Raw genomic sequence first — 54,113 nt, forward strand, 5'->3', positions numbered from 1 at the left:
CGATTTCGAGATGGACGGCTGCGTGCCCGCCGCCACGCTTGCCGCTTGCGCGGACCGCCTGCCGCAGGAGCCGATCGAACTGAAGCGCCCCGAGGGCTACGCCTACTACGCGCTCTATCCCGAGAGCTACCTGGAAGCGGCGCGGCAGCTGCACGCGTCGTCGTGGCAGGTGTTCGGCATCCGGAGCATCGGCACCAGCCTGGCCGCGATGGCCGCGGCAGGCCTCGGTGCGCCATGTCCGAGGACCGTGCGGCCGAGCGGGCATCCGTTCGCGCGGCGGCTGGCGGCAGACGCGAGGGCGATCGACATGCACGCGGCGGCATTCGCGGTGGTCGACGAGGGGCCCGGCCTCTCGGGCTCCTCGATGGCGGCGGTGGGACGGTGGCTCCTCGACGCGGGCGTCGCGCCCGGGCGCCTTCATTTCTTCGCCGGTCATGCGATGGGGCCCGGCGCGATGGCGAGCCCGGAGGTGCGCGCGGTGTGGGCCGGCGCGCAGGTGCACGCCGCGAGCTTCGAACGGGCCATCCTGCGGCCGCGGCGATCGGCGCATCGCCTGGAGAACTGGATCGCCCCGCTGGTCGGGCCGCTGCGGGCGCAGCTGCAGGACATCTCGGGCGGACGCTGGCGCGGACTCCAGAGCCGCCCCGCCGGTGAAGCGCCGCCGGTGCATCCCGCCCGGGAGCGCCGCAAGTTCCTCGCGGAGACCGCGAAAGGCCGCTGGCTGGTGAAGTTCATCGGACTCGGCCTGGAAGGAGAGCGCAAGTACCTGCGCGCCAAGGCCTTGGCCGCGGCCGGTTTCGTGGTCCCGCCCGCGGGGCTGTGCCACGGCTTCGTGGTCGAGCGCTGGCGCGACGATCTCCTGCCGATGCCGGCGCGTCCCACCGGCGATCTGCGCCTGCGGCTGATCGATCGCATCGGCGACTACCTGGGCTTTCGTGCACGTTCGTTCCCGGCTTCCGAAAGCGCGGGCGCCTCGGTGCGCAGCCTCTTCGAGATGGGCCGCTTCAATACCCAGGCCGTGCTCGGCGCCGCGCTCGCCGCGGCCTGGGATGCGTGGGAGCCGGCACTGGAGCGCCTGTCGCGCGCGCTTTGCCGCGTCGAGACCGACAACCGGATGCAGGCATGGGAGTGGCTCACGGCGGGCACGCTCATCCTCAAGACGGACGCGGTCGACCACCATGCGGCGCATGACCTGGTCGGCTGCCAGGATCTCGCCTGGGACATCGCGGGGGCGGCCGTGGAGTTCGCGCTTTCGAACGACGAGGTGGCGCGCCTGGTCGCGCGCTGCGGCCGCGCGCCGGACCCGGCGCTGCTGTGCTTCAGCCGGCTGTGCTATTTGGCCTTCGAGCTCGGCCGCTGCCATGAAGCGATGGCCTCGGGCGCCGCGGCCGACCCGCCGATGCAAGCCGCTGCCGCACGCTACGAAGAGGCCTTGCGCGCGGCGCTCGCCGCGCCGTCGCCGGCCACACCGGCGCGCAGGAAACCGTCCGACTCCGGCACGGCCTCTGCGCCCGCGCCGCGATGCATGCAGACGCGAGATGTTGTCCCCCTAGCTTCAGGAGGCGACATGGAACAGCAACGGAAGCAACCCGGCCAGCAGCAGCAACAGCAGGCCGTGCCGCCGGTGGACGCGGGCGGTTCGTCGGTCGCGGGCGAGGAAGATCCGGGCGCGGCGATCGAGCCCACCACGCCGAGGCCCGGCGACGAGGCGCGCCCCGGCACGCCGGGAACCGGTGAAGGGATCTGCCGCCGCTGCGGCGGCAGCGGAAGCATCTCCGGCGGCGAGCCTTGCCCCGACTGCGGCGGCACCGGGCACGTGACGGTCGGCATCGGCGGCGCCTGAACAGGGCGGCGGAGGCTGGCATGGAGCTTGCCACTTTCTCCCGGATCGGACGGCCGGCATCGTGCCGCCGCCGAAACCGTGGAGGTGGAATGACAAGCCCGGCCAGCAACGCGGCACCGGTCGAACAGGGAGCGATCCACAAGGCGTCGTACGACTTCGACTACCTGGGCTGGAAGGTCAAGGTGGAGCTGGACGGTGCCAATGCCGAAGGCATCGTCTCCGGGCATGCGGACCTCTACGAACAGTCGGTCTTCGTGTGCCGGGTCATGCTGTCTGCACGCCACCGCAACGGCAGCAGCGCGATGCAGGCGCTGGCCCGCAAGGCGCGTGATCTGATCGACGAGCGGCAGCTGCAAGGCAACGACTGATCGCGCTGCAGGGGCGCAGTCGGCTTGCGTGTAAATCCTGCAGTACAACTTTCCAGGAAAGCGATGGTCAGGGGCAATTCGAAGACACGGCTGAAGGGGCTGCTCATGGTCGGATTCGGCGCCATGGGCCAGGCGGTTCTTCCCCTGCTGCTGCGGCACTTCGAGCTCGATCCGTCGGACGTGAAGATCGTCAAGACCCGGGAGGACGAGAGCGGCGTCGCCGCCGAGTACGGCGTGGAAGTGATCGCCGCGAAGCTGGAAGAAGGCAACCATGCCGCCGTGCTCGAGCCGCTGCTGATCAAGGGCGGCTTTCTGCTCAATCTCTCGGTCGACGTCTCGAGCCTCGCGCTGATCAGGCTGTGCCGGCAACACGGCGTCCTCTACCTCGACACCTGCAACGAGCCCTGGGGCGGGCGCTACGACGACCCGTCGCTGCCGCTGTCCCGTCGCTCCAACTACAGCCTGCGCGAGGAACTGCTGGCCTACAGGATGGACAAGCGCAACGGGCCCACGGCGGTGGTGACGCAAGGCGCCAATCCGGGACTGGCCTCGGCGCTGGTGAAGCAGGCCCTGCTCAACATGGCCGCGGACCACCAGATGCAGCTCGACGAGATGCCGGCGAGCTACGAGGAATGGGCGGCGCTGGCGCAGAAGCTGGGGATCAAAGTCATCCACGTCGCCGAGCGCGACACGCAGATGCCGAAGGAACGCAAGCAGCGCGCCGAATTCGTCAACACCTGGTCCGTCCAGGGCTTCGTCGACGAAGGCCTGCAGCCTGCCGAGCTGGGCTGGGGCACGCATGAGCGGCACTGGCCCGCGGATGCAGAACGGCACGGCTTCGGCAGCGACGCCGCCATCTACCTTCGCCGTCCGGGGCTCGCGACCCGGGTGCGCAGCTGGACGCCGCTGGAAGGCCCCTACCACGGCTTCCTGGTGACGCATGCCGAGTCGATCTCGATCGCGGACCACCTGAGCCTGCGCAAGGACGGGGAGGTCGTCTACCGCCCCACGGTGCACTACGCCTATCACCCCTGCGACGACGCCGTGCTCTCGCTGCACGAGATGTCCGGAAAGAACTGGCAGCTGCAGCACCGGCACCGCATCGTGCGCGACGAGATCACCTCGGGCATGGACGAGCTGGGCGTGCTGCTGATGGGGCATCCGCGCGGCGTGTACTGGTTCGGCTCGCGGCTCACCATCGAGCAGGCACGCGCGCTCGCACCCTTCAACAACGCCACCAGCCTGCAGGTGGTGGCGGGCATCCTGGGCGGCATGGCGTGGGCGCTGCGCCATCCGGATGCAGGCCTGGTCGAACCCGACGAGCTCGATCACCGCACGGTGCTGGAAACGGCGCTGCCCTATCTCGGCGAGGTGGTGGGCGTCTGGGGCGACTGGACGCCGCTGAGGGACCGCAGCCCGCTTTTCGACGAGGAGAAGGACCTCGACGACCCCTGGCAGTTCCTCAACTTCCGGGTGAGCTGAATTGCTGTTGCGCAAGGAACTCGGCGTCGTCGAGAACTCCTACTACGAGGCGAGCGTGGCGCGCCCGGCGCCGGCGGAGCCGCTGTCGAAGGTCGCATCGGCGGACGTGTGCGTGGTGGGTGGCGGCTACGCGGGCGTGTCGGCGGCGCTGGAGCTGGCGGCGCGCGGCTACGCGGTGACGCTGCTGGAAGCGCAGCGCATCGGATGGGGCGCTTCCGGCCGCAATGGCGGGCAGGTGATCGTCGGCTTCGGCTCGGACGGCGAGGCCGCGATCGAGAAGCAGTTCTCGCGCGAAGATGCGCGGCGCGCCTGGGAGGTCTCGGTCGAGGGCCTGCACCTGCTGCGCGAGCGCATCGCCGGCCACCACATCGACTGCGACTGGCAGGACGGCTTTCTGAGCCTGTCGGTCAAGCCGGCGAAGTCGCGCGCCTTGCGCGCATGGATGGACCACGTCATGCAGGTCTACGGCTATCCGCTCCAATGGATCGAGGGCAGCGACATCGGATGCTGGCTGTCCAGCAGGCGCTTCGACTCGGGCGCGTTCGACGCCGGCTCCGGCCACCTCCATCCCTTGAAGTACTGCCTGGGACTGGCCGCCGCAGCACGCGCCGCGGGCGTCCGCATGCATGAGAACTCGGCCGTGCAGGTGATCGAGCGCGGCAGCCGGCCGGTGGTGCGCACCGCACAGGGCGAAGTGCATTGCGACTTCGTGCTGCTGGCCGGCAACGTGTACCTCGCGGAGTACGGCGACGACGTCGCGCCGGAGGTGTCGTCGCGCATCATGCCGGTGGGCACCTACATGATCGCCACCGAGCCGATGGGCCGCAGCCGCGCCGATGCGCTCATCCAGAGCCGGGCCGCTGCGTCCGACACCAACTTCGTGCTCGACTACTTCCGCCTGAGCGCCGACGACCGGCTGCTCTTCGGCTCCGGCGACAGCTACAGCGCGAAGACGCCGCGCAACCTGATCGACAAGATACGCGGCAGCATGCTCGGCGTGTTCCCGCAGCTCGCGGACCTGAAGATCGAGCATGCGTGGGGCGGCTTCGTCGACATCACGATGAACAAGGCGCCGGACTTCGGCCGGCTGCATCCCAACATCTACTACCTGCAGGGCTTCTCGGGCCATGGCGTGGCGATGGCCGGCATGGCCGGCAAGCTGGCCGCCGAGGCGATCGCGGGGCAGGTGGAGCGCTTCGATCTGTTCGCGCGGCTGCGGCATCGCGCGTTCCCCGGAGGGGCCATGCTGCGAACGCCGGCGCTGGTGCTGGGCATGCTCTATTACCGGCTGCGCGATGCGATGTAGCGTCGCTGCGATGCAGCTTTGGACTACAGGGAGAGGGGACCGATGCCGGGTCCGCGGGGCGCGCCAATGCCGAACATGAAGGCGACGAGACCCAGCGGGAGTCCCCCATGACCCAGTCCTTGAGTTCCTGTTTTCGCCGAAGCGCCAACCTCCACTGGGGCCTCTGGGCCCTGGCGGCAGCGATCGGTCCGGCCATCGCCCAGCCGACCGGCAACCCGAAAGGAACCGCACCCCCGGCCGTGGAAGGCAACAGCGCCAAGCCGCCCGCCACGCGCAAGCGCGACGCGGGCCAGGGTGAAGAGCGGCGCGCGGAAGGCGCTTCCAGTTCCGCGCCCAAGGCCGTGCGAGAGGGTCACCTGCGCACGCCCGGAATGGGGACGGCCGGCGGGCTGACGGGTCGGCATCCGGGCGGCGACGGCTCGACCAACCGCACGACGGAGACCGACCAGGCGCCGCCCGTGAAGAAGCGCTGAATGAGCCGCACCAGGCCCGCACCGGCGGAGCGGGCGCGCCGCTTGCCGGTGGAGCGAGGCTGGGCGGCGTTCACCTTCGACCCTGAGCCCTTGCCAGACCCCAGAGCCCCTTCACTTCTTCCGGAGACACCCCATGCAACGCTCCATCAAACCTGGACAAGAGCCCATCGAGCAACCGCCGTCGAGCGAGGTACCGCCGCTCGAGGCGGAAGTCAGGGCCGCCGACATTGCCACGGACGACGCAGGCGCCGGCAGCGAGGAGGCCGCGCAGCCGGATGCCTCGCGCGAGGCCCGCATCCGGGAAGCGGCTTATGCCGCCTATCTGCGCCGCGGCGGTCAAGCGGGTCACGAAGAAGAGGACTGGCTCGAAGCCGAGCGATCGATCGATGCAGAAGAGGACAGCAGCGGCAGGCACTGACGAATTGCGGAATCAACCGAGGGCGGTGTCCAGCACCATCATGACGACGAAGCCCAGGATGAGTCCGCCGGTGGCGGAGGCCTCGTGCCCCTGCCGGTGCGATTCGGGAATGACCTCGTGGCTGATCACGAACAGCATCGCGCCCGCCGCCATGGCCAGTCCCCAGGGCAGCATGCCGGCCGAGACGCTGATGAGCACGGCCCCGAACACCGCCGCGATCGGCTCCACCAGGCCGGACACGATGCCCAGCGCCGCGGAGCCGAGCCGCCCGTAGCCGACGCCGCGCAGCGCCAGGGCCACGACCATGCCTTCGGGCACGTCCTGGATCGAGATGCCGGTGGTGAGGGCGGCGGCGCCGACCGGATCGGTGCCGGCGAAGGCGACGCCGATGGCGAGCCCTTCGGGCAGGTTGTGCAGCACGATCGCCAGCACGAACAGCCAGACGCGCCGCAAGGTGCGCGCCTGCGGGCCTTCGAGCCCCTTCACGAAATGCTCATGCGGTACCGCGCGGTCGATGGCCAGCAGCAGCAGCGCCCCCAGCACGATGCCGGCGCCGACGATGCCCCCGGCGCCCCACGCACTGGCCCCCTGCGCCTTGGCCGCTGCCAGGCCGGGGATCACCAGCGAGAAGGAGCTTGCCGCGAGCATCACGCCGGCGCCGAAGCCGAGCATGGTGTCGTAGCTGCGCTGCGAGAACTGCTGCGAGAGCAGCACCGGCAAGGTGCCGAGCGCCGTGGCCAGCGCAGCGATCATTCCGCCGACGAGCGCGCCCTGGATGCGCACGTCGCCGCGCGCCAGGCCTTCGAAAGCCTGGTGGGCGAGGATCACCAGGCCCGCCAGGACGATGGCGATGCCCAGCCAGCGCCGCACGGACTGCCGGCCGCGCGGGCGCACGCGCAGCGATGCGCCGCCCGATGGCGACCACGGGTCCACGGTCCTCACCGGTGGAAGGTCGTGATGCGCGGCAGGTGGCGCCGCGCGCGTCCGGAACGGCTGGCCCACAAGAGGCCCAGGGCCGCCAGCCCGGCGATCGAGAGTGCCGCCGTGTTGCCCGAGACCGCGCGGCCCATGTCGAGCGCGATCTCGCCGCTGCGCGGCGCGACGAGCTGCACGCGGCGCTTGGTCATGCGCGCGCCCAGCTCGCCGAGGCTGTCGCCCAGCAGGCGCTCGGCCGCGGGAAGGACGACGGTTTCCTCGTCGGCCACGTGATGCAGCACCTCGCGCATCAGCGCCATCACGGTCTCGTCGTAATCGATGGCCTCCGGCTCCATCCGGCGCAGCAGCCCGATGAGCCGCTTCATCTCCTGGTGCTCGGCCATGCTCGCGCGGACCAGCTCATCCTCGGTCACCTCGCGCAACGCGGGGTAGAAGATCTCTTCCTCCAGAGCGGCATGAACCTCCAGCGCGGTGCAGATGGTGGAGGCCAGGCCCTTCCTCACGCGGGGCGAGGCACTGGCCTTGTACTGGTGGAAGGTGGACATCACGTGCGTGTGGTCCAGGCGAATCATGTTCGTCGCGGTCGGCAACAAACGAGAAACCAGGGGGTTCATGGCGTCCTCCGTTGCTTGCACAAAAAAAGGCGGTGGCCGGGCCACCGCCAACCCACGTCGAGGAGGGTCAGGCGGCCGCTCCGGTGAGCTCGCCCATCAGCTCTTCCTTGCGCGTCTCGAGTTGCTCACGCAGCGCGACCAGGTCGAGCCCACGGGCCGCGCGCGCCTTGACGAAGATCTCGTTGCGCTCTTCCTTCACATGGTGGTCGACGTACTCGCCGAGGACCGTGACCCTGGCGTCGAACTTGTCGTCCGCGTCGGTCGCCTCCTGGATCTGCGCGATCAGGTCCTTGGCGCTCGCATGCTCGACCTCGGCTTCGTCGAGCAGGTCGGTGTCCTTGATGGCCTGGCGAAGGGCCGGGTAGAAGATTTCTTCCTCGATCTGCGCATGCACGGTCAGCTCCATGCAGATCTGGTTGGCGAGGTCGCGCTTCTTCTGGGACGCGCCGGCCGCCTTCGAACCGGCGAGCGTCTCGTACTCCTTGAACATCTTCTTGACGTTGCGGTGGTCGGTGTCGAGCAGGCTGCAGGCATCGGGTTCCGAGCGTTTGGTGGTGGTGGGCATCGTGGGCTCCAAGGGTTGGGTGGTTGCGGGGAAGCACAGCTTGTGATGACGTGATCGGCACTCGCGTAGGAGCGCGCCGCGGGAGAAATATCGACAAAGCGGAAGGGGTTGGAACGAATGGCTTCGACGCCAGCTCAGCCGTAGCGCGAGGCGCCGGTCCGCGGACCCTCTGTCGTCCTACTTGCTGCCCCGGGGCTGCTCATGTCAGATCGCGGCTCGCACTCAAGGAGACCCGTCATGCCCATTCCGGAACGTCGGCTGCAACGCACGCTGCGCAACGTCTTCGGACTGCAGGCATTGCGCCCGGGGCAGCGGCAGGTCATCGAGCGCGTGCTCGGCGCACGCTCCACCCTCGCCGTCATGCCCACCGGCGCGGGCAAGTCGCTGTGCTACCAGCTCCCGGCCCTGCTGCTCGAAGGCTGCACGGTGGTGGTCTCGCCATTGATCGCGCTCATGAAGGACCAGTGCGAGAAGCTGCAGTCGCTGGGCGTTGCGGCGGTGCAGTTCAACAGCCACGTGGAAGCGGACGAGATCCGCTCCGGCGAGGAGGCCGTTCGCGACGGCTCGGCGCGCCTCGTGTTCGCCACGCCGGAGCGGCTCGCCGAGGCCGGCTTCGCGGCACTGCTGCGAGGGCGCGAGATCTCGCTGCTGGTGGTGGACGAGGCGCATTGCATCTCGCAGTGGGGGCACGATTTCCGGCCGGCCTTCCTGGGCATCGGCGCCGTCGCCAAGGAGATCGGCGATCCGCCGGTGCTGGCGCTCACGGCGACGGCGAACAGCGAGGTGGCGGCCGACATCATGGAGAAGCTGGGCATCCCCGCGTCCGGCTGGATCGATACGGGGACCTACCGGTCCAACCTGCACTTCGCGGTGGAACAGCATGCCCGCGAGGACGAACGGCTGCGGCGAACGCTCGCGCTGGTCGGCGGGACGAAAGGCAGCGGCATCGTCTACACCGCGACGGTGAAGGCGGCGGAAGCGGTGTACGAGGCGCTGCGCTCGGAAGGCGAATCGGTCGGGCTGTACCACGGCCGGCGCAGCGCGGCGGAGCGGCGCGAGGCGCAAGACGCCTTCATGGCGGATCGCCTGCGCGTGATGGTGGCGACCAATGCGTTCGGCATGGGGATCGACAAGGCCGACATCCGATTCGTCCTGCACTACCAGATGCCCTCGGGCCTGGACGCCTACTACCAGGAGGCGGGGCGCGCCGGGCGCGACGGCGCGCCTTCGGCCTGCACGCTGCTGTTCCTGCGTCGCGATCGGGCGCTGCAGCAGTTTTTTTTGACGGGGCGTTATCCCACGCAAGAGGAGCTCGACGCGCTCCTGCGGTCGCTGGAACGCAGTCCGCAGAACGCAAGCGGAGAGACGCTCGCGCAGCTGAAGGACGGCACCGGCCTGCCGCAGAACAAACTGAAGGCGGCCGTCGGCCTGCTGCGCAACCGGCGCATCGTGGGCGTGGATCGCGAAGGCCGCGTGCGCCTGCTGCGCGCCGATCTGGCCGCGACCGAAATCCATGAACTCCTGGACGCCTACCGCCGCAAGCGCGAGCAGGACCACGCGACGCTGGAGCGCATGGTGTTCTACGCCCAGAGCGGGCAATGCCGCTGGCAGGTGCTGCTGGCCTATCTGGAGGAGGAGGCACCGCCGGAGCGCTGCGGCCACTGCGACAACTGCCGCCGCATCGCCAGGCACGAGGCGGCCATGGCCGCGGCGGGCGCGGCGGAGAGCGGGGCACCGAAGCTGCGGCATCCCGCACGGCCGCGGCTGCCGGCGCCGGCCTTCGTCGCCCGCCAGCCGGTCCGGGTGAAGCGGTACGGCGAGGGCTGCGTGGTGAGCGCGGATGCGTTGTCGATCACGATCGAGTTCGCCGACGGGAGCCGCCGCTGCTTCCAGCCGGATTTCGTGCAGCCCATCGTCAGCCGAAAAAAGCGAGGGGAGGCTTCGCGATCATCAGCCAGAACAGGATGAGGAACAGCACGAAGGCCGGAATGCCGAGCGCGATCCACCACGCGAAGAGCGTGCGGTAGCGCGGCGGCAGCACCGTGCCTTGCTGCGCTGCCGCCGCCGCGAGATCGCGCAGCCGGATCTGCAGCCAGACCACCGGGAACCAGCACAGCAGGGCCAGGACATAGCAGACGATCGAGGCCGACACCCAGGGCGTCTGGACCGGCAGGCCGGCCAGGTGCATGAGCCAGAAGCCGGTGAGCGGTTGCAGCACCGCGGTGGTGGCGGTGAAGAGCCAGTCGGCCCGCACCACCATGCGCGCCACCACGGCCACGGCACGCACGTCACGTGAGAGCGTGGTGGCGAGCAGGTAGAAGGCCGAGCCGATGCCGGTGCCGAACAGCACCGTGGAGGAAATCACGTGCAGCCACTTGACGATGAGGTATTCCACGGCTGAGCCTTGGATTCAGCGCCGTCGCGGGCGCATCGGTGCGTCCATCGCCCAGAGCAGCAGGATGGCGGCGCCCAGGGGCAGGTTCTTCGACAGCGGCCCGAAGGGGTGCAGCCAGAATTCCGGCATGGCGATGCTGATGGTCACGGTGTAGAAGCCGATCAGCGCGAGCTGCAGGGGCCAGAGGAAGCGCGCTCGCAGGCGGGCGGGCAGCATCAGCGTGGCGAGGCCCAGCGCGAGGTCGAAGAGCGCAGCGCCGTTCAGCAGCAGCGAAGCCAGCGCTCCGTGCGCACCGACGCGCGCCAGCAGCTCCAGGCTCTGGTCCCTGGGATACAGGCCGATCGACACCGCGAAGGTCCAGATCCAGACCAGCGCAATGCTGAAGCGAAGCAGCGGTTCCATCCAGTGCAGCCATGCCAGCCGGCGCAGGCCTTGGGCACTGTCGGGCGCGATGAACTCGCGTGGCGGTCGCGGCGCCCGGCCGAGAAGGGCGGCGATGCCGGAGGCCGGCGCCGTATTCCCGTGCAGCAGCATCTGCGCCGTCTCGCGGTCGAGGAAGCTGCCGCGCCAGTGGCCTGCGAGCCCGGCCGCCAGCAGGAAGAGACGCTCCGAAACCGGCAGCACCCAGGCGTCGCGCGCGAAGCCGAGCTGGCTGCGCAGGCTGCCGAGGTAGTCGCGCAGGCTGACCGGCTCGGGCCCGACCATCTCGACGGTCCGGCTGCCGCGCTGCGGCCCCTGCGCGGCCAACGCCACGATCGCGCACACCAGGTCGTCCAGAAAGACGGGCTGCAGCGGCTGGCGCCCCCCGCCCGGAAGCGCCAGCAGCGGCAGCACGGCCAGTGCGGCAAACAGTCGAGCGCTGGCCCCCTCTGCGGCCCACACCAGCGAAGGCTTGACGATCACGGAGGGCACGTCGCAAGCCTGCAGGTGGCGGTCCGCCGCGTCCTTGCTGCGGTGGTAGCGGCTTGCGGCGTCCGGTGCAGCGCCCAGCGCCGAGATCTGGATCACGAGCCCGACGCCCACCGCCGCGCAGGCATCGAACAGTTGCGCCGGGCCGCTGTGATGACGCGCGGTGAACTCGCCGGGGCGCCGCTCGCGCAGCACGCCGGCCGCGTTGACGACCACGTCCCCCGGACGCAGCTGCGCGGCCCAGAAGGAGGCCGGCGGCACGCGGTCGAAATCGGCGGCGATCCAGCGGGCGCGCGCCTGCGGCCAGTGCGCGCGTGCGCTTGCGGCCACCGGGTTGCGCGCGGTGCAGAGCAGGTCCGCGCCCTCGCGTGCGAAGGCGGCGGCGAGCGCGCTGCCGAGAAGGCCCGAGGCGCCGACGATCACCGCCCTCATCACGCGCTTCCGCGGGCCGCATGGCGGCCTCCTCAACGCCGGCCCACGCGCCGGGCCGCGATGCAGCCGGCCGCCAGCCCGAGCGCAAAACTTGCGTACACGATCGCCATCGCCGGCCTGGACAAATGGTGCTCGAAGCCGGGCGTCAGGCGCTTGGGCGTCACCGTGTAGTCGACCACGCAGGCGGCGGCAGAGGCAACGCCGGCGGCAGCGAGCGCGGCCGGCAGCGACCGGCCGCCCGGCCGAACGCCGAAGAGCCGTGCGTACAGCAGCGCCCAGAAAGTCGACATGGCATGGTGGATCGCATAGCCGAGGGCGGTGTGCCGCAGCGTGGGCCGGTAGACGGCAAAGGCGCTGCGGTCCCACACCCAATGGCTGATGGCGTTGGTCGCCGCCGCGTAGCTGCCGGTCTCTCGCCGGCCGCAGAGCATCAGGGCCGCGGTGGAGGCGAGGCTGGCGAGGGCGCCGCTTGCCAGGCCGATTCGCAGCACGGAAGGGGCGGCTGCCAGCGCTGTCTGTGCTGCTGCGGCTTGCGCGCCTGGCGGCGCGGTGTGCGGGGGTCGTTCGACGTCATTCATGCAGCGCTCCTGCGTTCCAGCACAGCCTGGGCGAGCGGCGGCGTATCGCCAGTCGTTTCCCGGATGAGACCGGCGTAGGCGCGTGTCCAGTGCGCAGCGTCGCGAAGTGCCGACGGCGTGCGCCCTCGTCCTGCAACAAGAGGCCGCCTGCGCCGTCAATCGCCGCGCCGCTCGTCGCCACACTGGCCCCCGAAGGTCGCGTCCAACCGAGGAGTTGCCGATGCCTGGAGATCCGAATCCGATGCGCATGCCGATCGCCACGCTGCTTGCCGCCTGCGCGCTTCTCGTCTCGTGCGGGGGCAGCAACACGGCTTCCCAAACGCCATCGCCGGGGGCTGCCAAGGAAGCGAGCACGCGGGCCCTCGAGAGCGGCGCGTCGGCCTTGCAGAACAAGCCGCCCGTCGAAGCCCTCAATGCCTACCTGGACGGCTTCCATTTCTACAACGGCAGCCCTCACATGCAGATGGAGGCGCACCACTACTGCGCGATGCTGAACGAGGAGCTGATCCAGTGCGTGATCTACGACGGCAACGTCAAGGACGCCAAGCTGATGGGCGTCGAGTACATCGTCAGCGAACGCCTGTTCAACACCCTGCCGGAGCAGGAGAAGGCGCTGTGGCACAGCCACGTTCATGAAGTGAAGTCCGGCCAGCTGATCGCCCCGGGCATTCCGGAGGTGGCCGAGCATGCGCTGATGAAGAAGCTGATCGCCACCTACGGAAAGACCTTTCACACCTGGCACACCGACCAGAACAAGCAGCTCCCCACCGGCATCCCGCAGCTCATGATGGGCTTCACCGCGGACGGCCAGGCGAACCCCGCGATGGTCGGCGAGCGCGACAAGCGCTTCGGCATCAACAGCGCGGACAAGAAGAAGCAGCGGGAAGACATCCCGGCGCCGGCCATCGCCGATGGCGCGGACGCGTGGCAGAAAGGACGGACGGTTCAGCTCGCGGACCCGACGGGCGCGCAGCACGGCCATCCGGCGGGCGGCAAGTAGCCGCACAGGAAAGGACCAGCATGAGCAAGCCTTCGGTCACCGGCAGCGGGGACGGCACGCGCCCCACCACCAGCGGCGGCACCGACAACATCGGGGCCGGCGGGAAGAGGGCCGGCGATCGATCGCCGCAAGACGGCTAGTTGGTGGCGAAGCAGTAGAGCAAGCCGTCTCCGCCCGTTCCGCGCAACGCCTGCTGGCTGCACCCGCCGCGCGATTGATGCGAGGAGTTCCACGACGTGGACCAGGGGTCCGTCGTCGGCCCCATGCGGTCGTGGTGGCCCACCATGGCGACCCCTTCGGCGCCGCTGCGCGTCCAGTTCCCGCAGGTCATGTCGGTGTCGTTCGGCGAGAAGGCCGTCCCGTCCGCGCGCGAACCCGTCAGGATGTCGTGGCGGAGGGGCGTGTCGCCGCGGCCTTCCACGGTTTGGCCTTTTTCGTTCAGCGCAGTCTGCTTCGAGATGTTGTTTCCGGCGCTGTGCAGTTGATCGACGTCACGCGCGATCAGCTCGCCCTTCGCGTTGCTCCAGGGACCCTTGCCGATGCGGTCGCGCGCATTGACGGTGGGCACGCCGTCCTTGCCCTGGGTGCTCAGGTAGGCGCGCCACGTCTTGCTGCCCGCACCGGCAGCCGCCGCCAGCGATTGGCAATGGCGGTCCGCCCCCGCGAGCCCGCCCAGATCGGCGCCCTTGCCGAGGCCGACGCTGGTCACGAAGAAGCTCATCCCTGCACCCCCCGTCCCGCCGGACTTCATCGCCGTGCACGCTGCAACGGCAAGGGGGAGGCTGATCAGCACGGCCCGCACGGGCCAGGAAAGACGTTTGGCCATGGTCTGTCGTCTCCTTCGTCGGTGGATTGTTGTTCGCGCCGTGGCTCGGCGGCCCGCTCGGGCAGGGCGGATTATGGGAGCCGCACGTCGGCTTGACCACTAGGGTCAGCGCGGAGGCGCGCCGCCATGAAGCGCGGCGGCGGCCTCTCATCAGCCGCGTGCGCAGGGCCGCTCAAAGGCGCACCACGTCCACGACAGCGGCCGCGAAGGCTTCGGGTGCCTCCTGGGGCAGGTTGTGCCCGATGCCGCCGGTGATGTTCCGATGCTGGTAGGGGCCGGAGAACTTCCTGGCATACGCGCCGGGTGCCGGGTGCGGTGCGCCGTTGGCGTCACCTTCCAGGGTGATGGTGGGCACGCCGATGACCGGGCCCTGCGCGAGGCGCGCCTCGAGATCGCCGTACTTCGCTTCGCCTTCCGCCAGGCCGAGCCGCCAGCGATAGTTGTGGACCACGATGCTCACATGGTCCGGGTTGTCGAAGGCGCTTGCGCTGCGTTCGAAGGTGGCGGCATCGAAGCTCCATTTCGGCGATGCGGTCTGCCAGATCAGCTTGGCGAATTCATTGCGGTTCTTCTCGTAGCCCAGGCGGCCGCGCTCGGTGGCGAAGTAGTACTGGTACCACCACTGCAGCTCGGCCTCCGGCGGCAGCGGAAGCTTGCCGGCTTGCTGGCTGCCGATCAGGTAGCCGCTGACGGAGACCAGCGCATTCACGCGCGCCGGCCACAGCGCCGCCATGATGCAGGCCGTGCGTGCGCCCCAGTCGCAGCCCGCCACCGTCGCCTTGTCGATCTTCAGGGCATCCATGAGGGCGATGATGTCCGCCGCGACCGCGCTCTGCTGGCCGTTGCGGGGCGTCGTGTCCGAAAGGAAGCGGGTCTTGCCGTAGCCGCGCAGGTGCGGAACGATCACCCGATGGCCAGCCGCGGCCAGCAGCGGCGCGACGTCGACGTAGGTGTGAATGTCGTAGGGCCAGCCATGCAGAAGAATCACGGGCGCGCCGTGGGCCGGGCCGGCTTCGAAATACTCCACGTTGAGCACGCCGGCATCGATGTTCTTCAGCGGCTCGAGGCGCTTGTGCGGCAATGCGCGGCGCGCGGCCGGCGCAGCGGCGGGCTGTGCGAATGCATGAGGGGCGGCGAGTTGAGAGGCCGCAACGCCGATCGCCGCGGCGCCGAGGAACGAGCGCCTGGGCAAGAGGAAGGTGTCTGTCATGAAAAGGGTCCTTCGTAGGGATGCAAGGGGGGGGCGGAGCGGATTGTTGTGCCGGAACATGGCCTGGAGCGCGGCCTTTGTACGGCCGTGTATCCGGGCCGCTTCTCATCACAATAGATTTCACTTGCGATGCTTCCCTTGCCCGCTCGCGATGCCGGAACGACAAAAAAAACCGCTGCATGGCGTGCAGCGGCTTCTGATCAGAGGCAGGGCGATGAGGTCAGCGCGTCATGTGGGTGCCGGTGGCGAGTCGGCCGCCAAGGCATCGGCCACTGCGGCCGCAACGCTGGCCCACGTGGCATCGTCTTGCAAGGCAGGGAAGCGCCTCGCCAGCTGGCCTGATCTCACTCCGCCGTTCTCGTGCGCGGAGCGAATGATCGCGTCCACGTCGGCGTCGGGCCCCTCGATGATTTCCTTGACCGCTGCACGAGCCCGGCCAAGGCCGCGAAAGAAGCAGGCTTGCGCATGCATCTCCTGCCGGATCGTTCGATCGAGCAGACCGGCCGTGTAGGCCACATGGTCGGTCAAGTCGAGAAAGCGCCACGCCGCCTTTGCATCGTCGTAGGCGTCGAATCGAAAGTTCGACATGACGCCGTCAGGCTGTTCTTCGGGTTCCCTTGTGAACCCGTACCTTTCGGCATATCGCCTCATCAGCGGACGCGAAAAGACTTCCAGCGCAGTGTCGTAGCCCGCACGCTCCGCCGCGTGCTGCGTGATCAAGGACGAAATGGGCAGGATCAAGGGCGCACGGAAGGCACCGTCGCGTCGCAGGACATCGTTGATGAGGAACCGATGAATTCGTCCATTGCCGTCTGCCAGAGGATGGATGTACACGAAGGCGAATGACGCGACCGCGGCACGAGCCACCGCGAAGGCCCCGCCCGTGCGCGCGATGAAGGTCCTCAGGCCGTCGAGCATGGACGGGACATCCTGCCAATGGGGCGCCACGTAGTGGACGACATTCTCGAAGTTGACTGTCTGTCCGACGAAAACGGACGATCTTCGAAGGCCGAATGACGGCAGCGTCGTTCGCTCTCCAAGAATGTCCCTTTGGAGCACAGCGAGGGCCTCGGCATCGAGGGGGATCTCGCCAGCCCCCGTGCGCGTCTCCATCACCGCTGCGAAGCGTTGGACACGCGTGAGCTGGTCCTCTTCTCCTTCGATCTCGAAGCTCGAGCGACTCTCGCGCAAGGTCATCCACACCGCGCTGCGGCGCAGGACCTCTGCCCCGAATTCGGCCTCCTCGCGACCGAGCACCGCAGCCAGGTCGAGGCGAAGCGCCTCGCGCACCGGGGATGTCAGCCGCACCGTCGGACAGAAGTCGCTCGTTCCCGGCATGTTGTCGCGCACGCGCCAGCGCGCGACCGGAATGGCGGTCGAAGCGACCAGCATCTCCTCTGCATTCAACGCATCGACGTAGTTGCCCCTTGCCACGCCGTCGTCGAGAGGCAGCCGATTTCGGGTGAGCCATTCGTACAGAAAGGCGGTGCGGCGGGCGTACCGGCCGGTCGGTTCAGCCCGCACCCATGCAGCCAGATCCTCGGGGTTCATCCGCTCGAACAATCGAGCCAGCATCTCGAGATGCACCCCCTCGTGCTTGAGCATGAACGTCAGATGCGCCGCCGGGCCGGGGCCGGGCCGCACGGACTCCTGGTAGATCTCCCTGCGAAGTCCTCCCTCGTGGATCGTTCGCCTGCGAGAGCCGACTTCGCTCTGCACCGGCAGCGGCTGGACGAGCTCGAGGCCGTATTCGCGGACCAGGAAGGCGCCCCCGATCGGATCGGATGCGTCGCCGGGATCGCGCAGGCTTTTCGATTTCATCTGGGAAGGCGTGCGGAAAAACCGTTTCGATTGCATCGAAACGCTTTGATTCCCCGGATATTGGAGGAAAACGATTTTGACACCGTTCGCGCGCCGCTCGCGCGAGCGCGAGCGGAAGTGGCGTCTTCCTCTCGCGCACCCCGTCGGCGTTCAGATCGCGAGCGCGCCGCCGGTCTGCTCGGCGAAGACATGGTCGGCATACCAGGCGGGCCAGTTGACGTCGTACTGCCCGCCCATGCGCTTCTCATGTTCTCCGTGCGCGGCGGCAGCCCGCCGGAGCGCGGCCACCAGCGCCGCGCGGGAGGCGAACGTCACGGCGTCCGTGTCGACACGGCCCGGAAGACGCGACGTGACCTCCTGCAGCAGCCATCCGTTGCCGTCCGGGTCGCTGAACGCGGCATAGGAGGAGTAGGTGCGGCGGGTCGGGTGCGGGCCGGTCCCGGGCAGCTCTCCCGGCGCGCGGTGGAAGATGTCGCCGATCTCGATGCCTCGCCGGGCCACGTCGGCCCGCGCCGTTTCGATGTCCGACACCGCGAGAAAGAGGCCTTGCACCGAGCCCGGCGCGGCCGAAGAGATGCCCTTGCCGACATGCACGGACGACGAAGAGCCCGGCGGCGTGAACTGCAGGACGTGGAAGCCTTCGCCCTGGACGTCGGCGTCGAGCCGCCAGCCGAGGCTTTCGTAGAAGCGCCTGGCGCGCTCGATGTCGGAGACGGGGAGGGTGACGACTTCCAGCTTCATGTCGAGCCGGGGCAGGCCGGCCGCGTTGTTGTTGCTGGCTTCAGTTTGGTGGATGACGCTCATGGGTAGCTCCTTGGACAGGGTTGTTTCGAATGGGTGGAATTGCTGCGGTCCCGATCACGCGATGCGGAGCCGCGAGGAGGCTGTGGACGATCGCGGGCGATCAGTGCCTGTGGGTCGTGGTGGATGATCCCGGCTGCCCGGGCACCGTCACGGTGACCGTCTCGCTGGTCAGGATCTTGTGGACCGGGTCGGCCACTTCGATCCGCATCTTGTGCACGCCGGGTTCCAGGCCGACCACGATGATCGGGTCGCCGCTCGTGTGAGCCCACGTGCCGGGCCGGTCGTCGACCGTCACATGCAGATGCCCCACACGCGGCGACACCTCCAGCGCGCCCTTGCCGAAGACCGGTATGACCCGCACGTTCTCGGTCCGGTACTGGAGGACGACGACGCCGCGTGCCAGAGGCTCGGCCAGCGGCGGATACACGACGAGCCTGGGCGGCGCTTCGGCTGCGAGCGGAAGCACGGCGGCGGGGCGGCCCGCCTCGTTGGCCGGCTGTGCCCCGGCCGCGAGGCAGAAAAGAGCGCCGGCGGCGACGACGGTCAGGTGTTTGAAGAGGGATCGCATGGTGTTGTCTCTTTGTGGGTAGCGCGTGCCGGCTGCGCGCTGGATGAACTGGCGTCTCGGTGGCCGGCCGTCGAATGACTGAATCGGGGGTGCGTGCTGCGGCGCGCTCACTGGACCGCGAGGAGCGGCTTTCCCTGTGCTGCTGCGAGGATGAGTGTCGCTTTCATATGACTTCCTTCGTGGTTGGGATCGAACAAGAAACGATGGATGTATTGAAAGCGGCGTTCGTATCCGTGATTTGTCGAACGACGGCCGATTTGCATGGCGCTGTGTTCGTACGGCTGCGAGACACAGAGGCATACAAAACCGGCGCGGTGGAGCGGCCTCGCCTGTGAACAGGTTCGCAATTACCATGGCCCACAGAACAGAGGAGCCAGAGATGAACCGAAGTGACAGCGAAGAGAGCCGCTCCGTCGCCTTGTACTGGGATTTCGAGAACCTTCATGCCGGCCTGGCAGAGGCCAAGTTCGGCGAAGGCTTCTACGGGCGCAGCGATTCGCGCTTCAAGCCGCAGGAGCCGCTGATCGACATTCAGGCCGTCGTGGAGCTTGCGGCTTCCTTCGGGCCGGTGGCGATCAATCGCGCCTACTGCAATTGGCAGTTCTTCGGGCGTTACCGCGATGCGCTGCTTCAGGGTGGCGTCGAGCTCATCCAGCTGTTTTCGCCGGGCGCTTCGGCAAAGAACGGGGCCGACATCAAGCTATGCCTCGATGCCACGGAGGACATGAGCCGCTTCGATCACATCGGCACGATCATCATCGTGGGCGGCGACAGCGACTTCATGCCTGTGGCGCAGAAGATCAAGGCCGCCGGCCGCACGCTGGTCGGCATCGGCACGAGGAAGAACACCAACCGCCACTGGGCCAAGAGCTGCCATGAGTTCCGCTACTACGAGAACCTCGTCGAGGACGTCGACGAAGGCCCGGCGACGGCCGCGGAGGACGAAGCTCGGACACCAGTCCAACCACCGCCCGCACCGGTGGACCCGGCCGCGGAGATACTGAAACGCGCGGTGCGCCTGCTCTCTGAGACCAAGGGGGAGGCCTGGGTCGGCAAGGGGGCGACCTGGCACATGATCAAGCGACTCGATCCGACCTTCGATCCGAAGGATCACGGGTACGACAGTTTCGTGGAGATGGTGAAGGCACTCGATGGCGTCGTGGAGATGCGCAAGGGCGAGTCGGACCATCAACTGCGCCTGCGCTAGCCCGTCGCGTGCCTGCGGAAGGCGCGCCGGACGAGGCTGGCACGCGAATGCGCGAGCCATTAGCATCGGTTCATGAGCATCCTGGTCGGAACTGCGTCGTGGACGGACAAGACCCTGATCGACTGCGGGCGCTTCTATCCCAAGGAAGCGAAGACGCCGGAGGCGCGGCTGCGCTACTACGCGTCGATCTTCCCCTTGGTCGAGGTCGATTCGAGCTACTACGGCATCCCCGCGCCCGCCAATGCGAACAACTGGGCCGAGCGCACGCCCGAGCACTTCATCTTCAACGTCAAGGCCTTCCGCCTCTTCACGGGCCACCAGACCGACCCGAAGGTCCTTCACAAGGACATCAAGGAAGCGCTGGGCTCGACGAAGACGCTCTACTACCGCAGCACGCCTGCCGACATCCGCGACGAGTTGTGGCGCCGCTTCATCGATGCAATCTCACCGCTGAAGAACGCCGGCAAGCTCGGCCTGGTGCATTTCCAGTTTCCGCCCTGGCTGCAATGCAATCGCGAAGGGCATGCGCATGTCCTGCATTGCATCGAGATGATGGCGGGCCATGTCTGCAGTGTCGAGTTTCGGCACGAGTCGTGGTGGACCGAAGCGCAGCGCGCCGGCACCATCGACTTCCTGCGCGAGCTGCGCGCCGTGCACACCATCGTCGATGGGCCGCAGGGCTTCGCCAACAGCGTGCCCCTGCTGGCGGAGACCACGAACCCCGACTACGCGCTGGTGCGCCTGCACGGGCGCAACGTGGACACCTACAACGTGAAAGGGGCGGCCTCGGCGGCCGAACGCTTCGACTACGACTATCCGGATCAGGAGCTGCGGGAGATCATGGCGGAAGTCGTTCGCCTGGCCTACAAGGTCAAGCACGCGCATGTCATCTTCAACAACTGCGATGAGGACAAGGGGCAGCGCAATGGCATCTCGTTCATGAAGATGCTGTTGGCATATGGGTGAAGGGCGGCGTGCGCCCGGACCCTACTTGGGCAGCATCAGCTTCCTGATCTCTTCCATGTGCTGAGCGGCACGCTGCGTGATGCGGGTCATCGCCTCGGTCTGCGAACGGCGCGCCATCTCGGCGAGTTCTTTCATGTCGGCAATCGTCTTTTCGAAGGCGCTGCGAACCACCTCGGTCTGCCTGGCCGGATCCGAGGCGCTCTTCGCGGCTTCTTGCATGACTTGCACCGACTCGGCCATCATTTCGGTTTGCTTGCGCCCGATGGCCTGCATGGCCTCGTAGGCCGATTTGTTGGCCTCCACCAGCGCCTCGACGTCCTTTCGCTGCGACTCGAGGATGGCCGTCATGTCGACACCTGGCATCTTGAACTGCTCCAGCATCTTCTTCATGTCGCCAAACGGATCTGTTGCCATGGCATGTCTCCTGGTGGTGGGTTGGGCCCGGCGCAAAGCCTGCGCCGGCGCACCATCATTGCATAGGGCGCCGGCTCCGGGTGGACTTCACGCCGGCCATGTAGGCCCGCGCCGATTGCACGCGGCGCGGATGCGGGTGATTATTCGACGAGGCCGTGCGACAGCGCCAGGCTTCGCTTCCATCATTCTCAGAATGTCGAGGGCCGATGTATGAACCAGTTGAGCGTGGACCTCTACCAGAGCGCTACCAACCCGGACAAATTTCTGGCGATTCCGGCGGGAGTCGATCCGGGCGAACTCACGGGCCCGATGGTGTTCGACAAGGACTACGCGGAAATCATCCGATACCAGGAGGCATTCCAGTTCGATCCGTCCGAATCGTATGAGGGGGTCAATGCCGCCAAGATCGCCGCAGACATCTTGACCTTGAAGTGGGCGATGTACCGCCGTACCGCGCCAAGGAAGCCTTCAAAGGGATAAGGGCAAGGGCAGGTGGCGCTGGTACATCATGTCCCGGTGCCGCAGCAGGACCTCGTCGAGGGCCGCCTCGGTGGCGGGCTCGCTGAATTCGAAGGCAGCCCGGGTGCCGGCATGCATGGGGCAGACCTCCTGCGGCAGGGGGCGCAGCAGCGCGAGCGCGCTGGCGCTGTAGATGTCGACCGCGCTGAGCTCCCCGCCGACGTAATAGGGGCTGCCCGCTGCGTGTTGCGCCTTCAGCCGGGCAGCCAGCATGGTCAGCAGTTCGACGACGCGTGCCGTTGCCGCGGCGCCGGCTTGCGGGCTGTAGCCGTACTTCTTGCCGATGTACGCCGCCACCTTCGAATCGAACCCGCCCCGCCCGAGAAGCCCGGCCTCGACCAGCTGAAGCCGGCGCGACCACCCCAGGCCTTGCTGCCCCATGATCTCGTGCGCCAGCCCGAACGCCAGCGCCCGATCGGCCGGGTCCTTGGGCAGCAGCGCCGGCGAAGGTGCAAGGCGCTCCGCCAGCAGCAGGATCTCGGCCCACCCGGACCGCGGTGATTCGTCGTCGTAGACCACGACGGGCGCATTGCGCTGGCCGGTCCAGTCCTTGAGCGCCTGGCTGTCGTAAGCCAGGCGGACTCCCGCCCACGGTATTTGCTTGACGTGGAAGATGCCTTTCGCGGCCTCCGACCACGGGCTGGGCACCTGGCCCACGACGACCATCCGGAGCCCGGGGCGGGAGATCGCTTCTTCGACGGTGATGTAGATGTTGCCCATGGCGGGCATGCTAGCCGTTGGCACGAAAAGGGCGAAGCCGTCCGTCCGGTGCGCGTGCTCAAGGAGCATCCTTCGCGCGACGCACGGGACGGCGCAGAAGCGCGCCGCCGACTTCGCGTGCTTGTCGCTCCCGCTCGCGCCGGCGCGACTCCGCGGGATCGGCGACCTTCGCACGCGGCTTGGGATGGAGGTCGCACCACCAGGTTTGCGGAAACATCGGCCCGGTACCCTTCGCGCCGCGGGTCGGGTGGACTTCGATGCCGGTCAGCAGCACGCCGCGGTCATTGATGGCCAGCAGCTTGACCTTGTCCAGCAGCGGGATCACGTAGCTTTCGCCGTTGGCGCCGAGCAGCACGGCGACGCGCTTCATGCCCTTGCGATACACCTGCAGCTCACCGTGGGCCGGGTCGGCCTCGATGTCGTCACGGTGCAGGAGTTGCCCCTCTCGGCGGCATCTGTAAACGATCGCGAACACATGCGGAAAATACTGGATGGACGTACAGTATACGCATGGACCGCGAGATTTGGATTGCCGTTTGCGCCCATCGGCTTCAGCGACAGTGGCGCACCATCGACCCGGATCAGCTCGACGAGCTCGCCGCAGATCTGTGGAAGGACGAGCGCTTGCGAAAGATGGCGCCGGACGAGGCTGCCACGCGATGGCTCGAGCCATTGGCATCCGGCCATGATCAACCGGGTCGGAAGCGCCTCACGGGCTGACGAGCAAGTTATCGACGGATGCGCAGCCAGGGCCAACGCGCGCTGTACGACGCTGCCTTGCGCTCGAACAGATCGCGATGCGGCATCAACGGGTTCATCGTCAACACACCGTCGTACAGCAGCGCAAGGCCGTTCGGTGCATAGAGTTCACCGGGTCGGACACCGACACAGGTGGCGGGAACAAGGAATCGATCGATGCCGTCACGCGCGCTGCGCAGTGCGCCGGCATAGGGCTGCCCGAAGTGCGATTCGTACCAGAGGTGAACGCGCGCCTGGTTCGACGCTTCGATGGTGACGCCGAGGTCGCCCAGCACCTCGTCCACGCGGGCCTGCACGCCACGCTCGGCGGCCTCGCTCGTGTCGCCGGCGTCGAAGTAGAACAGGTCGTAATCCTTGATGTCCGCCTTCGGTTCACGTCCGGACTGCAGGTTCCACACCGTCTGGAACAGGCAGCCGGCCACCAGCCAACCGTCGGGAAGGGCCAAGGCGCTCCAACGGTCGAGGATTGCACTGTTGTGGGCGTTGCTGAGGATGTCGGTGAAGAAGCGGGCTTGCATCGTGATCGGGAAGCAGATGGGCTCTGTGCCGAATTGTCGGATGGTGGCTCGCCACGCGGCCAGAGCGAACGAGAGCAAAGGCCACTGAGCAGCGGCCTCGAGGCTATTCTCGTTCGCAGCTTCGCCTTTCCCAAACGGTAGAAGGTCGAGCGCATTCAATTCTGGCGCGTGCCGATGGCAGCGGCTCCAATCCAGACGCCCAGTCCGACCAGGCAAGCCCAGCAGGCCCAGAACAGTGCCCGCTCCCACCAAAGCGGTGGCCCATCTCGGCTTTCGAGCCTGTATTTCAGGCTCATGCCGAAGCCATGGACAATGAGGCCGACAACCAGAAGCGGCACTGCGTAGTCGCGCAGCCATGGAGGCAATATCGACGAGAGGCCTGCACCCAGGACGATGGCGCCAACGCCGGAAGTCAGCTCCGCCGCCTTGACTACGCCGGTCTCGTGGCCACTCCGACGCATCTCAACCCCGCGTGTCCTTCTTGGTCCATGACATCCGCCCTCGTGTCACTTCGCGGGGGAGGACCGGGTCGCGGTCCATCATCATCTGCATCATCATTTCCATGCGTTTGCTCATGGAGTCCATCTCCATGCCCGTCCCCATGCCGACGCCCGGGCCCACGGAGCCCTTGCCGCCGCGCATCTGGCCCATCATGGACATACCCTCGTGCAGGGCCGGAGCGGGCGGTGGCGTTTGAGCGAGCGCACTCGTGCTGAGAAGGGCGGCAGTGGCGATCGCAAGAAGGGTACGCATGTTACTGAAGTGAAATGAGTGATGGGAGTCGGGCAGTCAATGCGTCAGTTGCAGCAACCGCAGCACCCACCGCGGCGCGTGGATGGCGCAGTTGTCGACGCCGCCTCAGCGGCAACCTGCACGGGGGTGTAGCCCGCTTCGGCAATGACGTTCAGCAGTTCATTGGCGGCAGCCCCGGTCGGCTCGATTCGAACAAGGTGTTGTGCCAGGTCCACGTCCACCTTCGCGCCGGAGTCGACCGAGCGAACGGCCTTCGTGATGGTGCTGGCGCAGTGGCCACAGGTCATGTCTTCGACTCGATAGGTGAGCATCGCAAGTTCCTTTCGCTGTTGATGCCCCAACTCTGAACCCTCCTACCGTTGGAAGGTCAACGCATTTGCAGCGGGTCATTGACGCAAATCAACTGCAACGCCAGCTTCATGCCGCGGGGAGACCGACAAAGGCAACACCCGGGAAGTGTGGGTGTACGACATGCGCGCCAACATGCCGCAGTTCGGCAAGCGCACGCCCTTCACCCGCGACTACTTCCGCACGCCGCCTGAAGCGCCCGCCAGCCAGCCGCGTGACAAGTTCGAAGACGTGTTCGGCAGCGACCCATTCGGCGGGTCCGCCGCGTCGGCCGCGCGCCAGGACACCGGCGCTACGGGCCGCTGGCGCCGCTTCACACGCGAGCAGATCGCGCAACGTGGAGACAACCTCGACATCAGCTGGCTCAAGGACGACACCGCGCAAACTGCGGATGCCCAGCGATCCGGCCATGGTGGACCGCCTGCTGCAGCGCGAGCTGGGCGATGCCATGGCCGAGTTGCGGGCCTTGCTGGAGGAGCTGGGCGAAGACCCGATGCGGCGCTGGACGACCTGCCGCTGGACGAGCCGCAGGCCGACGCCAGCAACTGTCGCAAGAGTTTGGCCGGGGCTTCGAATCGCGCAACCTGCGCCGCATGGCGAAGTACGCGCAAGCCTTCCCCGACGCGGCGATAGTGTCGACGCTGTTGACACAATTGAGCTGGAGTCATGTGGTGGCCATCGTGGCGCTCAAGTCGCCGGGGGCCCGTTCCTTCTATGCCCAGCGCGCCGCGCAAAAGGCAGGAGCGTGTGGGAACTAAGCCACCAAATCGAACGCAAGGCCTTCGAGCGCACGGAGATCGCCGCCTCCCAGGCGCGGGCGCTGCCGGCAACGCCCGCGCAGGTCTTCAAGGACCCGTACTTCCTGGACTTCCTGGGCCTGCGCCAAGGCCATGACGAAGCCGACCTCGAAGCCGACCTCGAAGCCGCCATCCTGCGTCAGCTGGAAGCCTTCATCCTGGAACTGGGCCGCGGCTTCGCCTTCATCGAACGGCAAAAGCGCCTAGTTGATCGACAGTGAGGACTTCTCCCTCGACCTGCTGTTCTTCCACCACCGGCTGCGCCTCCTCGTGACCATCGAACTCAAGCTCGGCCGCTTCAAGGCTGCGCAAAATGGCCAGATGGAGCTGTACCTTAAGTGGCTGGACAAGCACGAACGCCAGGCGGGCGAAGAAGCGCCCATCGGCCTGATCCTGTGCGCCGAATCCAGCCGCGAGCAGGTGGAGCTGCTGCAGATGCACGAGGACGGCATCACCGTGGCCGAGTACTGGACGGAGCTGCCGCCGAAGGCGGAGTTGGAGCGGCAGCTGCATGCGACGCTGGTGGAGGCGCGGGAGAGCTTGGCGCGGCGGGGGATGTTGTTTTGCCAGGTAGCGCACGTCGTTCAGATTGATTCCCATAGGTCGAACGCTGATGGAGCGCAGGACCGGGTACTGTGTCTGTCCCACCAACTTTCTCAGATCAAACCGATAGTGTGTGTACTCCGCGTGCAAACGCCCGGACACTCATGGGGTGTTCACGTCGCATCTCAAAGGAGCCATCGAAAGCAGTGATCAAGGTCCCGTCGGGCCGCCGCACCTTGTGCTGAGAGCTCGCGATTCATCCCTCCCGCTCGTCCTCACGGACAACGAAGACATCGAGGCCATTTGCGCGCTGGTTCACGCGGGCCGGGCAAAGGCCGTGGTGCAGGTGGTTGCCAATCCCTCGGGGGGTGTGCCGTTGCCGGGCCTCGTGGTGAGTGAGATCACTCCATCGGGCTGGCTTGCACTCGAAGAGAGGAAGGGCAAACCGTGACTCTGCGCCGCCTCCCCTGCACAAGAGCCACACAAAATCAGCCTCGCTCGCCCCCCAGCAGCGCCAGCGCATCATCCCGCCACCACCCCACCGCCGCGAAGTAGCCTTCCCACACGCATCCTTCGCATCCCCGCCCGCAGCAGCTGGTAGGTTCCTCCGGCGGTTCCCGAAAACCTTCAACGCCCTCGGCCCGGAGGCGGCCCTCGATCTCTCGCAAGACCTTGCGGGCCGAGAACGCATCGGTGACGGGAGGCAGTGGCACACACCCATCCTAGCGACCTCGGGGCCCGGGGCCGGCCGCGCGGGCATTCGGCCCGGCGCTGCCTGCCGCTACTGCGCCTCGATGTTCGCCGCCTTCATCAGCTTCTCGGTCAGCGCGATCTCCGCCTGCAGGCTCTGCGCAAACTCCTCCGGCGTGCTGGGCACCACGGTCGTGCCGGAGGCTTCCAGCTTCTCGCGCACATCCGGCATGGCGAGCGCCTTGGCGAGCGCATCGCGCACCTTGTGCACCACGGGGGCCGGTGTGCCCTTGGGCACGGCCAGGCCGCCGAAGGAGACGAGGGCGATGCCGGGGATGCCGGCCTCGGCGAGCGTGGGCACCTTGTCGAGCCGGGCGTTGCGCTTGGGCGAGAGCACGGCCAGCGGCCTGAGCTTGCCACCCTGGATGTGGGGCAGCGAAGGGCTGACGAGCGCAATGGCAAAGTCGACCTGCTTGCCGGCGACCGCATTGGTGGACTCCGAGGCGCCCTTGTACGGCACGTGCAGCGCCTGGGCGCCGGTGGCGGCGAGCAGGAGCTCGGCGCCCATGTGCGACGGGCTGCCGACGCCGCCGGAGGCATAGGCGAGCTTGCCCGGGCTCGCGCGCAGGCGCTCGATGAGCTCCTTGACGCTCGCGATGCCCGAGTCGGGGTTCACCACGATCACGGAGTCGGACTGGCTGATTCGGCCCACGTGGACGAAGTCCTTCATGACGTCGAAGCCCGGGTTGCGGTACATGCGCATGTTGGTCGCCATGGGCGAGCCCGAATAGACCCAGGTGTAGCCGTCGGCGGGTGCCTTGGCGGCGAGCTGCGCGCCCAGGTTGCCGGCGACGCCGCCGCGGTTCTCGATGACGACGGGCTGGTCCAGGATCTTCGACATGGCCTCGCCGGTGATGCGCACGGTGGTGTCGGGCGCGGTGCCGGCGAGGTAGGGCACGATCCACTTGATGGGGCGCGAAGGGTAGTCCTGCTGCGCCTGTGCGCCGCTGGCGGCGGCAAGCGCGGCGCCGGCGAAGAAGAGGGCCGAGGCGGCCTTGCGGGTGATGGCTTTCATGTCGTGTCTCCTTTGAGTCTCTATCGGGTCAGCGCAGGGCTCCGCCCAGCAGTTCGCGGGCAATGGTGTTGCGCTGGATTTCGCTGGTGCCGGTGAGCACGCGGTACATGCGCAGCAGGCGGAACAAGAATTCGACGCGGCTGCCCTGGACGATGCCCTCGCCGCCATGCACCTGCACGGCGCGGTCGGCGATGCGGAAGGCGGTCTCGGAGCAGAAGAGCTTGGCCATGGAGGCATCGGCGCGCGCCTCGCCGCCGGCGTCGAGGGTGCGGGCCACGCTCAGCATGAGCGCGCGGGCGGCGGCAAGCTCGGTGGCCATGTCGGCCAGCATGTGCTGCACCGCCTGGAAGGCGCCGATGGGCTGGCCGAACTGGCGCCGCCGCGTGGCGTGGGCCATCGAATCCTGCAGCGCGAGGCGCGCGAGGCCGAGCATCGCCGGGCAGTGCAGCAAGCGGTTGACGGTGATGCGGCCGAGCGCGAGCCCCAGGCCCTTGCCCTGTTCGCCGATGAGGTTGGCGGCGGGGATGCGGCAGTCGCTGAGGATGATGTTGCCGGTGCTGGCCTGGCCGGCCATCGTCTTGTAGCCGCTCTCGACGCGGAAGCCGGGGCGGTCGCGCTCGACGAAGAAGGCAGTGGTCTCGCGGCGCGCGGGGTCGTCGCTGGTGGAGGCGATGACGACGGCCATGTCGCAGAAGGGCGAGCCGGAGATGAAGCGCTTGGTGCCGTTGAGCACGAACTCGTCGCCCACGCGCTCGGCGCGGGTCTGCACGGCGCCGGCGTCCGAGCCGGCCTCGGGCTCGGTGATGGCGAAGCAGATGGCCTTCTCGGCGCGGGCCACGGGGAGGATGAAGCGCTCCATCTGGTCGGGCGTGGCCTGCTTCGCCAGCGCGCCGACGCGGGGCGGGCCCGAGAGCTCGCCGAGCACGTGCGCGGCCAGGGGGGAGCCGGTGGCGTAGATGGCCTCCTTGATGAGGCAGTGGTCGAGCACGCTGAAGCCGGCGCCGCCGAGCTTCTTCGGCAGGGTGATGCCGTAGAAGCCCTGGTCGCGCGAACGGCGCCAGACCTCTTCGAGCAGCGGGCGGGGTGCGCCGGATTCGTAGCTGATGCCGTGCTCGGCCACGAGAGGCTGCAACTCGTCGTGGACGAAGGTCTCGACACGCGCGATGAACGCGCGGGCGGCTTCGGAGCCTTCGAAAGGCGCGGCGGTGGTGCTGCTGCGCTGCGCGGCGGGGGTGGTGGTGGCGTCCATGGTGGTCTTCCGATCAGTTGACGCGCCGTTCGCGGCCGCGCCAGTAGGGCTCGCGCACATCCTTGCGTGAGAGCTTGCCGTTTGCGTTCTTGGGCAGGTGCTCGGTGAAATCGACCGAGCGTGGGCGCTTGAAGTCGGCGAGCCGGCCGCGGCAGAAATCCATCAGCTCGCCGGCCTCGGCGCGGGCACCTTCGCGCAGCACGACGACGGCCTTGACCGATTCGCCCCAGTGGTCGTCGGGCACGCCGATGACGCAGACCTCGTACACCGCGTCGTGCTGCGCGAGCACGGCCTCGACCTCGGTGGGGTAGACGTTGAAGCCGCCGGAGACCAGCATCTCCTTCTTGCGGTCGACGATGTGGATGTAGCCCTCCCGGTCCACGCGGGCGAGGTCGCCGGTGTGCAGCCAGCCGTCTTCGCCCAGGGCCTCGCGGGTGGGCTCGGGCGCGCGCCAGAAGCCGGCGAAGACGTCGGGGCCGCGCACGCAGATCTCGCCGATCTCGTCGCCCTCGACGGGGCGGCCTTGCGCATCGAGCACCTGCACGTCGGATTCGCAGGCGGGGCGGCCGCAGGCGGACAGCAGCTCGGGGCGGCCGCCTTCGATGGCGAGCGCATGGTCGTCGATGCCGAGGGCGATGACGCCGCCGGTGGTCTCGCCGGCGCCGTAGCCCTGGGCCAGCACCGGGCCGAAAGCGGCCCAGGCCTCGCGGATGCGCGAGGGCGACATCGGCGCGGCGCCATAGGAGACCAGGCGCAGGCTGCTCAGGTCGCGGGTGCGGATGCCGGGCTCGGCCAGCAGGGCGTTGATCATCGCGGGGACGAAGAAGCACATGGTGACGCGGTGCTTCTCGATCGCCTCGAGGATCTCGGCCGGCTGGAAGCGTTCCATCAGCAGCACGGTAACGCCCTGGTAGAGCATGGGCTGGATGAACATGCCGCTCGCGTGGGTGATGGGACCGCACAGCATCAGCACGTCGTTGCGCTGCGCATGCATGCGGCCCATGACGATCTTGCGCAGCGAGGCCATGCGGTTGCCGACGGTCTGCATCGCGGCCTTGAGCTTGCCGGTGGAGCCGGAGGTGTAGTGCAGCACGGCGAGCTCGTCGGGGCGCATCTCGACGTGGATGTGCGCGTCGCAGGCCTGGGCCAGCAGGGCTTCGTAGTCGAGCCAGCCGCCCTCGGCCGGTGCGGGCGCGAAGGCGATGCGGTGCTTGAGGCCCGGCACGGGGGCGCCGGCTTCGTCCACCATGGCGCGGTGCTCGGGGCCGGCCAGGCAGGCGGCCGGCTCGGCATTGGCAAGCGCGTCGGCCAGCTCGGCCGGCGCCAGGCGCGCGTTGAGGGCGACCTTGACCAGGCCGGCCTTGTAGAGCGCGCATTCGAGCTCGACGATCTCCGGCCGGTTGGGGGAAACCACGGCGACCCGATCGCCGCGCTGCAGGCCGAGTGCGAGCAGGGCGTGCGCAAGGCGGTTGGATCGGCGCTCGAGCTCCGCGTAGCTCAGCGCGCGGTCGCGAAAGAGGATGGCGGGCCGATCGGCCCAGAAGCGCGCACTGCGCGCGGTGTACATGCCAAGGTTCATGTCGTGTCTCCGGTGTGTCTTCGTCTGGCTGGCAGTCTAGGAAACAAGGGGGTGCCGATGGATAAGGGAAGGGCCGGCTTTGATAAGCTGGCGTGATCACCCGGCGGGGGCCTCGGAGACATCCACATGGGCGTGCGGCTCGACGACATCGACTACTTCCTGGCGGTCGCTGCGCACGGCAAGGTGCGGGCCGCCGCCGCGGCGCTGAACGTGTCGCAACCGGCGATCACGCAGGGCCTGCAGCGGCTCGAAAAGGAGCTGGGCTTTCCGCTCTTCGAGCGCAGCAGCCGCGGCATGCAGCTCACCGCCGTGGCCACGCAGTTCCGCGAGCGCACGCAGGCGCTGCGGGCGAGCCTCGGCGATGCGATCAAGGAGGCGGCCGACACGCACCTGGGCGAGCTGGGGCTGCTGCGGGTGGGCGTGTCGCCGCTCTATGCGCAGCGGCTGTTCGTGCCGGCGACGGTGGCGCTGCACCGGCAGAGGCCGGCGGCACGGCTGCGGCTGATGCTCAACCTGAACGATGCGCTGGTGGCGGCGCTGCGGCTGGGCGATATCGACCTGTCGATCAACGCGCTGCCCGGCGTGACCCCGCCGGACCTGCACGCGCTGCCGCTGATGGACGACGCGCTGTGCCTGGTGGTGCGCGAGCACCACCCGCTGCTGTCCAGGCGGCGCCTGCGGCTGGCGGACCTGGTCGATGCGCAGTGGATCCTGCCCGGGCCGGCGGTCGCGGCGCGGCGCAGCATCGAGGGGCGGCTGGCCGAGGCCGGGCTGCCGCCGCCGCGGGTGACGGTGGAGGTGAGCAACACGGCGGGCGGGCAGCTCAACCGGCTGGTCGCGCAGAGCGACCTGGTGTCGATCATGAGCGAGTCGCACCTGGGCATGGTGAGCGGCCAGGGGCTGGCGCCGCTGCCGATGGCGGAGGCGCGCTTTGCCCGCACCATCGGCGCGCTGACACGCAAGGGGGCGGCGCTGCCGCCGCTGGCGCAGCGCTTCATGGAGCTGCTGGAAGAGACGGCACGCGGCGAGGCGGGACCGGCGCGGCGTGGCGCGAGACGGCCGCCGCGGGCCTGAGTGCCGCGATGCCTACGACCGGCAGGGGATGTTCTTCATCGCCGAATCGCGATCGGACGACGACAGCGCCGGCCCGCGCCTACTTCCGCGCGAACAAGGGTTGCTCGAAGTGCGCGACGCGCGTCATGCGCCCGGCAAGGCACCACTCGCGAAACTGGTAGAGAAAAGCGGCCGTCGGCGCCGCGATCCAGGTGTCGCCGACGGGCATGCGCAGCACCGGATGCACGCTGTCCTCGATCGCGTCCAGCAGCGGCGCATCCGCGCGCATGAACTCGGCGATGGGGATGCGGTGGATGCTCTCGACCTCGGCCTCGCTCGGCACCAGCTCGCGCGCGGCGCCGGCCCAGACGACGACCGGCGTGATGGCAAAGCCGGAGTGCGTCGCGAAGTCGTCGAGGCGCCCGAGGACCGCCGATTCGTCGAGCTGCAGGCCGACTTCTTCGTGGAGCTCGCGCAGCGCGGCCTGCTCGGGCGTTTCGTCGCCGTCGATGCTTCCGCCGGGCAGGGCCCACTGCCGCGGATGGTTGCGCATGTGCGTGGGGCGCCGCGTCAGCAGCACGGCGGCTTCGCGGCTCCACGCCGTCGGCGCGGGGATGCCGGGGAGCGCGGCGCCGAAGCCCTCCTCGACGATCGCCAATGCGACGGCGGCACGGCGGGGGCCGGGCGCAGGAAGCGGCTGCAGCGCGAAGCACCGCAGTCGTTCGGCGATCGATTCGCGCAGGGTGTGGTCGAGCTGCATGACTACTCCTTCGGCTCCAGCGCAGCCAGCAGGATCGCCAGGCGGGCATCGAGTGCCGCGAGATCCGCGGACTTGATCGAGGCCAGCAGCCGCTGCTCGTTGGCCACGTGAGCGTCGACCGCGCGATCGATCAGCTTCAGCCCCGCCGCCGTCAGCTGCACCAGCATGCTGCGCGCGTCGTCGCGGTTGGGCACGCGCTTGACCAGGCTGCGCGACTCCAGGCCCTTGAGGCGGTGGGTCATGGTGCCCGAGCTGATCATCAGCGACGAGAAAAGCTCCGTGGGTGCCAGGCAATAGGGCGCGCCCGAGCGGCGCAGCGTGGCCAGCACGTCGAACTCCCAGCGCGTCATGCCGAAGTCGGCGAAGCAGCGGTCGAGCTCGCGCTGCAGCAGCGCCGCGCAGCGCTTGATGCGGCCGATGGTGCCCATCGCGCCCACGTCGAGGTCCGGGCGCTCGCGCCGCCACTGGTCGAGGATGGCATCGACCGCGTCCGCGGCCCGCTTCTTCGCAGCCATGCAAAAAGCCCCGTTTATCTTGATGTCGAGATTATCTGCTACGCTCAATTTATCTTGAACTAGAGACAAATCCATGTCCAGCACCCAAGCTTCCGTCTCCTGGGGAGATGTCCTGCTGACCGCCTTCGCCCCGGCCATCTGGGGCTCGACCTACATCGTGGCCACCGAGCTGCTGCCGCCTGACCGCCCCTTCACCGCGGCGCTGCTGCGCGCGCTGCCGGCGGGGCTGCTGCTGGTGCTGTTCAGCCGCCGGCTGCCGGCGCGGGGCGAGTGGGGCCGCGTGCTCGTGCTGTCGGCGCTGAACATCGGCTTCTTCCAGGCGCTGCTGTTCGTGGCGGCCTACCGCTTGCCGGGCGGGCTCGCGGCGGTGGTGGGCGCGATCCAGCCGCTGCTGGTGATGGGGCTGGCCTGGGCGCTGGACCACCGGCGCCCGCCGCAGCTCGCGGTCGGCGCGGCGGTGCTGGGCATCGCGGGCATGGCGGCACTGCTGCTGTCGCCGGGCTCGGCGTGGGATGGCGTCGGCATCGCCGCCGCGCTGGCGGGCGCGGCGCTCATGGCCGCCGGCACCTACCTCACCCGGCGCTGGCAGCCGCGCATGCCGGTGCTGGCCCTCACGGGCTGGCAGTTGCTGCTGGGCGGGTTGATCCTGCTGCCCATGACCTGGGCCTTCGATCCGCCGCTGCCGGTGCTGACCGCCACGCAGGTCGGGGCCTATGCGTATCTCTCGATCGCCGGTGCGCTGGTGGCCTATGCGCTGTGGTTCCGCGGGATCGCGCGGCTGTCGCCGGTGGCGGTGTCGTCGCTCGGGCTGTTGAGCCCGCTCACGGCGGTGCTGCTGGGGTGGGCACTGCTGGGGCAGGCGATGCGCGGGCTTTCCTTCGTCGGACTGGTGGCGGTGCTGGTGAGCATTCTGGCGGTGCAGTGGGCGATGAGCCAGGGGCCGGGGCGCGGCGTGGAGGTGCGGGTGGCCGGGTGAGGGGGCGAGCCGGGCGCTTTCAGCCTTCCTCGACGAAGGCCTCTTCGCGCTTGGACTTCACGGCGGGCATCAGGACGATGACGAGCAGCAGCATGGCGGCAATCAACAGGCCGGCCGAAATGGGGCGCGTGACCAGCACGTCCCATGAGCCGCGCGACAGCAGGAGCGCGCGGCGCAGGTTCTCTTCCATCATCGGCCCGAGGATCAGCCCCAGCAGCAGCGGCGCCGGCTCGCAGCCCAGCTTGTGGAAGGCATAGCCGACGATGCCGAACAGGCCCACCATCCAGACGTCGAAGGTGTTGTTGTTGGTCGAGTAGACGCCGATGGCGCAGAACAGCACGATGGCCGGGAACAGCCAGCGGTAGGGGATCGACAGGAACTTGATCCAGATGCCGATCAGCGGCAGGTTGAGCACCACCAGCATCAGGTTGCCGATCCACATCGAGGCGATGAGGCCCCAGAAGAGCTCGGGGTTGCTGGTCATCACCTGCGGGCCGGGCTGGATGTTGTGGATGGTCATCGCACCCACCATCAGCGCCATCACCGGATTGCCGGGAATGCCGAGCGTGAGCAGCGGGATGAAGGAGGTCTGCGCGCCGGCATTGTTGGCGGACTCGGGGCCGGCCACGCCGCGGATGTTGCCCTGCCCGAACGGCACTTCGCCCGGCTTGCGGCTGAGCTTTTTCTCCAGCGTGTAGGAGGCGAAGGCCGACAGCAGCGAGCCGCCGCCCGGCAGGATGCCCAGGCAGCAACCGAGCGTGGTGCCGCGCAGCGCCGCGGGCACGATGTTCTTGAAGTCCTCGCGGGTCGGCCAGAGCCCGTGGACTTCGGCGGTGTAGATCTGCCGCTCTTCGTCGGGCTTCGACAGGTTGGCAATGATCTCGCCATAGCCGAACACGCCCATCGCGATGGCGATGAAGCTGATGCCGTCGGTGAGCTCGGGGATGTCGAAGCTGAAGCGCGCAACGCCCGAGTTCACGTCGGTGCCGACCAGGCCCAGCAGCAGGCCGAGAAGGATCATGCAGATGGCCTTGAGCAGCGAGCCCGAGGCCAGCACCACCGCGCCGATCAGGCCCAGCACCATCAGCGAGAAGTACTCGGCCGGGCCGAACTTGAAGGCCAGTTCCGTGAGCGGCGGCGCGAAGGCCGCGAGCACCAGCGTGGCGACGCTGCCGGCGAAGAAGGAGCCCAGCCCCGCGGTGGCCAGCGCAGCGCCCGCCCGCCCCCGTTTGGCCATCTGGTGCCCGTCGATCACCGTCACGACCGACGAGGACTCGCCCGGGAGGTTGACCAGGATGGCCGTGGTGGAGCCGCCGTACTGCGAGCCGTAGTAAATGCCGGCCAGCATGATGAGCGCGGCCACCGGCGGCAACGCATAGGTCACCGGCAGCAGCATGGCGATGGTGGGCACGGGGCCGATGCCGGGCAGCACGCCGATCAGCGTGCCCAGCAGGCAGCCGACGAAGGCGTAGACGAGGTTCTGCAGCGTGAAGGCGGCGTTGAAGCCGAGCGCGAGATGATCGAGGAGTTCCATGGCGGCGCGTGCTTCAGCCGGTGATGAAGGAGGGCCAGACCTGGAACTGCAGGCTGAGGCCGAGGATGAAGACGAGGTAGCTGCCGATCGCCAGGATGGTGGCCAGGATCAGTGCCGATTTCATGCGGAAGCTGCTGCCGGCAAGGCTGGCGACCACGACCAGCGCATAGATCGCGACGATCAGGCCCATGGCCGGCACGCCGATGCTCGGCAGCCCGCCCAGCATCAAGCCGAAGACCAGGTTGGCACCGATGATGAGCAGCAGCGGCTTCCAGGCGATGCGGCCGATGGGCTCGCCGTCGGCCGTGTCCACGGTCAGCGCGCCGAGGATCACGCCCAGGCCCAGTATGCCCAGGAGCACGCCCAGCATGAGAGGGAAGTAGCCGGGGCCCATGCGCGCGCCGCTGCCGATGCTGTAGTTGGTGGCGCCTATCGCGAAGGCGGCGCCGACGGAGACGAACATCAACCCTGAGAAAAAGTCTCGGTGGCTCCTGATTTTCATGAGGTGTGCACTTTCGAAGGAACTGAAAAAGGGGAGGGCGACCGCTTGCCAAGCAGGTGCCGGGCGGCCCGTGCGGGACGTGATGACCCACGGTCGGAGCGACGCCACGTCCCGCATGCGGATGCAGGCCCGTCGAAGGCGCCGCGATCGAATTTACATCATGCTATGAGGCTTTTTACCTCACAGTATGAGTAATTACCCTCGGCCCGAGCTCAGCGTCGGGTCAGGCGGCATCCGGGCGTGGCTTGCTACATTGCGGGAAATCCAACAGGTAGAACGACGATGTCCAAGAACGAGCAGAGCGCGTCGAAGCTGCGCCTGGAAGCGCTGTCGGAGTTCAGGTTCCGGCTGCGCAGCTTCCTGCGCTTCAGCGAGGATGCGGCGCGCGATGCCGGCATCACGGTGCTGCAATACCAGGTGCTTCTGCATACGCAGGGGTTCCCGGGCCGCGAATGGGCCTCGGTGGGCGAGATCGCCGAGCGGCTGCAGGCGCAGCCGCACGGGGTGGTGGCGCTGGTGTCTCGCTGCGAGGAAGCGGGCCTGGTCAGGCGCAAGCCCAGCACCGTCGATCGCCGGCTGGTCGAGGTGCACCTGACGCCCAAGGGGCGCAAGGTGCTGGCGCAGCTCGCACAGCAGCACGCGCTGGAGCTGTCGCACCTGGCCGAGGCGGTCCGCCTCGCGAACGAGATCCGGGGCGAAATCGAGGACGGCGAGGCATAGGCGGGGGCGCTTGGGCGCCGGCCCGCTTCAGGCCATCAGCGCATCGAGCAGCCGCGCCACATGCACCGCCTGGCGCTGTGCGCCGTCGGCGATCTGGTGGCGGCAGCTGGTGCCGTCGGCCAGGACGATGGCGTCGGGGTGGCTGCGCACCGCGGGCAGCAGGGCGGCCTCGGCCATGCGCATCGACACCTCGTAGTGCGAGGCCTCGTAGCCGAAGCTGCCGGCCATGCCGCAGCAGGAGCTCTCGATCAGCTCGGGCTTCGCATCGGGGATGAGCTTCAGGACCTCGAGGACCGGGCTGACCGCGCCGAAGGCCTTCTGATGGCAGTGGCCGTGGAGCAGGATGGGCTTCCCGGCCGGCTTGAGGGCGAGCTTGAAATGGCCCTCGCGCATCTCGCGCGCGATGAATTCCTCGAAAAGCAGCGCCTGGGCCGCGACGGTCTTCGCCTTGTCGCCCAGGCCCATCGCGAGGGTCTCATCGCGCAGGGTCAGCAGGCAGGAAGGTTCCAGGCCCACGATGGGAACGCCCGCCTCGGCGAGGGGCAGCAAGGCATCGAGCAGCGCGTCGGCGCGCGCCTTGGCCTCTTCGACCATGCCGTTGGCCAGGTAGGTGCGGCCGCAGCAATGGTGGCCGCCGGATTTCTCGACGGTGTGCAGCAGGTAGCCTGCGGCCTTGAGCACGCGCGCGGCGGCCCAGGCGTTCTCGCTCTCGAAGCCGCCGTTGAAGGTGTCGACGAAGAGCACCGCCGACTTGCGGCCGCTGCAGGCCGCGGCGATGACCATGTCGCGGCTGGTGAAGAGCGTGGCGTCGCGCGTGGTCCAGAAGGTGTCGCTGCGGAATTCCGGCAGCGAGCGCCTGGCCGACAGTCCCAGCAGGCGCTCCCCCAGCCAGGCGGCGCCGGGCAGGCGGTTGCGCAGGTTGAAGAGCCAGGGCATGCGGCTGGCCGTGTGCAGATACTCGGGCAGCCGGGCGACCAGCCGATCGGCAAGGGTGTGGCCGTGCTTCTTTTTGTAGTGGGCGAGGAACTCGATCTTCATCTTCGCCATGTCCACGCCCGTCGGGCAGTCGCGCTTGCAGCCCTTGCAGCCCACGCACAGGTCCATGGCGTCGCGAACGGCCTCGCCGGTGAAGGCGTCCGGGCCGAGCTGGCCCGAGAGCGCCAGCCGCAGCGTGTTGGCGCGCCCCCGCGTGAGGTGCTGCTCGTCGCGCGTGACGCGGTAGCTGGGGCACATGGTGCCGGCGTCGAACTTGCGGCAGTGGCCGTTGTTGTTGCACATCTCGACGGCCTTGGCGAAGCCGCCGGTGACGTCGCCGCCGCTGCCGGGCGGGGTGGTCTCCTCGGTCACGGGGTCGGCCTGCACGTTCCAGGCCGACCAGTCGAGCACGGGAGTGATGGGAATGCGCCTGTAGGGCTGCGGCGCCGAGGCGGGCGCAAAGCGGAAGAGGGCGCCGTCGTCCATCTTCGGCGGATCGATGATCTTGCCGGGGTTGAAAAGGCCGATCGGGTCGAGCTTGTTCTTGATGGCGCGGAAGGCCTCGTTGATGGCCGGGCCGAACTGCCATTCGATCCACTCGCCGCGGCACAGGCCGTCGCCATGCTCGCCGCTGAAAGCGCCCTTGTACTTGCGCACCAGCTCGCCGGCTTCCTCGGCGATGGCGCGCATCTTCGCGGCGCCGTCGGTGCGCATGTCGAGGATGGGCCGCACGTGCAGCGTGCCCACCGACGCATGGGCGTACCAGGTGCCGCGCGTGCCGTGCTTCGCGAAGACCTCGGTCAGCCCGTCGGTGTAGGCGGCCAGGTGCTCGAGCGGCACGGCGCAGTCCTCGATGAAGCTGACCGGCTTGCCGTCGCCCTTGAGGCTCATCATGATGTTGAGGCCCGCCTTGCGCACTTCCCACAGGGCCTTCTGCGCGGCCTCCTCCGGCATGCGCACCACGCTGTCGGGCAGGCCCAGGTCGCCCATCAGCTCGGCCAGCTGCTGCAGGCGGCGCAGCAGGGCGGCGCGGTCTTCGCCCGAGAACTCGACCAGCAGGATGGCGGCGGGCTTGCCGATCAGCGCCTTTTCGACGGTCGGCCGGAAGGCCGGATTCGCCAGGCTCAGCTCGATCATGGTGCGGTCGACCAGCTCGACCGCCGTGGGGCCGAGCTTCACGATGTGCTGGGCCGAATCCATCGCCGCGTGGAAGCTCGCGAAGTTGACGACGCCCAGCACCTTGGCGCGCGGCAGCTCGCACAGCTGCAGCGTCAGGCTGCGGGTGCAGGCCAGCGTGCCCTCGGCGCCGATCAGCAGGTGCGCGAGGTTGACGCTGCCGTCGGCGGTGTAGGGGCGCTCGCTCTGGTTGTCGAAGATGTCGAGGTTGTAGCCGGCCACGCGCCGCATCACCTTGGGCCAGCGCTCGGCGATTTCCGCCTGGTGCTGGCGGGCCAGCTGCTTCACGTGCTGCGCGATGTCGGCGGCGCGCGGGCCGAGCGTGGCGACGGGGCCGAAGTCCACCAGCTCGCCATCCGACAGCCAGGCGCTCGCGCCCAGCACGTTGTGCACCATGTTGCCGTAGGCGATGGAGCGCGAGCCGCAGGAGTTGTTGCCCGCCATGCCGCCGAGCGTGGCCTGGGCGCTGGTGGAGACGTCCACGGGAAACCACAGGCCGTGCGGCTTGAGCTGCGCGTTGAGATGGTCGAGCACCAGGCCCGGCTCCACGGTGACGCGGCGCTGCGCCACGTCGAGCTCGAGCACGCGGCGCAGGTGCTTGCTGTTGTCGATGACCAGGGCCGCGCCGGTGGTCTGGCCGCACTGGCTGGTACCGCCGCCGCGCGCCAGCACCGGCACCTGCAGGTCGCGCGCGATGTCGATCGCGGTGGCGACGTCGCGCTCGCTCTTCGGCACCAGCACGCCCACCGGCATGATCTGGTAGATGGAGGCGTCGGTGGCGTAGCGGCCGCGCGAGGCGGCGTCGAACAGCACCTCGCCCTCGGTCTCGGCCGCGAGGCGGCGCGCCAGCGCGGCGCAGACCTCGTTGGGCGGCAGCACGGTGCCGGCCGGCTGCAAGTGGCTGGGGGGATCGATGCGCATCAGCGCTTGCCCGCCAGGGCCTCGGGGTAGATCTCGCCGGCGCGCAGCAGCGCCAGCACCGTGTCGCGCTTGCGGTTGAGGTGCTCGACCAGCACCTCGCGCAGGGCCGTGGCGTCATGCGCGGCGAGCGCCTCGATCATGCGTTCGTGCTCGGCCACCGCGTGCTTCCACTTGGCCTCGTCCTGGTTGGTGCGAAAGCGCAGCGACTGCACGCGCGCATTGATCGCGCGGTAGGTGCTGGTGAGCACCGGGTTCTTGGCGGCGTCGTTGATGGCGGTGTGGATGCGCGCGTTGATGCGGTAGTAGCCCGAGAGATCGCGGCGCGCGAAGCAGGCCAGCATTTCGTAGTGCAGGGCGCGCAGCTCGGCCAGCTCGGCATCGGTGATGCGGCGGGCCGCCAGCTCGCCCGACATGCCTTCGAGCGCGGCGAGCAGCTCGAAGGTGTTCTGGATGTCGGCCTCGGTCAGCTTGACCGCCACGGCGCCGCGGTTGGGCAGCAGGTCGACCAGGCCCTCGGCCGCCAGCAGCTTGATGGCCTCGCGCAGCGGCGTGCGCGAAACGCGCAGCTGCTCGCACAGCTCGCGCTCGTTGAGCTTGGCGCCGGGGGCGATGCGGCCTTCGACCAGCATGGTGCGCAGGCGCGCGGCCACTTGGTCGTGCAGCGCCAGCCGCGAGATCTCGATCACTTCTGCCATGGCTTCCTTTCCTCCGAACGCATTTTGAATGCAAAACCAGGGCACATCAACACAGCATCTTCAGGGTAATCCAGCATGGGCAGATGAATTTTGCATGCAAAACTAAAAAAGAGAGGACCGCCATGCTGCAACTCGACTCCCATCCGACCGGCCGCCATTTTCTGCAGATTCCGGGCCCCAGCCCGGTGCCGGACCGCATCCTGCGCGCCATCAGCCTGCCCACCATCGACCACCGCGGGCCCGAGTTCGGCGCGCTGGGACTGAAGGTGCTGGCGGGCATCCGGCAGGTGTTCCAGACCCGGCATCCGGTGGTGATCTATCCGGCCTCTGGCACCGGCGCGTGGGAGGCGGCGCTCGCCAACGTGATGAGCCCGGGCGATGCGGTGCTGATGTACGAGACCGGTCACTTTGCCGCGCTGTGGCAGAAGATGGCGCTGCGCCTCGGGCTGGAGCCCGAGTTCCTGAGCTTGCCCGGCGTCGACGAGACCGGCCTGCCGCGCAGCTGGCGCCACGGCGTGCAGGCCGACCTCGTCGAGGCGCGGCTGCGCCAGGACACCGAGAAGAAGATCCGCGCGGTGTGCGTGGTGCACAACGAGACCTCCACCGGCGTCACCTCCGACATTGCCGCGGTGCGCCGCGCGATCGACGCGGCCGGGCATCCGGCCCTTCTGATGGTGGACAGCATCTCCGGCCTGGCCAGCGCCGACTACCGCCATGACGAGTGGGGCGTGGATGTGACCATCAGCGGCTCGCAGAAGGGGCTGATGCTGCCGCCGGGCATCAGCTTCAACGCGCTGTCGCCCAAGGCGCTCGAACGCAGCAAGACCGCCAAGCTGCCCAAGGCCTTCTGGGCCTGGGACGAGATCGTGGAGATGAACCGGAGCGGCTACTGGCCCTACACGCCCAACACCAACCTGCTGTATGGCCTGGCCGAATCGCTGGACATGCTGCTGGGCGAGGGCCTGCCGCAGGTGTTTGCGCGCCACCAGCGCTGGGCCGCAGGGGTGCGCTCTGCCGTGCACGCCTGGGGCCTGCCGACGCAATGCGCCGACCCGGCCGTGCATTCGCCGGTGCTGACGGGCGTGATCACGCCCGAGGGCGTGGATGCCGACGCGCTGCGGCGCCTGATCCACGAGCGCTTCGATCTGTCGCTGGGTACCGGCCTGGGCAAGCTCAAGGGCCGCATGTTCCGCATGGGGCACCTGGGCGACAGCAACGACCTCACGCTGGTGGCCATGGTGGCCGGCGTGGAGATGGGGCTGAAGCTCGCGGGCGTGAAGTTCGCGGCCGGCGGCGTGCAGGCGGCGATGGAGTACTTCGCGAACCATGCGGCGCCGGCGGCGCTGAAGAAGGCGGCCTGAATTCCGGCCTCCGAGCCCATTCACAACCAGGAGACCCTTGATGCAACGACGTTCCCTGATCCAGGCCGCGGGCGCCGCGGCAGCCACCCTCGGCGTGCCGCGCGTGTTCGCACAGGAATGGCCCCACGGGCCGGTGCGCATCGTGGTGGGATTTCCGCCGGGCGGCGGCACCGATGCCCTGGCGCGGGTGGTGGCGCAGAAGCTTTCGGTGATGTGGAGCCAGTCGGTGATCGTGGAGAACAAGGGCGGCGTGGCCGGGGTGCTCGCGGCCGAGTACGTGTCGACGCAGCCGAGCGACGGCTCGACGCTGCTGATGGCGCACATCAACAGCCACGCGCTCGCCCCCAGCCTGCAGCCCAGGCTGCGCTACAGCGTGGAGCGCGACTTCGTGCCGATCGTGCTGGTGGGCGTGACGCCCAACCTGCTGATCGCGGGCCCGGCGCAGAAGGCCGTGACGGTGAAGGACATCGTCGCGCTGTGCACCGCCGAGCCCGGCAAGGTGAGCTTCGGCTCGGCCGGCGCCGGCTCGGCTCAGCACCTCGCTTTGGAGATGTTCAAGCTGCAGGCCAGGGTCGATGCGCTGCACGTGCCCTACAAGGGCAGCGGACCGCTCCTGGCGGACCTGATGGGCAACCAGATCCAGTACAGCTTCGAGACCATGACGGCCGCCACGCCGCATGTGAAGAGCGGCAAGGTGACGGCGGTGGCGCAGACGCGGCTGAAACGCGCCAAGGGCCACCCCGGCGTGCCGACCATGCAGGAGCAGGGCTTCGAAGGCTTCGAGGCCACCACCTGGTACGGACTGGCCGGGCCCGGCAAGCTGCCGACGCCGATCGCCGACAAGATCAACCGCGACGTGAACACCGTGCTGGCGATGCCCGATGTGCAGGAGCGGCTCGACACCTACGGCGCCGAGGACGGCGGCGGCTCGCGGGAGAAGTTCCAGAAGTTCATCGCCGCCGAGATCGAGAAGTGGGCGCGGGTGGTGCGGGATGCGAAGGTGAAGGTGGACGCCTGAGCGTGCGTGCGCCATTCGTGCCTGCTACAGCGTTCGGTTTGCCAAGTGGGTGCGCCTGAACAGCCTGGCTAGCCCCTTTCAGGTACCCGCAGCCAGCTCTTCGCGTTGGAAATAGCCGCGCAAGGCGAGTCATCGCGATGGACGGCTTCAGTTCAAAAGATCGATAGGCTAAAGGCCCAGTTGTTTCATGAAGGCGTTCTTTCGTTCACCGTTCTTCCACTTCTCAATATTCGCCTTGATCTCCACTGTGTAAGGAACAAGGCAAGGCGGTATTCGGGGTGGCAGGAAGGGGATGTATTTTTCAGCAGATTGGTGTCCTCTTCCATGTAGGGCAAAGAGTGTCGCGACATGCTCAGATCCTTCCCTATCGGCTTGCCTGATCGACTTTGCCATGCTCAACAGCACGGCATGCCTTCTTGGCGCGACCTTGCTCAAATAATCGACGACATCGGCGGTTGTCTTGATGGTTTGTTCATTGTTCAAACCGCTCATCACCGTCTCAGTTTGGGTGTACGGGTGCTTCCTCAAGGCGCTCAACAGCCTCTGCTCCGATCGAGCCTCAGCCCCCGTGACTGCGGGCCGGACGCTCGCCTGCGTCTGCGGCTGCACAGCGTGTCGATCAAAGGTGGGCGCAGACAGGTTGACAGCAGGCGGAGGCTGGTCCAAAACGATGGCTTGGCGACCCGGTGGCTGATCAGCGCTTCGAACACGGGCAGGCGAGGACTCCTCCAGCACGAGGGCTTCGACGATTCCTGCGCGCCGCTCCCGTTCGTCGTCGGGGAGATCCGCGAACAGGGACTGCTGCTCGTCCAAGACGACGATAAGAGGCCGTTGCCAGATTCCATCGGAAACGTTCGCCATCCAGTCGCCCCAGACGTTGCGTGTTACTGCCATGACCATCGGATCGGTGCCGGTCCAGAGGATGACTTTGTCCTTTCCGAGGTCGTCGAGCCACTCCACGATCTCTTTGCTTCGGCCAGCGAGTGCCGCCACCTTCTTGACATGGCAGGCTGCGGAGAAGCCTTTCTTCCGGCAGAACGCCGCTACGGAGCGTGCGTCAATGGCATGTGCCGCCTCCCGCATGCCGTTCACGGGGAGAGATTGCGCGAGTTCGATGATGGGCTGCGTCTTTAGCAAAACGCCAAGCGCTTCGCAGGTCCTCCAGAAAGGTTCGATGGCCAACAGGGTCAAGTACTTCGACAGCGGATGAGCAGGATCGCCAGGAATCGCCATGTACGCGCCGCCTGGCACCTCCTTGAAGTAATCCGGGAGGCTCCGAATCCAACGCTTGCCCGCCTCGGCGACCGCGACGTTCGACTCCAGTTCGAAGTGCAGGTCGTTCACCTTGATCAAGGCCGTGTAGTGCTTGATGTCATGGACTCGCGCGTCCATGAAGCGCAAATTGGTCGCGCCTTTGAAGACGATCGCAAGATCCAGATGGGCTTCGAGTGCCGGCATCACCGCGTACAACTGCTCTGGCATCAGCCTCAGCCTTTGCATGGCGAATCCGTCAGGGGCGCGGATGTGGTCGATGGCGTCCAGCTCCTGGGGTGCGTTTGGCAGGGAAACCGGCCTGAATTGCATCTGCGAACGGTGCAGGCACACCCAGTTGGACCAGGCGTTGTTGAAGGCATGCTGCAGACAGCGCAGACCCTGCTGCAATTCAAGTCCAGCCGTCATTCGCGCAAGCGCCTCTGCCACCGCATGCAACTCGCCAGCACGCGCTTGTTCCTGCGGCTGTTCGATAAGCGACAGGCTTGGCGCGATGACCGCAATCTCTTGGTGAGGCCTTTTCTTGGACGGGGGGGGCGAAGCGGGCTGGTTGACAACCATACCGGCTCGCTGCAACTGAACCGGCGTCGGCGTGCCCACTACGGGAACCTCGGGGAATCCCAGCCGGTCCAGTGCAAAGCGCACGTGGTGCTGATTGGCGTCGTGCACGGCATGGGGCCCGCTTTCGTCCGGCTTGCCCGGCTCAAAGCACTGGCTCAGCAGCTTTTCATAGGCGTGCAGGATGGTCACCATCAGCAGATGCTTGTTCTCGGAGGACAGCTGTTCGACGTCGGCCGTTGCCACTTGATAGATCAGCATGTCCAGCCAGCGCGCGGGAGCTTTGCGCAGAGCCGGCAAGCCGTCGTACACCTTCTCGAGTCGTTCGATGACATGCATTTCGATGGGGAACATCCTGCGCGGGATCAACCAAGGATCGTTGCCCCATGTCCGGCCGGTGAAATAGCCACCCGTGCGGCTCATCGCAATTTGAAGCAGTTCCGGGTATGTCGAATTTTCGTCTTCAGACGTTCGCCGTCTTATCTCGATGGCGGCAGCCGTGACCATCGCCTGCACGTCATGGATCGACAGGTACCTGCAGTGTTCACTGACGTCCTGCACCAATGCATCGACCACCATGGCGCGGCTCGATTGGAACGGCGGCTCTTCCGCGATCAGCCTGCGCAGGGGCCTTTCAAAGAACCCGTACCGGAGCACAGCTATTTGCGGCGGACTCAATTCAAGCGCATGGCGCAAGGCGGAGGTATCGAAGCCAATGGTTGGATCCTTGGCCACCGCTTGGAGGATGAACTTGCGCCTGTCCGGTTTTTCTCTGCGCAACACCCATTCGATTCGAGCTTGAGCTTGGGAACTGGTGTCGGTTGGCTCTGAAGGATCGACCTTGACGAATACCAATCCATCGCTCCGTATCTGGACGCCGTGTCGCGCGAAAAGAAAGGTTGGGGACGTGCTTGGTTGTGCTTGCGGAAGGACGCTACTGCTCGGGCCCATCGATAAGGGTTGCATGTGTAGGGCTTGGTGGATGCTGGCTACTTGATGAGTAACCCGAAAGCACCAATGATTCCTTCACCAAAACCATGAATTTGATTAGTTCTTTTGTTTAAGAGCAGAGGTATGCGCGCGACCCTTTTTTTTGAGCAAAGGTTTGCAGCGCGCCGGACAGCGACCTATGTTTAGCCGGCACGGCTTCAAGACGCCGTGAAGGAGAACGAGATGCTTGGCGAACGCATTGGTGAAGGCCGGGGCAGGGTGACGACGCAGCGGGTGCTGCCCAGTGTGGGCGGCGCGCCGAAGATGGAGACCTCGTTCCAGAGCAGCGGCTCGCTGCTCGGGGTGGCCGATACCGAGACCGGCACCTACGTGGCGGTCGTGCGGCCCGACGGCTCCCTGTTCGGCGAAGGGCAGGGCATCACGATGAGCCGGGATGGCGATGTGCTGAGCTGGGTCGGCCAAGGCGTGGGGACATTCCAGAAGGACGGGGCGGTGAGCTACCGCGGCGCGGTGTACTGCCAGACGACCTCGCCCAAGTGGGCGGCCCTGAACAGCCTGGCGGTGCTGTTCGAGTTCGAGGTCGATTCCGAGGGCAATACAAGCGGCGAGTTTTTCGAGTGGAAGTGAGCGCGCGCGGCGGCGCGGGCTCGAGCCACGGCTGCCTCGTAGCGGGCGATGAAGATGCCGGCTTCCATGCCGCGAGTGATCGCAAGTTCCAGTGACGCTGTCGCTGCACCGGCCCGTGGAACCTGCCTTGTCGGACAACACCGCCAGTCAATCGCCGAAGATGACCTGCGTGTTGCAGCGCAACATAATGGCAGAACGCCTTGGTTTTGTGCCGTCGTCCAGCGCGATGGGACACATCCCTCCACCGGCCAGGGCCCCCCTCCACATGTTCAATTCCCCGTCGCTCGAAAGCCTGATGCCCGCCGCCACCCGAATGTCGCAAGACACGCTGGCCCTTGCCTTCGAGGCGCAATGTAGAACGCGGCCGGCGCAGCTCGCTTATGGTTTTCTCACGGACGACCTGTCGCTCGCGCAGCAGAGCAGCTACGCGCAACTGCGCGACGAGGTGCACGGCATCGCGGCCTGGCTTGCGGCCGCGACCCGCCCGGGCGACCGCGTGTTGCTGGCCTTCCCGCCGGGCTTGGACTTCGTGCGGGTCTTCTGGGCGTGCATGCTCAGCGGCCGGGTGGCGGTGCCGGTGCCTGCGCCCGACCCGATCCGCCTGCACCACGCCGCGCCTCGCCTGCGCAGCGTGATCGCCGATTCGCGTGCAGCCCTGGTGCTGACCAGCGCGACGCTGCTCGATGCCGCGGCCACCGCGCTGGACCCGGCCACCTTCGCGATGGCGCGCTGGACCGCGCTGCCCGATGCGGCGCAGCTGGCCGCGGCGCAGCAGGACTTCACCCCGCCGGCGCTCGAGGCCCAGACGCTGGCCTACCTGCAATACACCTCGGGCTCCACGTCCGAACCGCGCGGCGTGCGGCTCTCGCATGCGAACGTGCTGGCCAACGTGCGCGCGCTGATCGCCGCGGGCCGCGGCAGCGCGGCCTCGCGTTCGCTCAGCTGGCTGCCGCATTTCCACGACTACGGCCTCGCCTTCGGCGTGCTGGCGCCGGTGGTGGCGGGCGCCACCGGCTACCTGATGTCGCCGCTGGCCTTCCTGCGCCGGCCGCTGCGCTGGCTGGATGCCATCGAGACCCACCGCATCACGCACACGGGCGCGCCGGAATCGGCCTTCGCCGCCTGTCTGCAGGCCCTCGGCGACAAGCCGCTGGGCGCGCGCCTGGACAGCCTGGTCTCGCTCAACTGCGGCGCCGAGCCGATCAAAGCGGCCACGGTGGAGCGCGTGCTCGCGGTCTTCGGTGCCGCAGGCATGGCCCCCGAGGTGTTCGCGCCTTCCTACGGCCTGGCTGAGGCGGTGCTGGGCGTGAGCGCAGGAAAGCTGGAGGCGCCGCCGCGCATCGTGTCCGCCGACCCGGCGGCCCTGCTGGCCCATCGCTTCGAGCCGCTGCCGGACGGGTCGGCGCAGGGGCGCGACCTGGTGGGCTGCGGGCAGGCCATGCAGGCCACCGAGATCCTGATCGTCGACGAGAACCAGCACGCCTGCGCCGATCGCCGCATCGGCGAGATCTGGGTGCGCTCGCCCGGCGTGGGCGGCGGCTATTGGATGCAGCCCGAGGCCAGCGAAGCCACCTTCGGCGGCCACCTGGCGGACGGAAGCGGCCCCTGGCTGCGCACCGGCGACCTGGGCTTCCTGGACCGGGGCGAGCTGTTCGTCACCGGCCGGCTGAAAGACCTGATCATCGTCCACGGCGAGAACCACTATCCGCAGGACCTCGAATGGAGCGCCGAGCGCGCCCATCCCGCCCTGCGACCGGGCTTCGGCGCCGCGTTCGCGGTCGACACGCCGGCCGGCGAAGGCGTGGTGCTGGCGCTGGAGCTGGACCGCCGCGCGCAGGCCGGCGCCGAGGCCGATGCCGAAGCGGTGTTCCGCGCCGTGCGCCGCGCCATCGCCGTCGAACATGGGCTGCCGGTGCATGCGGTCGCGCTGCTGCGCGCGGGCGGGCTGCCGCGCACCTCCAGCGGCAAGGTGCAGCGCCACCGTTGCCGCGAAGCCTTCCTCGCCCACGAGCTGCCGCTGGCGGTCCCGCTCGACACCGGCACCGACGCGCTGCCCGAAGGGAGCCTCGAGGCAGGCCCGTCGGAGGGCGAGCGCCGGGACCGCCTGGGCTACGTGCTGCCGCGCGACGCGCGCGAGCAGGCGGTGTGGGACATCTGGTGCGAGGTGCTGGGCACGCGCGCCTTCGGCGTTCACGAGAGCTTCTTCGAGCTCGGCGGCAATTCGCTGCGCATGACGCAGGTGGTGTCGCGCCTGTCGGCGCACTTCGGCGTGGCGCTGCCGCTGGCCGAGTTGTTCGAGCATGCGAGCGTGGCCGCCATGGCGGCGCATGCGGCCCACGCGGCGCAGCAGCCGCACAGCAGCAAGGCGCCCGCCGGCATCACGCCCGTGCCGCGCGGCGCGCCGCTGCCGGTCTCGCTCTCGCAGCGGCGCATGTGGGTCATTCAGCGTTTCGACCCGGCATCGACCGCGTACAACGTGCCGATCGCGGTCCGCCTGCGCGGCGCCTTCGACCCGGCCCTGTGCCAGCAGGCGCTCGATGCCATGGTGCAGCGGCACGAAGGCCTGCGCACCTGCTTCGTGATGGGAGAGCACGAGCCGATGCAATCCATCGTGCCGGCGCTGGCGGTGCCGATCGAGCAGATCGACCTGAGCCGGCTCTCGGAACGCGAGCGCAATGCGCAGGCGCGCGTGCTGCTCGCCGAGCGGGCCGCGCAGCCCTTCGACCTGGCGCAGGCCCCGCTGCACCGGCCGACGCTGATCCGGCTGGGCGAGCGCGAGCATGTGCTGTTCTGGGTGCTGCACCACGCCATTACCGACAACTGGGCGAGCGCGCTATTGATGCGCGAAGCCCTGGCGGCCTACGGCGCGCTGGCGGCCGGGCGCGAGCCGGTGTCGGCGCCGCCCGCCATCGCCTATGCCGACTACGCCGCCTGGCAGCGCAGCCCCGCGGCGGTGGAGGCGCGCCGCCCGCACCTGGATTACTGGCTGGAGCGCCTGCGCGACCTGCGCGACCTGGACCTGCCCACCGACTTCCCGCGGCCGGCCAAGGCCAGCCACCGGGGCGCGCGCGTCTCGGCCGGGCTGCCGCCGCGGCTGCGCGAGGCGATGCGCGGCTTCGGCGGGCGCGAGGCGGTCACGCCCTTCGTGGTCTACCTGTCGGCCTTCGTGCTGATGCTGTCGCGCCACGCGAAGAGCGAGGACATCGCCATCGGCACGCCGATCGCGAACCGCCACCGCTTCGCCGCCGAGCCTTTGGTGGGCACGCTGGTCAACACGCTGGTGATGCGCACCGACCTGGCAGGCGACCCCAGCTTCACCGAGCTGGTCCACCGCGTGCGCCGCAATGCCCTCGAGGCCTACGCCCACCAGGACGCGCCCTTCGACGAGCTCATCGACGCGCTGGGCCACGACCGCACCCTTCAGCCCGACGGCCCGGTGCGCGTGCTCTTCAACGTGCTCAACGCGCCGGTGGGCGAGCCCGAGCACTTCGGGCTGGAGGTGGACGAGTTCGACTTCGAGCGCGTGGCCGCGCAGTTCGACCTGTCGATGCACATCGACACCGAGTTCTCGCAACGCATCCACCTGGAGTACGCGAGCGATCTCTACAGCGAGGCGAGCGCCGAGCGGATGCTGGAGAACTACCTGTCGCTGGTCGAGCGCCTCCTGGCGCAGCCCGAGCGCCGCATCTCCGAGCACGAGATGCTCGCGCCGGCGCAGCTCAACCTGCTGCGCCACGGCTGGAACGGCGCGCGCTCGCCGCTGCCGGCGCGGCAGCTGGTGCACGACTACCTGGACCTGGGCGCGCCGGAGGTGCGCGAGCGCGTGGCGGTGATCGATGCGGCAGGCGGCACGCTGAGTTACGGCGAGCTGGAGGCGCGCTCGAACCAGCTGGCCCACGCGCTGCGCCTGCGGGGCATCGCGCGCGGCCAGCGCGTCGGCCTGTGCATCGCGCGCGGCCCCGAGATGCTGATCGCCCAGCTGGGCGTGATGAAGGCGGGCGCCGCCTACGTGCCGCTGGACCCCGACTACCCGGCGGACCGCCTGAGATTCATGGCGAAGGACGCCGACCTGACTGCCGTGCTGGCCCAGCAGGGCACGCAGGGCATCCTGGAAGGGCTCGCCATTCCGATGCTGGAAATCGAAGACAGGCGTTTGGCGGCGGACCATCCGGAGACGCCGCTGGTCCCCGATCCGGCGCTCGACGCCACGCCGCTGGACGAGGCCTACCTGATCTACACCTCGGGCTCGACCGGCCAGCCCAAGGGCGTGCGCGTGCCGCATCGCGGGGTGGTCAACTTCCTCGCCGGCATGGTGAAGACGCCGGGTCTGGCGGCCGAGGACTGCGTGCTGGCGATCACCAGCCCCTCCTTCGACCCCTCGGTGCTGGACCTGCTGCTGCCGCTGGTGGTGCGGGCCCGGGTGGTGATCGCCTCGCAGCAGCAGGTGCACGAGCCGGCCGCGCTGCGCATGCTGCTCGAGAGGCACGCGGTGACCTTGCTGCAGGCCACGCCTTCGGCATGGCGCGCGCTGCTCGAGACCGGCTGGCGCGGCGCGCCGGGCTTCCGTGGGCTGATCGGCGGCGAGTCGCTGCCGCCCGTGCTCGCCGAGCAGTTGCTGGCGCGCATGGCCGAGCTGTGGAACATCTACGGACCCACCGAGACCACGGTGTGGGCCACGGCGTGGAAGGTGGAGGAACCGCGCAAGGCGATTGCGGTCGGGCGGCCCATCGACAACGTCAGCTGCTGGGTGCTCGACGAGCAAGGCCATGCCTGCCCGATCGGCGTGCCGGGCGAGCTCTATATGGGCGGCGCCGGCGTGACCCTCGGCTACTACCACCGCGACGCGCTCACGGCCGAGCGCTTCGTGCCCGACCCTTTCGGCGAAGCGCCCGGCGCGCGGCTCTACCGCACCGGCGACCTGGGCCGCTGGCGCCATGACGGCCTGATCGAGCTGCTGGGTCGGGCCGACCACCAGGTCAAGCTGCGGGGCTTCCGCGTCGAGATGGGCGAGATCGAAGCGGCGCTGCTCGACCATCCCGAGCTGGCGCACTGCGTGGCGGTGACGCGTGCCGAGCGCGAGGACGACGTGCGGCTGGTGGCCTACTTCGTCGCGCGCGGACCGGTGCCGCCTGCGACGCCGATGCTGCGCGAGCACCTGCGTACGCGGCTGCCGAGCTACATGATCCCGCAGCACTTCGTCTCGCTCGACGCGATGCCGCTCTTGCCCAACGGCAAGGTCAACCGCGCGGCGTTGCCGGCGCCGGTGATGGACGTCGTGCTGGCCGACGGCCGCAGCTACGTGGCGCCGGCCACGCACGGCGAGCAGCTCGTCGCCAGCATCTGGTCGGAGCTGCTGGGCGTGGAGCAGATCGGGCGCACCGACAACTTCTTCGATCTGGGCGGGCACTCGCTGCTGGCCATGCGGGCGGTGGCCGCGATCGAGTCCCTGATGGGCTGGAAGGTCGCGCCGCGCCGGCTCATCTACGAGAGCCTGCAGCAGATCGCGCGCGAGGAGAACCTTCAGGCGCGCTGAGCCTTCGCGCGGCTGAAGGGCTTGCTGAGGAAGGGCGAGCCCTTCTCGCCGAAGCGCCAAGGTACGTCGGCCGCCTTGGAGATGCCGATGCGCGGCCCGGCCTCGACCACCACCGCGGGGTGATCGTCGGGCGCGGCGAGCAGCGCGAAGGGTGGACGGTCCAGCCGCTTGCCGTTGAAGCCGGCATCGACGCCCAGTGCCTGTGCCACCCGGCCGGGGCCGGCGCACAGCAGGCGAAGGTCTTCCACGCCGCGGCGCGCGCGCATGCGCTCCAGCCCGGCGGTGGGGGCCAGCGCGCGGATCAGCACCCCGGCGCCATGGCCTTCCTCGCGGCAGACGAAATTGAGGCACCAGTGGATGCCATAGGAGCGGTAGACGTACGCACGGCCGGGTGGACCGAACATCGCCGCGTTGCGCAGGGTGGGGCCGCCGAAGCTGTGAGAGGCCGGGTCCTCGCGGTCGTAGGCCTCGGTCTCGACGATGCGGCCGCCGACGCCGCCGACCAGCAGCACCAGGCCGATCAGGCGGGGGGCGACCTCGTGCGAGGGTGCGAGGAAATCGATGTCCGCGGGCGTGCGCGGCTTCACGGCAGCATGCTCCCGCACCGCGTGGCCATCAAAGCCCCTTCTCCACCATCTCCAGCAGGCGCAGGCCCAGCGCATCGGTCTGCTCGCGCGGCACGCCGCTCAGCGGGCCATCGATGATCAGCAAGGCCAGGCCATGCACCGCCGACCAGGCCAGGAACTCGGCGCCCGGACGGCGCTCGGGCGCCAGCACGCCGGCCGCCACCATCTGGTCGAGCGCGGCGCCCAGCAGCTCGAACGGGTTGAGGCCGCTCGCGCCGCCCTTGGCGTCGGTGGGGGGGTTCTCCAGCTTCACGGGGGCGCCGAAGGCCGTGCGGAAGAGGCCGGTCTGTTCCTGGGCGAAGCGCAGGTAGCCGGCACCGATGGCGCGCACGCTGGCGCGGGCGATTTCCGCCGGCGAGCCGTCGCGCGGCACGGCGGCGAGCTCGGCCTCCATGGCCCCGGCCGCCGCCGACAGCGCCGCGGCGCGCACGGCCAGCAGCAGCGCCTGGCGGCTGGCGAAGTGCCGGTAGGCGGCGTTGGGCACCACGCCCGCGCGCCGCGTGGCCTCGCGCAACACCACCGCTTCCGGGCCGCCCTGGCGGGCCAGATCGACGCCCGCCTCCAGCAGGGCCCGGCGCAGATCGCCGTGGCGATAGGTGCTGCGCGCCGGCGGCACGGGGCTGGGAAGCGTCATTTTCGTTTCCATGTGGACACCGTCCATTATCTTTGCTATTGTTTTGTGGACGTTGTACACAACAACGGAATTTCCCTCAACCACCGTGCGTTTTTTGGAGTACCGATGAGCACCAAGATCTTCGTGAACCTGCCCGTCAAGAACCTCGAGAAGTCCAAGGCTTTCTACGGCGCGCTGGGCTACAGCTTCGAGCCGCGCTTCACCAACGAGCAGGGGGCCTGCATGGTGATCAGCGAGGACATCTACGCGATGCTGCTGGTCGAGAGCTTCTTCAAGACCTTCACGCCCAAGGCCATCGCGGACGCGACGAAGAGCACCGAGGTGCTGCTGTGCCTGTCCTGCGAGAGCCGGGACGAGGTCGACGACCAGGTCGCCAAGGCCGTGGTTGCCGGCGGCAGCACGCCGACCGAGGCGAAGGACCACGGCTTCATGTACCAGCACGGCTTCCAGGACCTGGACGGCCACATGTGGGAGCTGGCGTACATGGACATGAGCGCCTTTCCCCAGGCCTGATCGCTCGCGATTCGATCCGTTTCACCACCACCACCCCTCCCAAGGAGATTGCCATGCACGTCCAGCCCTACCTGTTCTTCGAAGGCCGCTGCGAGGAAGCGCTCGAGTTCTACCGTGCCACGCTCGGCGCAGAAGTGACCATGCTGATGCGCTTCAAGGACAGCCCCGAGCCTGCGGGCAACGCCGAGATGTGCGGAGGCGCCGAGGGTTCCGGCCCGCCTCCGGAGAACAACGTGATGCACGCCGAGGTCAAGATCGGCGACACGACCTTGATGGCTTCCGACGGGATGGCCAAGGAGGCGCCTGTCTTCCGCGGTTTTTCGCTGTCGCTCACCGTCGCCGACGAAGCCGATGCCAAGCGCAAGTTCGCGGCGCTCGGCGAGGGCGGCCAGGTGCAGATGCCGCTCGGGCCGACCTTCTTCTCGCCCTGCTTCGGGATGGTGCAGGACCGCTTCGGGGTCGGCTGGATGGTCGGCGTGTTCGACTCGCCGAAGGGTTGATGGACCAG

General features: G+C 68.4%; 56 protein-coding genes (1 of these 56 only partly in view). 24 read left to right on the top strand and 32 right to left on the bottom strand.

The features are described 5' to 3' along the window. The 6 genes from AC3A6Y_RS03125 to AC3A6Y_RS03150 all read left to right on the top strand — a co-directional run. Positions 1–1,843, top strand: the 3' portion of a protein-coding gene (locus tag AC3A6Y_RS03125) for a hypothetical protein (protein WP_487866768.1). The gene continues 245 nt to the left of window position 1, outside the view; 1,843 of the gene's 2,088 nt are visible here — the last part of the coding sequence; its start codon lies beyond the left edge, outside the window; it ends in the stop codon at positions 1,841–1,843. Between the two features lie 89 nt (positions 1,844–1,932). Further along, positions 1,933–2,211, top strand: a complete 279-nt coding sequence (locus tag AC3A6Y_RS03130) for a hypothetical protein (protein WP_487866769.1) — start codon at positions 1,933–1,935, stop codon at positions 2,209–2,211. A 105-nt stretch (positions 2,212–2,316) separates the two neighbouring features. Continuing rightward, a complete protein-coding gene (locus tag AC3A6Y_RS03135) occupies positions 2,317–3,693 on the top strand; it encodes a homospermidine synthase (protein ID WP_487866770.1) in 1,377 nt (458 codons plus the stop codon). Between the two features lies 1 nt (position 3,694). Further along, positions 3,695–4,999 (top strand): NAD(P)/FAD-dependent oxidoreductase, encoded by a 1,305-nt coding sequence (locus AC3A6Y_RS03140; RefSeq protein WP_487866771.1) that lies wholly within the window; start codon positions 3,695–3,697, stop codon positions 4,997–4,999. A gap of 107 nt (positions 5,000–5,106) precedes the next feature. Next, complete coding sequence (locus AC3A6Y_RS03145) at positions 5,107–5,472, top strand: hypothetical protein (protein WP_487866772.1); 366 nt, start codon at positions 5,107–5,109, stop codon at positions 5,470–5,472. A gap of 133 nt (positions 5,473–5,605) precedes the next feature. Further along, complete coding sequence (locus AC3A6Y_RS03150) at positions 5,606–5,890, top strand: DUF2934 domain-containing protein (RefSeq protein ID WP_487866773.1); 285 nt, start codon at positions 5,606–5,608, stop codon at positions 5,888–5,890. A gap of 12 nt (positions 5,891–5,902) precedes the next feature. On the opposite strand, the gene AC3A6Y_RS03155 is transcribed toward AC3A6Y_RS03150, so the two are convergent. The 3 genes from AC3A6Y_RS03155 to AC3A6Y_RS03165 all read right to left on the bottom strand — a co-directional run bounded on the left by AC3A6Y_RS03155 (position 5,903) and on the right by AC3A6Y_RS03165 (position 8,005). Continuing rightward, a complete protein-coding gene (locus AC3A6Y_RS03155; protein WP_487867785.1) occupies positions 5,903–6,718 on the bottom strand; it encodes a ZIP family metal transporter in 816 nt (271 codons plus the stop codon). A 110-nt stretch (positions 6,719–6,828) separates the two neighbouring features. After that, entirely contained in the window at positions 6,829–7,440 is a 612-nt protein-coding gene (locus AC3A6Y_RS03160) for a hemerythrin domain-containing protein (RefSeq protein ID WP_487866774.1), read from the bottom strand. A gap of 67 nt (positions 7,441–7,507) precedes the next feature. Beyond that, a complete protein-coding gene (locus AC3A6Y_RS03165; protein WP_487866775.1) occupies positions 7,508–8,005 on the bottom strand; it encodes a hemerythrin domain-containing protein in 498 nt (165 codons plus the stop codon). Between the two features lie 237 nt (positions 8,006–8,242). Between AC3A6Y_RS03165 and AC3A6Y_RS03170 the strand changes: the two genes are divergently transcribed. Then, positions 8,243–9,973: a RecQ family ATP-dependent DNA helicase gene (locus AC3A6Y_RS03170; RefSeq protein ID WP_487866776.1), complete on the top strand. Its 1,731-nt coding sequence runs from the start codon at positions 8,243–8,245 to the stop codon at positions 9,971–9,973. Here AC3A6Y_RS03170 and AC3A6Y_RS03175 read toward each other — a convergent pair. The 3 genes from AC3A6Y_RS03175 to AC3A6Y_RS03185 are packed head-to-tail and all read right to left on the bottom strand — an operon-like array spanning position 9,921 to position 12,319. Then, positions 9,921–10,400: a DUF2269 family protein gene (locus AC3A6Y_RS03175; RefSeq protein ID WP_487866777.1), complete on the bottom strand. Its 480-nt coding sequence runs from the start codon at positions 10,398–10,400 to the stop codon at positions 9,921–9,923. The two genes, AC3A6Y_RS03170 and AC3A6Y_RS03175, sit on opposite strands and share 53 nt — an antisense overlap. A gap of 15 nt (positions 10,401–10,415) precedes the next feature. Continuing rightward, on the bottom strand, positions 10,416–11,741 hold the full coding sequence (locus AC3A6Y_RS03180; protein WP_487866778.1) for an SDR family oxidoreductase: 1,326 nt from the start codon (positions 11,739–11,741) through the stop codon (positions 10,416–10,418). A 32-nt stretch (positions 11,742–11,773) separates the two neighbouring features. Then, positions 11,774–12,319 (bottom strand): hypothetical protein, encoded by a 546-nt coding sequence (locus AC3A6Y_RS03185; RefSeq protein ID WP_487866779.1) that lies wholly within the window; start codon positions 12,317–12,319, stop codon positions 11,774–11,776. A gap of 220 nt (positions 12,320–12,539) precedes the next feature. Here AC3A6Y_RS03185 and AC3A6Y_RS03190 point away from each other — a divergent pair, with 220 nt between their 5' ends. Further along, the gene (locus AC3A6Y_RS03190; protein ID WP_487866780.1) at positions 12,540–13,319 is read left to right on the top strand and encodes an OBAP family protein; all 780 of its coding nucleotides are present in this window, start codon (positions 12,540–12,542) and stop codon (positions 13,317–13,319) included. Positions 13,320–13,455: 136 nt separating this feature from the next. Here AC3A6Y_RS03190 and AC3A6Y_RS03195 read toward each other — a convergent pair whose 3' ends face one another. The 5 genes from AC3A6Y_RS03195 to AC3A6Y_RS03215 all read right to left on the bottom strand — a co-directional run bounded on the left by AC3A6Y_RS03195 (position 13,456) and on the right by AC3A6Y_RS03215 (position 18,548). Next, positions 13,456–14,145 (bottom strand): hypothetical protein, encoded by a 690-nt coding sequence (locus tag AC3A6Y_RS03195; protein WP_487866781.1) that lies wholly within the window; start codon positions 14,143–14,145, stop codon positions 13,456–13,458. 172 nt (positions 14,146–14,317) lie between these two features. Then, positions 14,318–15,355 (bottom strand): alpha/beta fold hydrolase, encoded by a 1,038-nt coding sequence (locus AC3A6Y_RS03200; RefSeq protein ID WP_487866782.1) that lies wholly within the window; start codon positions 15,353–15,355, stop codon positions 14,318–14,320. A 228-nt stretch (positions 15,356–15,583) separates the two neighbouring features. Continuing rightward, the gene (locus AC3A6Y_RS03205) at positions 15,584–16,999 is read right to left on the bottom strand and encodes a Fic family protein (protein ID WP_487866783.1); all 1,416 of its coding nucleotides are present in this window, start codon (positions 16,997–16,999) and stop codon (positions 15,584–15,586) included. 327 nt (positions 17,000–17,326) lie between these two features. Further along, complete coding sequence (locus AC3A6Y_RS03210; protein WP_487866784.1) at positions 17,327–17,980, bottom strand: VOC family protein; 654 nt, start codon at positions 17,978–17,980, stop codon at positions 17,327–17,329. A gap of 100 nt (positions 17,981–18,080) precedes the next feature. Further along, a complete protein-coding gene (locus AC3A6Y_RS03215) occupies positions 18,081–18,548 on the bottom strand; it encodes a DUF6130 family protein (RefSeq protein WP_487866785.1) in 468 nt (155 codons plus the stop codon). A 379-nt stretch (positions 18,549–18,927) separates the two neighbouring features. Between AC3A6Y_RS03215 and AC3A6Y_RS03220 the strand changes: the two genes are divergently transcribed. Together AC3A6Y_RS03220 and AC3A6Y_RS03225 are read left to right on the top strand one after the other, a co-directional pair. After that, positions 18,928–19,755, top strand: coding sequence for an NYN domain-containing protein (locus AC3A6Y_RS03220; protein ID WP_487866786.1), 828 nt, complete (start codon positions 18,928–18,930; stop codon positions 19,753–19,755). A gap of 72 nt (positions 19,756–19,827) precedes the next feature. Then, a complete protein-coding gene (locus AC3A6Y_RS03225; protein WP_487866787.1) occupies positions 19,828–20,721 on the top strand; it encodes a DUF72 domain-containing protein in 894 nt (297 codons plus the stop codon). Between the two features lie 21 nt (positions 20,722–20,742). Here AC3A6Y_RS03225 and AC3A6Y_RS03230 read toward each other — a convergent pair whose 3' ends face one another. Further along, positions 20,743–21,135: a phasin family protein gene (locus AC3A6Y_RS03230; RefSeq protein ID WP_487866788.1), complete on the bottom strand. Its 393-nt coding sequence runs from the start codon at positions 21,133–21,135 to the stop codon at positions 20,743–20,745. Positions 21,136–21,345: 210 nt separating this feature from the next. Here AC3A6Y_RS03230 and AC3A6Y_RS03235 point away from each other — a divergent pair, with 210 nt between their 5' ends. Further along, a complete protein-coding gene (locus AC3A6Y_RS03235) occupies positions 21,346–21,615 on the top strand; it encodes a hypothetical protein (RefSeq protein WP_487866789.1) in 270 nt (89 codons plus the stop codon). On the opposite strand, the gene AC3A6Y_RS03240 is transcribed toward AC3A6Y_RS03235, so the two are convergent. Both AC3A6Y_RS03240 and AC3A6Y_RS03245 read right to left on the bottom strand, forming a co-directional pair. Then, positions 21,604–22,374 carry a glutathione S-transferase family protein gene (locus AC3A6Y_RS03240; protein WP_487866790.1) on the bottom strand — a complete coding sequence of 257 codons (771 nt, stop codon included), beginning with the start codon at positions 22,372–22,374 and terminating at the stop codon, positions 21,604–21,606. The two genes, AC3A6Y_RS03235 and AC3A6Y_RS03240, sit on opposite strands and share 12 nt — an antisense overlap. A 58-nt stretch (positions 22,375–22,432) precedes the next feature. Beyond that, on the bottom strand, positions 22,433–22,849 hold the full coding sequence (locus AC3A6Y_RS03245) for a hypothetical protein (protein ID WP_487866791.1): 417 nt from the start codon (positions 22,847–22,849) through the stop codon (positions 22,433–22,435). A gap of 35 nt (positions 22,850–22,884) precedes the next feature. Here AC3A6Y_RS03245 and AC3A6Y_RS03250 point away from each other — a divergent pair, with 35 nt between their 5' ends. Further along, positions 22,885–23,094 (top strand): hypothetical protein, encoded by a 210-nt coding sequence (locus AC3A6Y_RS03250; protein ID WP_487866792.1) that lies wholly within the window; start codon positions 22,885–22,887, stop codon positions 23,092–23,094. 8 nt (positions 23,095–23,102) lie between these two features. On the opposite strand, the gene AC3A6Y_RS03255 is transcribed toward AC3A6Y_RS03250, so the two are convergent. The 5 genes from AC3A6Y_RS03255 to AC3A6Y_RS03275 form a co-directional block, all read right to left on the bottom strand. Beyond that, positions 23,103–23,651: a nucleotidyltransferase family protein gene (locus AC3A6Y_RS03255; RefSeq protein WP_487867786.1), complete on the bottom strand. Its 549-nt coding sequence runs from the start codon at positions 23,649–23,651 to the stop codon at positions 23,103–23,105. Between the two features lie 155 nt (positions 23,652–23,806). Beyond that, positions 23,807–24,112, bottom strand: a complete 306-nt coding sequence (locus tag AC3A6Y_RS03260) for a hypothetical protein (RefSeq protein ID WP_487866793.1) — start codon at positions 24,110–24,112, stop codon at positions 23,807–23,809. A 1-nt stretch (position 24,113) separates the two neighbouring features. After that, on the bottom strand, positions 24,114–24,404 hold the full coding sequence (locus AC3A6Y_RS03265; RefSeq protein ID WP_487866794.1) for a hypothetical protein: 291 nt from the start codon (positions 24,402–24,404) through the stop codon (positions 24,114–24,116). A 44-nt stretch (positions 24,405–24,448) separates the two neighbouring features. Next, a complete protein-coding gene (locus tag AC3A6Y_RS03270; RefSeq protein ID WP_487866795.1) occupies positions 24,449–24,715 on the bottom strand; it encodes a heavy-metal-associated domain-containing protein in 267 nt (88 codons plus the stop codon). A 106-nt stretch (positions 24,716–24,821) separates the two neighbouring features. Beyond that, on the bottom strand, positions 24,822–25,163 hold the full coding sequence (locus tag AC3A6Y_RS03275) for a hypothetical protein (RefSeq protein ID WP_487866796.1): 342 nt from the start codon (positions 25,161–25,163) through the stop codon (positions 24,822–24,824). A gap of 182 nt (positions 25,164–25,345) precedes the next feature. On the opposite strand from AC3A6Y_RS03275, the gene AC3A6Y_RS03280 reads away from it, so the two are divergent. From AC3A6Y_RS03280 to AC3A6Y_RS03290, 3 genes are read left to right on the top strand one after another with little or no spacing between them, the layout of a single operon-like run. After that, entirely contained in the window at positions 25,346–25,510 is a 165-nt protein-coding gene (locus tag AC3A6Y_RS03280; RefSeq protein ID WP_487866797.1) for a DUF1016 N-terminal domain-containing protein, read from the top strand. Continuing rightward, positions 25,498–25,770: a PDDEXK nuclease domain-containing protein gene (locus tag AC3A6Y_RS03285; protein ID WP_487866798.1), complete on the top strand. Its 273-nt coding sequence runs from the start codon at positions 25,498–25,500 to the stop codon at positions 25,768–25,770. Before AC3A6Y_RS03280 ends, AC3A6Y_RS03285 begins: the two co-directional genes overlap by 13 nt. Continuing rightward, positions 25,757–26,302: a PDDEXK nuclease domain-containing protein gene (locus AC3A6Y_RS03290; protein ID WP_487866799.1), complete on the top strand. Its 546-nt coding sequence runs from the start codon at positions 25,757–25,759 to the stop codon at positions 26,300–26,302. The genes AC3A6Y_RS03285 and AC3A6Y_RS03290 overlap by 14 nt, the downstream gene beginning before the upstream one ends. 278 nt (positions 26,303–26,580) lie before the next feature. On the opposite strand, the gene AC3A6Y_RS03295 is transcribed toward AC3A6Y_RS03290, so the two are convergent. The 4 genes from AC3A6Y_RS03295 to AC3A6Y_RS03310 form a co-directional block, all read right to left on the bottom strand. Beyond that, complete coding sequence (locus AC3A6Y_RS03295; RefSeq protein ID WP_487866800.1) at positions 26,581–26,805, bottom strand: oxidoreductase-like domain-containing protein; 225 nt, start codon at positions 26,803–26,805, stop codon at positions 26,581–26,583. Positions 26,806–26,873: 68 nt separating this feature from the next. Next, positions 26,874–27,857 carry a Bug family tripartite tricarboxylate transporter substrate binding protein gene (locus tag AC3A6Y_RS03300; protein ID WP_487866801.1) on the bottom strand — a complete coding sequence of 328 codons (984 nt, stop codon included), beginning with the start codon at positions 27,855–27,857 and terminating at the stop codon, positions 26,874–26,876. Between the two features lie 28 nt (positions 27,858–27,885). Next, entirely contained in the window at positions 27,886–29,106 is a 1,221-nt protein-coding gene (locus AC3A6Y_RS03305) for an acyl-CoA dehydrogenase family protein (RefSeq protein WP_487866802.1), read from the bottom strand. Positions 29,107–29,119: 13 nt separating this feature from the next. Next, entirely contained in the window at positions 29,120–30,685 is a 1,566-nt protein-coding gene (locus tag AC3A6Y_RS03310; RefSeq protein WP_487866803.1) for an AMP-binding protein, read from the bottom strand. A 126-nt stretch (positions 30,686–30,811) separates the two neighbouring features. Between AC3A6Y_RS03310 and AC3A6Y_RS03315 the strand changes: the two genes are divergently transcribed. Then, positions 30,812–31,759, top strand: a complete 948-nt coding sequence (locus AC3A6Y_RS03315; protein ID WP_487866804.1) for a LysR family transcriptional regulator — start codon at positions 30,812–30,814, stop codon at positions 31,757–31,759. Between the two features lie 79 nt (positions 31,760–31,838). Here the strand turns inward: AC3A6Y_RS03315 and AC3A6Y_RS03320 are convergent, their stop codons facing one another. Both AC3A6Y_RS03320 and AC3A6Y_RS03325 read right to left on the bottom strand, forming a co-directional pair. After that, entirely contained in the window at positions 31,839–32,498 is a 660-nt protein-coding gene (locus AC3A6Y_RS03320) for an NUDIX hydrolase (RefSeq protein WP_487866805.1), read from the bottom strand. Positions 32,499–32,500: 2 nt separating this feature from the next. After that, positions 32,501–33,013 carry a MarR family winged helix-turn-helix transcriptional regulator gene (locus AC3A6Y_RS03325; RefSeq protein WP_487866806.1) on the bottom strand — a complete coding sequence of 171 codons (513 nt, stop codon included), beginning with the start codon at positions 33,011–33,013 and terminating at the stop codon, positions 32,501–32,503. A 73-nt stretch (positions 33,014–33,086) separates the two neighbouring features. Here AC3A6Y_RS03325 and AC3A6Y_RS03330 point away from each other — a divergent pair, with 73 nt between their 5' ends. Continuing rightward, positions 33,087–33,989, top strand: a complete 903-nt coding sequence (locus AC3A6Y_RS03330) for an EamA family transporter (RefSeq protein ID WP_487866807.1) — start codon at positions 33,087–33,089, stop codon at positions 33,987–33,989. 19 nt (positions 33,990–34,008) lie between these two features. Here AC3A6Y_RS03330 and AC3A6Y_RS03335 read toward each other — a convergent pair whose 3' ends face one another. Then, on the bottom strand, positions 34,009–35,523 hold the full coding sequence (locus tag AC3A6Y_RS03335; RefSeq protein ID WP_487866808.1) for a tripartite tricarboxylate transporter permease: 1,515 nt from the start codon (positions 35,521–35,523) through the stop codon (positions 34,009–34,011). Positions 35,524–35,536: 13 nt separating this feature from the next. Further along, positions 35,537–36,025: a tripartite tricarboxylate transporter TctB family protein gene (locus AC3A6Y_RS03340; protein WP_487866809.1), complete on the bottom strand. Its 489-nt coding sequence runs from the start codon at positions 36,023–36,025 to the stop codon at positions 35,537–35,539. Between the two features lie 282 nt (positions 36,026–36,307). Between AC3A6Y_RS03340 and AC3A6Y_RS03345 the strand changes: the two genes are divergently transcribed. Further along, positions 36,308–36,745: a MarR family winged helix-turn-helix transcriptional regulator gene (locus tag AC3A6Y_RS03345; protein ID WP_487866810.1), complete on the top strand. Its 438-nt coding sequence runs from the start codon at positions 36,308–36,310 to the stop codon at positions 36,743–36,745. 27 nt (positions 36,746–36,772) lie between these two features. Here AC3A6Y_RS03345 and AC3A6Y_RS03350 read toward each other — a convergent pair whose 3' ends face one another. Together AC3A6Y_RS03350 and AC3A6Y_RS03355 are read right to left on the bottom strand one after the other, a co-directional pair. Next, on the bottom strand, positions 36,773–39,817 hold the full coding sequence (locus tag AC3A6Y_RS03350; protein WP_487866811.1) for an FAD-binding and (Fe-S)-binding domain-containing protein: 3,045 nt from the start codon (positions 39,815–39,817) through the stop codon (positions 36,773–36,775). Beyond that, the gene (locus AC3A6Y_RS03355) at positions 39,817–40,512 is read right to left on the bottom strand and encodes a GntR family transcriptional regulator (RefSeq protein ID WP_487866812.1); all 696 of its coding nucleotides are present in this window, start codon (positions 40,510–40,512) and stop codon (positions 39,817–39,819) included. The genes AC3A6Y_RS03350 and AC3A6Y_RS03355 overlap by 1 nt, the downstream gene beginning before the upstream one ends. 122 nt (positions 40,513–40,634) lie before the next feature. Between AC3A6Y_RS03355 and AC3A6Y_RS03360 the strand changes: the two genes are divergently transcribed. Beyond that, positions 40,635–41,873: a pyridoxal-phosphate-dependent aminotransferase family protein gene (locus tag AC3A6Y_RS03360; protein ID WP_487866813.1), complete on the top strand. Its 1,239-nt coding sequence runs from the start codon at positions 40,635–40,637 to the stop codon at positions 41,871–41,873. Positions 41,874–41,913: 40 nt separating this feature from the next. Next, the gene (locus AC3A6Y_RS03365) at positions 41,914–42,891 is read left to right on the top strand and encodes a Bug family tripartite tricarboxylate transporter substrate binding protein (protein ID WP_487866814.1); all 978 of its coding nucleotides are present in this window, start codon (positions 41,914–41,916) and stop codon (positions 42,889–42,891) included. A 168-nt stretch (positions 42,892–43,059) separates the two neighbouring features. Here the strand turns inward: AC3A6Y_RS03365 and AC3A6Y_RS03370 are convergent, their stop codons facing one another. Then, complete coding sequence (locus tag AC3A6Y_RS03370; RefSeq protein WP_487866815.1) at positions 43,060–45,576, bottom strand: hypothetical protein; 2,517 nt, start codon at positions 45,574–45,576, stop codon at positions 43,060–43,062. 318 nt (positions 45,577–45,894) lie between these two features. Between AC3A6Y_RS03370 and AC3A6Y_RS03375 the strand changes: the two genes are divergently transcribed. Together AC3A6Y_RS03375 and AC3A6Y_RS03380 are read left to right on the top strand one after the other, a co-directional pair. Next, a complete protein-coding gene (locus tag AC3A6Y_RS03375) occupies positions 45,895–46,299 on the top strand; it encodes a hypothetical protein (protein WP_487866816.1) in 405 nt (134 codons plus the stop codon). Between the two features lie 265 nt (positions 46,300–46,564). Further along, the gene (locus AC3A6Y_RS03380) at positions 46,565–51,832 is read left to right on the top strand and encodes an amino acid adenylation domain-containing protein (protein ID WP_487866817.1); all 5,268 of its coding nucleotides are present in this window, start codon (positions 46,565–46,567) and stop codon (positions 51,830–51,832) included. Here AC3A6Y_RS03380 and AC3A6Y_RS03385 read toward each other — a convergent pair. Both AC3A6Y_RS03385 and AC3A6Y_RS03390 read right to left on the bottom strand, forming a co-directional pair. After that, positions 51,820–52,419 (bottom strand): DNA-3-methyladenine glycosylase, encoded by a 600-nt coding sequence (locus AC3A6Y_RS03385; RefSeq protein ID WP_487866818.1) that lies wholly within the window; start codon positions 52,417–52,419, stop codon positions 51,820–51,822. The genes AC3A6Y_RS03380 and AC3A6Y_RS03385 overlap by 13 nt on opposite strands. 28 nt (positions 52,420–52,447) lie before the next feature. Then, positions 52,448–53,092, bottom strand: coding sequence for a TetR/AcrR family transcriptional regulator (locus tag AC3A6Y_RS03390; RefSeq protein WP_487866819.1), 645 nt, complete (start codon positions 53,090–53,092; stop codon positions 52,448–52,450). A gap of 105 nt (positions 53,093–53,197) precedes the next feature. Between AC3A6Y_RS03390 and AC3A6Y_RS03395 the strand changes: the two genes are divergently transcribed. Both AC3A6Y_RS03395 and AC3A6Y_RS03400 read left to right on the top strand, forming a co-directional pair. Beyond that, the gene (locus AC3A6Y_RS03395) at positions 53,198–53,605 is read left to right on the top strand and encodes a VOC family protein (protein ID WP_487866820.1); all 408 of its coding nucleotides are present in this window, start codon (positions 53,198–53,200) and stop codon (positions 53,603–53,605) included. 53 nt (positions 53,606–53,658) lie between these two features. Beyond that, a complete protein-coding gene (locus AC3A6Y_RS03400) occupies positions 53,659–54,105 on the top strand; it encodes a VOC family protein (protein WP_487866821.1) in 447 nt (148 codons plus the stop codon). The last annotated feature ends 8 nt before the right edge of the window (positions 54,106–54,113 follow it).

This window comes from Variovorax sp. Soil_C_17, assembly GCF_057657265.1.

Bases quoted from the DNA above. Each gene is read 5' to 3' on its own strand.
- AC3A6Y_RS03225 (WP_487866787.1), top strand. From the start codon at position 19,828: ATGAGCATCCTGGTCGGAACTGCGTCGTGGACGGACAAGACCCTGATC.
- AC3A6Y_RS03230 (WP_487866788.1), bottom strand. From the start codon at position 21,135: ATGGCAACAGATCCGTTTGGCGACATGAAGAAGATGCTGGAGCAGTTC.
- AC3A6Y_RS03340 (WP_487866809.1), bottom strand. From the start codon at position 36,025: ATGAAAATCAGGAGCCACCGAGACTTTTTCTCAGGGTTGATGTTCGTC.
- AC3A6Y_RS03310 (WP_487866803.1), bottom strand. From the start codon at position 30,685: ATGAACCTTGGCATGTACACCGCGCGCAGTGCGCGCTTCTGGGCCGAT.
- AC3A6Y_RS03300 (WP_487866801.1), bottom strand. From the start codon at position 27,857: ATGAAAGCCATCACCCGCAAGGCCGCCTCGGCCCTCTTCTTCGCCGGC.
- AC3A6Y_RS03320 (WP_487866805.1), bottom strand. From the start codon at position 32,498: ATGCAGCTCGACCACACCCTGCGCGAATCGATCGCCGAACGACTGCGG.
- AC3A6Y_RS03185 (WP_487866779.1), bottom strand. From the start codon at position 12,319: ATGAATGACGTCGAACGACCCCCGCACACCGCGCCGCCAGGCGCGCAA.
- AC3A6Y_RS03350 (WP_487866811.1), bottom strand. From the start codon at position 39,817: ATGCGCATCGATCCCCCCAGCCACTTGCAGCCGGCCGGCACCGTGCTG.
- AC3A6Y_RS03390 (WP_487866819.1), bottom strand. From the start codon at position 53,092: ATGACGCTTCCCAGCCCCGTGCCGCCGGCGCGCAGCACCTATCGCCAC.
- AC3A6Y_RS03260 (WP_487866793.1), bottom strand. From the start codon at position 24,112: ATGCGTCGGAGTGGCCACGAGACCGGCGTAGTCAAGGCGGCGGAGCTG.
- AC3A6Y_RS03280 (WP_487866797.1), top strand. From the start codon at position 25,346: ATGGCGAAGTACGCGCAAGCCTTCCCCGACGCGGCGATAGTGTCGACG.
- AC3A6Y_RS03240 (WP_487866790.1), bottom strand. From the start codon at position 22,374: ATGGGCAACATCTACATCACCGTCGAAGAAGCGATCTCCCGCCCCGGG.
- AC3A6Y_RS03145 (WP_487866772.1), top strand. From the start codon at position 5,107: ATGACCCAGTCCTTGAGTTCCTGTTTTCGCCGAAGCGCCAACCTCCAC.
- AC3A6Y_RS03345 (WP_487866810.1), top strand. From the start codon at position 36,308: ATGTCCAAGAACGAGCAGAGCGCGTCGAAGCTGCGCCTGGAAGCGCTG.
- AC3A6Y_RS03330 (WP_487866807.1), top strand. From the start codon at position 33,087: ATGTCCAGCACCCAAGCTTCCGTCTCCTGGGGAGATGTCCTGCTGACC.
- AC3A6Y_RS03170 (WP_487866776.1), top strand. From the start codon at position 8,243: ATGCCCATTCCGGAACGTCGGCTGCAACGCACGCTGCGCAACGTCTTC.
- AC3A6Y_RS03160 (WP_487866774.1), bottom strand. From the start codon at position 7,440: ATGAACCCCCTGGTTTCTCGTTTGTTGCCGACCGCGACGAACATGATT.
- AC3A6Y_RS03210 (WP_487866784.1), bottom strand. From the start codon at position 17,980: ATGAGCGTCATCCACCAAACTGAAGCCAGCAACAACAACGCGGCCGGC.
- AC3A6Y_RS03400 (WP_487866821.1), top strand. From the start codon at position 53,659: ATGCACGTCCAGCCCTACCTGTTCTTCGAAGGCCGCTGCGAGGAAGCG.
- AC3A6Y_RS03130 (WP_487866769.1), top strand. From the start codon at position 1,933: ATGACAAGCCCGGCCAGCAACGCGGCACCGGTCGAACAGGGAGCGATC.
- AC3A6Y_RS03150 (WP_487866773.1), top strand. From the start codon at position 5,606: ATGCAACGCTCCATCAAACCTGGACAAGAGCCCATCGAGCAACCGCCG.
- AC3A6Y_RS03180 (WP_487866778.1), bottom strand. From the start codon at position 11,741: ATGAGGGCGGTGATCGTCGGCGCCTCGGGCCTTCTCGGCAGCGCGCTC.
- AC3A6Y_RS03365 (WP_487866814.1), top strand. From the start codon at position 41,914: ATGCAACGACGTTCCCTGATCCAGGCCGCGGGCGCCGCGGCAGCCACC.
- AC3A6Y_RS03265 (WP_487866794.1), bottom strand. From the start codon at position 24,404: ATGCGTACCCTTCTTGCGATCGCCACTGCCGCCCTTCTCAGCACGAGT.
- AC3A6Y_RS03305 (WP_487866802.1), bottom strand. From the start codon at position 29,106: ATGGACGCCACCACCACCCCCGCCGCGCAGCGCAGCAGCACCACCGCC.
- AC3A6Y_RS03135 (WP_487866770.1), top strand. From the start codon at position 2,317: ATGGTCGGATTCGGCGCCATGGGCCAGGCGGTTCTTCCCCTGCTGCTG.
- AC3A6Y_RS03375 (WP_487866816.1), top strand. From the start codon at position 45,895: ATGCTTGGCGAACGCATTGGTGAAGGCCGGGGCAGGGTGACGACGCAG.
- AC3A6Y_RS03335 (WP_487866808.1), bottom strand. From the start codon at position 35,523: ATGGAACTCCTCGATCATCTCGCGCTCGGCTTCAACGCCGCCTTCACG.
- AC3A6Y_RS03315 (WP_487866804.1), top strand. From the start codon at position 30,812: ATGGGCGTGCGGCTCGACGACATCGACTACTTCCTGGCGGTCGCTGCG.
- AC3A6Y_RS03255 (WP_487867786.1), bottom strand. From the start codon at position 23,651: ATGCAAGCCCGCTTCTTCACCGACATCCTCAGCAACGCCCACAACAGT.
- AC3A6Y_RS03395 (WP_487866820.1), top strand. From the start codon at position 53,198: ATGAGCACCAAGATCTTCGTGAACCTGCCCGTCAAGAACCTCGAGAAG.
- AC3A6Y_RS03355 (WP_487866812.1), bottom strand. From the start codon at position 40,512: ATGGCAGAAGTGATCGAGATCTCGCGGCTGGCGCTGCACGACCAAGTG.
- AC3A6Y_RS03325 (WP_487866806.1), bottom strand. From the start codon at position 33,013: ATGGCTGCGAAGAAGCGGGCCGCGGACGCGGTCGATGCCATCCTCGAC.
- AC3A6Y_RS03165 (WP_487866775.1), bottom strand. From the start codon at position 8,005: ATGCCCACCACCACCAAACGCTCGGAACCCGATGCCTGCAGCCTGCTC.
- AC3A6Y_RS03235 (WP_487866789.1), top strand. From the start codon at position 21,346: ATGAACCAGTTGAGCGTGGACCTCTACCAGAGCGCTACCAACCCGGAC.
- AC3A6Y_RS03360 (WP_487866813.1), top strand. From the start codon at position 40,635: ATGCTGCAACTCGACTCCCATCCGACCGGCCGCCATTTTCTGCAGATT.
- AC3A6Y_RS03250 (WP_487866792.1), top strand. From the start codon at position 22,885: ATGGACCGCGAGATTTGGATTGCCGTTTGCGCCCATCGGCTTCAGCGA.
- AC3A6Y_RS03220 (WP_487866786.1), top strand. From the start codon at position 18,928: ATGAACCGAAGTGACAGCGAAGAGAGCCGCTCCGTCGCCTTGTACTGG.
- AC3A6Y_RS03270 (WP_487866795.1), bottom strand. From the start codon at position 24,715: ATGCTCACCTATCGAGTCGAAGACATGACCTGTGGCCACTGCGCCAGC.
- AC3A6Y_RS03190 (WP_487866780.1), top strand. From the start codon at position 12,540: ATGCCTGGAGATCCGAATCCGATGCGCATGCCGATCGCCACGCTGCTT.
- AC3A6Y_RS03195 (WP_487866781.1), bottom strand. From the start codon at position 14,145: ATGGCCAAACGTCTTTCCTGGCCCGTGCGGGCCGTGCTGATCAGCCTC.
- AC3A6Y_RS03215 (WP_487866785.1), bottom strand. From the start codon at position 18,548: ATGCGATCCCTCTTCAAACACCTGACCGTCGTCGCCGCCGGCGCTCTT.
- AC3A6Y_RS03200 (WP_487866782.1), bottom strand. From the start codon at position 15,355: ATGACAGACACCTTCCTCTTGCCCAGGCGCTCGTTCCTCGGCGCCGCG.
- AC3A6Y_RS03380 (WP_487866817.1), top strand. From the start codon at position 46,565: ATGTTCAATTCCCCGTCGCTCGAAAGCCTGATGCCCGCCGCCACCCGA.
- AC3A6Y_RS03275 (WP_487866796.1), bottom strand. From the start codon at position 25,163: ATGGCCGGATCGCTGGGCATCCGCAGTTTGCGCGGTGTCGTCCTTGAG.